The 57,671-nt window shown below is 72.4% G+C and carries 34 protein-coding genes and 4 pseudogenes (1 of these 38 running past the window's edge); 19 read left to right on the top strand and 19 right to left on the bottom strand.

Going from position 1 to position 57,671, the window contains the following annotated elements; genetic code table 11:
• Positions 1-1,434, bottom strand: partial view of an alanine/glycine:cation symporter family protein gene (locus RND61_RS18505; RefSeq protein ID WP_315879094.1) — the 5' portion only. The gene continues 102 nt to the left of window position 1, outside the view; the window shows 1,434 of its 1,536 coding nt (coding positions 1-1,434); the start codon lies at positions 1,432-1,434; the stop codon falls past the left edge of the window.
• A gap of 1,098 nt (positions 1,435-2,532) precedes the next feature.
• Here RND61_RS18505 and RND61_RS18500 point away from each other — a divergent pair.
• The gene (locus RND61_RS18500; protein WP_315879093.1) at positions 2,533-3,927 is read left to right on the top strand and encodes a cellulase family glycosylhydrolase; all 1,395 of its coding nucleotides are present in this window, start codon (positions 2,533-2,535) and stop codon (positions 3,925-3,927) included.
• 224 nt (positions 3,928-4,151) lie between these two features.
• On the opposite strand, the gene RND61_RS18495 is transcribed toward RND61_RS18500, so the two are convergent.
• From RND61_RS18495 to RND61_RS18485, 3 genes are all read right to left on the bottom strand, one after another.
• Positions 4,152-4,412: a GlsB/YeaQ/YmgE family stress response membrane protein gene (locus RND61_RS18495; RefSeq protein ID WP_315879092.1), complete on the bottom strand. Its 261-nt coding sequence runs from the start codon at positions 4,410-4,412 to the stop codon at positions 4,152-4,154.
• Positions 4,413-4,546: 134 nt separating this feature from the next.
• Positions 4,547-5,788, bottom strand: a complete 1,242-nt coding sequence (locus RND61_RS18490; protein ID WP_315879091.1) for a PP2C family protein-serine/threonine phosphatase — start codon at positions 5,786-5,788, stop codon at positions 4,547-4,549.
• A 305-nt stretch (positions 5,789-6,093) separates the two neighbouring features.
• Entirely contained in the window at positions 6,094-7,806 is a 1,713-nt protein-coding gene (locus RND61_RS18485) for a RecQ family ATP-dependent DNA helicase (protein ID WP_315879090.1), read from the bottom strand.
• A 1,441-nt stretch (positions 7,807-9,247) separates the two neighbouring features.
• Here RND61_RS18485 and RND61_RS18480 point away from each other — a divergent pair.
• The 4 genes and pseudogenes from RND61_RS18480 to RND61_RS18465 form a co-directional block, all read left to right on the top strand.
• A pseudogene (locus RND61_RS18480) lies at positions 9,248-9,406 on the top strand (DUF2795 domain-containing protein); the annotation flags it as partial.
• A 242-nt stretch (positions 9,407-9,648) separates the two neighbouring features.
• Positions 9,649-10,551, top strand: coding sequence for a hypothetical protein (locus RND61_RS18475; protein WP_315879089.1), 903 nt, complete (start codon positions 9,649-9,651; stop codon positions 10,549-10,551).
• On the top strand, positions 10,551-15,221 hold the full coding sequence (locus RND61_RS18470; protein ID WP_315879088.1) for a caspase family protein: 4,671 nt from the start codon (positions 10,551-10,553) through the stop codon (positions 15,219-15,221). The genes RND61_RS18475 and RND61_RS18470 overlap by 1 nt, the downstream gene beginning before the upstream one ends.
• 316 nt (positions 15,222-15,537) lie before the next feature.
• Positions 15,538-16,542: a Gmad2 immunoglobulin-like domain-containing protein gene (locus tag RND61_RS18465; RefSeq protein ID WP_315879087.1), complete on the top strand. Its 1,005-nt coding sequence runs from the start codon at positions 15,538-15,540 to the stop codon at positions 16,540-16,542.
• Positions 16,543-16,679: 137 nt separating this feature from the next.
• Here the strand turns inward: RND61_RS18465 and RND61_RS18460 are convergent, their stop codons facing one another.
• The 3 genes from RND61_RS18460 to RND61_RS18450 form a co-directional block, all read right to left on the bottom strand.
• Positions 16,680-17,768, bottom strand: a complete 1,089-nt coding sequence (locus tag RND61_RS18460) for a cellulose binding domain-containing protein (RefSeq protein ID WP_315879086.1) — start codon at positions 17,766-17,768, stop codon at positions 16,680-16,682.
• A gap of 484 nt (positions 17,769-18,252) precedes the next feature.
• Entirely contained in the window at positions 18,253-18,483 is a 231-nt protein-coding gene (locus RND61_RS18455; protein WP_315879085.1) for a DUF7848 domain-containing protein, read from the bottom strand.
• Positions 18,480-18,677 (bottom strand): hypothetical protein, encoded by a 198-nt coding sequence (locus RND61_RS18450; protein WP_315879084.1) that lies wholly within the window; start codon positions 18,675-18,677, stop codon positions 18,480-18,482. The genes RND61_RS18455 and RND61_RS18450 overlap by 4 nt, the downstream gene beginning before the upstream one ends.
• Positions 18,678-18,833: 156 nt before the next feature.
• Here RND61_RS18450 and RND61_RS18445 point away from each other — a divergent pair, with 156 nt between their 5' ends.
• On the top strand, positions 18,834-19,556 hold the full coding sequence (locus RND61_RS18445; protein WP_315879083.1) for a GntR family transcriptional regulator: 723 nt from the start codon (positions 18,834-18,836) through the stop codon (positions 19,554-19,556).
• A gap of 124 nt (positions 19,557-19,680) precedes the next feature.
• On the opposite strand, the pseudogene RND61_RS18440 reads toward RND61_RS18445, so the two are convergent.
• Positions 19,681-19,929: pseudogene (locus tag RND61_RS18440) on the bottom strand (IS701 family transposase); the annotation flags it as partial.
• Between RND61_RS18440 and RND61_RS18435 the strand changes: the two are divergent.
• A pseudogene (locus tag RND61_RS18435) lies at positions 19,920-20,555 on the top strand (tyrosine-type recombinase/integrase); the annotation flags it as partial. The pseudogenes RND61_RS18440 and RND61_RS18435 sit on opposite strands and share 10 nt — an antisense overlap.
• A 513-nt stretch (positions 20,556-21,068) precedes the next feature.
• On the opposite strand, the pseudogene RND61_RS18430 reads toward RND61_RS18435, so the two are convergent.
• Positions 21,069-27,794, bottom strand: a pseudogene (locus tag RND61_RS18430) (ricin-type beta-trefoil lectin domain protein); the annotation flags it as partial.
• Positions 27,795-27,879: 85 nt separating this feature from the next.
• On the bottom strand, positions 27,880-29,178 hold the full coding sequence (locus tag RND61_RS18425) for an ROK family transcriptional regulator (RefSeq protein ID WP_315879082.1): 1,299 nt from the start codon (positions 29,176-29,178) through the stop codon (positions 27,880-27,882).
• A gap of 281 nt (positions 29,179-29,459) precedes the next feature.
• Between RND61_RS18425 and RND61_RS18420 the strand changes: the two genes are divergently transcribed.
• The 4 genes from RND61_RS18420 to RND61_RS18405 all read left to right on the top strand — a co-directional run bounded on the left by RND61_RS18420 (position 29,460) and on the right by RND61_RS18405 (position 35,317).
• Complete coding sequence (locus RND61_RS18420) at positions 29,460-31,139, top strand: ABC transporter substrate-binding protein (RefSeq protein WP_315879081.1); 1,680 nt, start codon at positions 29,460-29,462, stop codon at positions 31,137-31,139.
• Positions 31,140-31,228: 89 nt separating this feature from the next.
• Complete coding sequence (locus RND61_RS18415) at positions 31,229-32,218, top strand: ABC transporter permease (protein WP_315879080.1); 990 nt, start codon at positions 31,229-31,231, stop codon at positions 32,216-32,218.
• 19 nt (positions 32,219-32,237) lie between these two features.
• On the top strand, positions 32,238-34,322 hold the full coding sequence (locus RND61_RS18410) for a dipeptide/oligopeptide/nickel ABC transporter permease/ATP-binding protein (protein WP_391653694.1): 2,085 nt from the start codon (positions 32,238-32,240) through the stop codon (positions 34,320-34,322).
• On the top strand, positions 34,319-35,317 hold the full coding sequence (locus RND61_RS18405; RefSeq protein ID WP_315879137.1) for an ABC transporter ATP-binding protein: 999 nt from the start codon (positions 34,319-34,321) through the stop codon (positions 35,315-35,317). The genes RND61_RS18410 and RND61_RS18405 overlap by 4 nt, the downstream gene beginning before the upstream one ends.
• A gap of 127 nt (positions 35,318-35,444) precedes the next feature.
• Here the strand turns inward: RND61_RS18405 and RND61_RS18400 are convergent, their stop codons facing one another.
• Positions 35,445-37,628, bottom strand: coding sequence for an alpha-galactosidase (locus RND61_RS18400; RefSeq protein ID WP_315879079.1), 2,184 nt, complete (start codon positions 37,626-37,628; stop codon positions 35,445-35,447).
• Positions 37,629-37,738: 110 nt separating this feature from the next.
• Between RND61_RS18400 and RND61_RS18395 the strand changes: the two genes are divergently transcribed.
• Together RND61_RS18395 and RND61_RS18390 are read left to right on the top strand one after the other, a co-directional pair.
• Positions 37,739-38,854 (top strand): LacI family DNA-binding transcriptional regulator, encoded by a 1,116-nt coding sequence (locus RND61_RS18395; RefSeq protein ID WP_315879078.1) that lies wholly within the window; start codon positions 37,739-37,741, stop codon positions 38,852-38,854.
• Positions 38,855-38,939: 85 nt separating this feature from the next.
• A complete protein-coding gene (locus tag RND61_RS18390; RefSeq protein ID WP_315879077.1) occupies positions 38,940-39,707 on the top strand; it encodes a class I SAM-dependent methyltransferase in 768 nt (255 codons plus the stop codon).
• Positions 39,708-39,775: 68 nt separating this feature from the next.
• Here the strand turns inward: RND61_RS18390 and RND61_RS18385 are convergent, their stop codons facing one another.
• Complete coding sequence (locus RND61_RS18385) at positions 39,776-40,282, bottom strand: GNAT family N-acetyltransferase (RefSeq protein ID WP_315879076.1); 507 nt, start codon at positions 40,280-40,282, stop codon at positions 39,776-39,778.
• Positions 40,283-40,351: 69 nt separating this feature from the next.
• Positions 40,352-41,083 carry a hypothetical protein gene (locus RND61_RS18380; protein WP_315879075.1) on the bottom strand — a complete coding sequence of 244 codons (732 nt, stop codon included), beginning with the start codon at positions 41,081-41,083 and terminating at the stop codon, positions 40,352-40,354.
• 362 nt (positions 41,084-41,445) lie between these two features.
• Between RND61_RS18380 and RND61_RS18375 the strand changes: the two genes are divergently transcribed.
• The gene (locus RND61_RS18375; protein ID WP_315879074.1) at positions 41,446-42,723 is read left to right on the top strand and encodes a ricin-type beta-trefoil lectin domain protein; all 1,278 of its coding nucleotides are present in this window, start codon (positions 41,446-41,448) and stop codon (positions 42,721-42,723) included.
• Between the two features lie 28 nt (positions 42,724-42,751).
• Here RND61_RS18375 and RND61_RS18370 read toward each other — a convergent pair whose 3' ends face one another.
• Positions 42,752-43,819: a class I mannose-6-phosphate isomerase gene (locus RND61_RS18370; protein ID WP_315879073.1), complete on the bottom strand. Its 1,068-nt coding sequence runs from the start codon at positions 43,817-43,819 to the stop codon at positions 42,752-42,754.
• A gap of 184 nt (positions 43,820-44,003) precedes the next feature.
• Between RND61_RS18370 and RND61_RS18365 the strand changes: the two genes are divergently transcribed.
• Together RND61_RS18365 and RND61_RS18360 are read left to right on the top strand one after the other, a co-directional pair.
• Complete coding sequence (locus RND61_RS18365) at positions 44,004-44,609, top strand: TetR/AcrR family transcriptional regulator (protein WP_315879072.1); 606 nt, start codon at positions 44,004-44,006, stop codon at positions 44,607-44,609.
• Between the two features lie 114 nt (positions 44,610-44,723).
• Positions 44,724-46,304 carry an MFS transporter gene (locus RND61_RS18360; RefSeq protein ID WP_315879071.1) on the top strand — a complete coding sequence of 527 codons (1,581 nt, stop codon included), beginning with the start codon at positions 44,724-44,726 and terminating at the stop codon, positions 46,302-46,304.
• A 157-nt stretch (positions 46,305-46,461) separates the two neighbouring features.
• On the opposite strand, the gene RND61_RS18355 is transcribed toward RND61_RS18360, so the two are convergent.
• The 5 genes from RND61_RS18355 to RND61_RS18335 form a co-directional block, all read right to left on the bottom strand.
• Positions 46,462-46,992 (bottom strand): GNAT family N-acetyltransferase, encoded by a 531-nt coding sequence (locus RND61_RS18355; protein ID WP_315879070.1) that lies wholly within the window; start codon positions 46,990-46,992, stop codon positions 46,462-46,464.
• Positions 46,993-47,190: 198 nt separating this feature from the next.
• Positions 47,191-49,560 (bottom strand): beta-xylosidase/alpha-l-arabinosidase, encoded by a 2,370-nt coding sequence (locus RND61_RS18350; protein ID WP_449343279.1) that lies wholly within the window; start codon positions 49,558-49,560, stop codon positions 47,191-47,193.
• Positions 49,561-49,610: 50 nt separating this feature from the next.
• Positions 49,611-50,429, bottom strand: a complete 819-nt coding sequence (locus RND61_RS18345) for a carbohydrate ABC transporter permease (RefSeq protein WP_315879069.1) — start codon at positions 50,427-50,429, stop codon at positions 49,611-49,613.
• Positions 50,429-51,376, bottom strand: a complete 948-nt coding sequence (locus RND61_RS18340; protein ID WP_315879068.1) for a carbohydrate ABC transporter permease — start codon at positions 51,374-51,376, stop codon at positions 50,429-50,431. The genes RND61_RS18345 and RND61_RS18340 overlap by 1 nt, the downstream gene beginning before the upstream one ends.
• Before the next feature lie 17 nt (positions 51,377-51,393).
• On the bottom strand, positions 51,394-52,701 hold the full coding sequence (locus RND61_RS18335) for an ABC transporter substrate-binding protein (protein ID WP_315879067.1): 1,308 nt from the start codon (positions 52,699-52,701) through the stop codon (positions 51,394-51,396).
• Between the two features lie 139 nt (positions 52,702-52,840).
• Here RND61_RS18335 and RND61_RS18330 point away from each other — a divergent pair, with 139 nt between their 5' ends.
• The 3 genes from RND61_RS18330 to RND61_RS18320 all read left to right on the top strand — a co-directional run.
• Complete coding sequence (locus tag RND61_RS18330; RefSeq protein ID WP_315879066.1) at positions 52,841-53,938, top strand: LacI family DNA-binding transcriptional regulator; 1,098 nt, start codon at positions 52,841-52,843, stop codon at positions 53,936-53,938.
• 470 nt (positions 53,939-54,408) lie between these two features.
• Positions 54,409-55,491 (top strand): endo-1,4-beta-xylanase, encoded by a 1,083-nt coding sequence (locus RND61_RS18325; protein WP_315879065.1) that lies wholly within the window; start codon positions 54,409-54,411, stop codon positions 55,489-55,491.
• Between the two features lie 1,373 nt (positions 55,492-56,864).
• Positions 56,865-57,671 (top strand): glycoside hydrolase family 11 protein (locus RND61_RS18320; RefSeq protein ID WP_315879064.1); only part of this gene is annotated, 807 nt, incomplete at its 3' end.

Genomic DNA, 57,671 nt, shown 5'->3' with positions numbered 1-57,671 from the left:
GACGACGGGGGCGAGGAGGTACAGGCCGATGATGTTGATGACGGCGAGCGTGAACAGCACCGCGTCGGCCATGTCGATCAGGGTCTGCAGCGTCAGCAGCGAACCGGCGATCGCGAACAGGGTGTAGACGACCTTGTAGGTGACTTCGCTGGCCCGGCTGCGACCGAAGAGGTGCGTCCACGCCTTGAGGCCGTAGTAGCCCCAGGTGAGCACGGTCGAGATGGCGAACAGCAGCACCGCGACGGTGAGGATGTACGGGAACCAGGGCATGACGGTCGCGAAGGCGTCAGAGGTGATCGTGACGCCGCCGATGGACTCGCCCTGGCGGGCCTCGTTCCAACTGGCCGGGTTGGCGATGACGATGGTCAGCGCGGTCATGGTGCAGATGACGACCGTGTCGATGAACGGCTCCAGCAGGGCGACCAGGCCCTCGCTGGCGGGGTGCTTGGTCTTCACCGCGGAGTGGGCGATCGGGGCGGAGCCCAGACCGGCCTCGTTGGAGAACGCGGCCCGCTTGAAACCGATGATCAGCGCGCCGAGGACACCGCCGGCGACCCCCTCCGGAGCGAAGGCGCCCTCGACGATGGTGACGAGGGCGGCCGGCACCGCGGTGATGTGGACCAGGATGACGACGAGGCAGGCGGCGATGTAGATGCCGGCCATGGCCGGGACGAGCCTGCTGGTGACGTTGGCGATGGAGCGGATGCCGCCGAGCAGGACGACGCCGACGAGTGCGGCGACGAGGATGCCGAAGAACAGTGCGCCGGCGGAGGAGCCCATCAGGCCGTCCTCGCCTCCGGTGACGGAGACGAGCTGGGCGTAGGACTGGTTGACCTGGAAGAGGTTGCCGCCGAAGAGGCCGAAGAAGAGGACCATGGCGGAGGCCAGGACCGCGAGGACCTTGCCGAGCCTCTTGCCGCCGGCGCCGAAGCGGTCGGCCAGGCCCTTGGGCAGGTAGTGCATCGGGCCGCCGGAGACGGTGCCGTCGGCGTGCACCTCGCGGTACTTCACGCCGAGGGTGACCTCGACGAACTTGGTGGCCATGCCCAGCAGGCCGCACAGGATCATCCAGAAGGTGGCGCCGGGCCCGCCGATGGAGACGGCGACGGCCACACCGGCGATGTTGCCCAGTCCCACCGTGCCGGAGACGGCGGCGGTCAGCGCCTGGAAGTGGTTGACCTCACCGGCCGACCCCTCCTCGTCGTACTTGCCGCGCACCACGTCGATGGCCAGCTTGAACTTGCGGATCTGCACGAGCCCGAACCAGGCCGTGAAGACCAGGCCGGCGACGACGAGCCAGGCGACGATGAGCGGAAGCTCAGTCCCCGCGACGGGAACGGAATAGAAGACGACTTCCCCGAGCCAGGCGGCTATGGGCTCGAAGAGGCCGCTGACGGCTTCGTCGACGGACGTGGTGATGGAGTCGAGTGACACGGTGGCTACCTCGATGGCGCAGTACCGGCGCACAGGAGGGTGCGCCGGGAAGAAGTGCGGTCTTTGAGCGAACGCCGTTGTCCGATCGGCGACCCTGGGTGGCGTGCCCGCGGACTCGGACCGTGATCACCCTGGTCGTACAGCCGGTGTGTGTACCGGCACTCCGCTCGGCCGCGATGGGTGGTGCGACCTGCGGAGTTGCGCAGTTCTACCACGCCCGACCCCTACTGATGAGTGATGCAGATCACATTACTGTCGGTGGCATTCGAAAATGACAGCGAACGAAATAAGACCGTTATACGGCGAGGCGAGTCCGTTCATCGGACACCTATGTCCGTGAGGTGAGAGCGGTGGGCTGGAGGACGGCCCTGCGACCCTCGGGCGAGGTGAGTGGGGGCGCGGGGGGCTTCGCCCCTTTCCCGGTCGTTCGCCCTCCGGTGGCCCACCCGGCCCCGCGGCTGTCAGGGGCGGTGACGCGCCGGCCTGCCGGCCGGCTCCACCACTCCGCGACGCCTGCCGGAAGCGGGCGATCCGGCCTGCTCGTCACCGCGTCGCGGATCGGTCGGGCGGTGGGCGTCCTCATCTGGTGTCCTGTCGTCCCGAACCGTCGGTGGGCTGGTCACGGGCGCCGTCGGAGGGCGCGCGGTCCGCCCCGTCGTTGCGGGCGCCGCCGCCCTCGCGAGGCCCTGGACGACGCTGACGCTCCTGCTGGGTGAGGCGCCGTTGCCCTGCCCGGCGCCCGTCACCGGGCTCCTCGGACCCGCCGGCGCGGGCCCGGGACGCCGCCCGCCCGTAGGGAGCCGCGCCCGCAGCGAGGAGCGCCGGGCGCCGCGCCCTCCCGCATCCGGGCGGAACCGCGCCCGACCGGTGAGGGCGCGACGGCCGCGGCCGGTGGGGAGACGGCCCGCACGGGTGTGCCGGGTGCCGGCGCCCGCGTCCTCGGCCGAGGGGTCCACTGGGGGCGGCGGCCGTTCGACCCGTCGCACCGTTCGGCGTCCGGATGTCTATACACGCATCGGCGGCCGGTGTACGGTCTCGGACCAATGGGCTGTGGGAGCGCTCCCATGACTGGTTCCGCTTCCTATGAGGAGGAGTGCTTTGAAACGCTTTTTGGCCTTACTGGCGACCTGCGCGACGGCCCTGGGGCTCACGGCGCTGTCCAGCCCCCAGGCGGCGGCCGCCACCGGCTGCAAGGTCGACTACACGGTCACCAGCCAGTGGCAGGGCGGCTTCCAGGCCGGAGTGAAGATCACCAACCTGGGCGACCCCGTCAGCGGATGGACCCTCAAGTTCACCCTGCCGGACGCGGGGCAGAAGGTCGTCCAGGGTTGGAGCGGCACGTGGTCGCAGTCCGGCTCCACGGTCACCGCCGCCGGCGCCGACTGGAACCGCACGCTGGCCACCGGCGCGTCGACCGAGATGGGATTCGTGGGTTCCTTCACGGGCGCCAACCCCAAGCCCACGGCGTTCACGCTCAACGGCGTCGCCTGTACGGGATCCGTCGAAGAGCCCCCGCCCGGCCCGGGCCCCGGGCCGGACCCGGGTCCGAACGACGGCACCCCCGTCGGAATCAACGGCCAGCTCCACGTCTGCGGCGTGCACCTGTGCAACCAGTACAACCGCCCCATCCAGCTGCGGGGCATGAGCACGCACGGCATCCAGTGGTTCAGCCGGTGCTACAACAACGCGTCGCTGGACGCGCTGGCGAAGGACTGGAAGTCCGACCTGCTGCGCATCGCCATGTACGTGCAGGAGAGCGGCTACGAGACCGACCCGGCGGGCTTCACCAGCCGCGTGAACAACCTCGTCGACATGGCCGAGGCCCGCGGCATGTACGCGGTGATCGACTTCCACACGCTGACGCCGGGCGACCCGAACTACAACCTCGACCGCGCGAAGACGTTCTTCGCGTCCGTCGCCGCCCGCAACGCCGGCAAGAAGAACGTGATCTACGAGATCGCCAACGAGCCCAACGGCGTGAGCTGGGCGGCCGTCAAGAGCTACGCCGAGCAGGTCATCCCGGTGATCCGGGCCGCCGACCCGGACGCCGTGGTCATCGTCGGCACCCGCGGCTGGTCCTCGCTGGGCGTCTCGGACGGCTCCAACGAGAGCGAGGTCATCAACAACCCCGTCAACGCCACCAACATCATGTACGCGTTCCACTTCTACGCCGCGAGCCACAAGGACACCTATCGCGCCGCGCTGAGCCGCGCGGCTTCGAAACTGCCGCTCTTCGTCAGCGAGTTCGGCACGGTGACCGCCACCGGCGGCGGAACGATGGACCGGGCGAGCACCACGGCGTGGCTGGACCTGCTCGACCAGTTGAAGATCGGTTACGCGAACTGGACCTACTCCGACGCGCCCGAGAGCAGCGCGGCGTTCCGGCCCGGTACCTGCGGCGGCAGCGACTACAGCAGCAGCGGCGTGCTGAACGAATCGGGGTCCCTGCTCAAGGCCCGGATCAGCACCCCTGACAACTTCCCCGTCAACTGACCGCCGACGGGGTTCCGGCCCGGCCGGAGCCCCGTCACCACCCCCGTCCGCGACCGCGCGCCGGGCACCGCACACCGGGTGCCCGGCGCGCGGTGCGCCGTCCCGGCGGCCGGCCGCGCACGCCGCCCGAACGGACGCCCCCTCATGGGAAGCGGCGGGTCCACGCGGACGAAAGCCCCGTCGGCCGGCGGCCGACGGGGCTGCGGTGGCGGAGCTCAGCCGTGTCAGGCGTGCCGCCGGGCCCACATGGGGCTGACGAAGGAGATGAGGAGAGCGGCGACGCCCACCTGGAAGATGTGACGGATCCAGTCGATGCCACCCGTGTCGCGCACACCGAAAGCAGAGGCGAGCGCGTTTCCCACGACGGCGCCGACGATACCGAGGACGACCGTCAGCCACAGGGGGATGGGCTGCCGTCCGGGGAGGACGAGCTTCGCCACAAGACCGATGATCAGACCCGCGATGATGGCCCAGAGAAACGACACGGTGGCTCCTTCCGTTCTTGCCCGACCTTCGGGTACCACCCCGCGTGCCCGCGTGTCGCCGCCGTAAGCATCCGCCGTCGCGGACTTCCTGCCCCGGCCGTGCCCGCGCCGTCGCCACGGAGGGCCGCGCCGCTTCACCCGGAGGGGGGCAGGTCCCCCGACCGGGGCTTCGGCATCATGGCCCGGGCGCCACCGGCACCGGAGCGCCGTCCGGCGGGGTGGGCGCCGTACCAGTCCAGGCACAGGACGGTGGCGTCGTCCCTCAAACTGCCCCCGCAGGCGTCGTGGACGGCGGTGACGAGGGCCCGGACGGTCTCGCGCGGGTGGAGGAGACGGGTGTCGTGGATGAGCCCGATCAGGTCCGCGTCGGCCGCGGCGCGTTCCTGCATGCCGTCGGTGAGCAGGACCAGCCGGTCGTACGGACGCAGGGAGAACCGCTGGACCAGGTGGGCGTGGGGGGAGGGGACGCCGAAGGGGAGGTTGGCGTGCAGGGGGAGCTCCTCCACGGTGCCGTCGCGCAGCAACAGGGGCCGCGGGTGACCGGCGTTGACCAGTTGGACGGAGCCCTCGTCGAGGGAGATGCGCAGCAACTGGCCGGTGGCCAGGCCCCGGTCGTGGTCGAGGAGGGCCTGGTGCGCCCGGCGGGCCTGCTCCGCGATGTCGCAACCCGTGCGCCGGGCACCGCGCAGCGCGCCCAGCAGGAGGGTGGCCAGCAACGCGGAGTCGGTGTCGTGCCCCATGGCGTCGGTGATGGACAGGTGCAGCGTGTCCTGGTCGACGGCGTAGTCGTACGTGTCGCCGCCGATGTCGTCGGCGGGCACGAGCCCCCCGGCCACGGAGAACTGGGCGGCCTCGCAGCACGAGGCGGAAGGCAGCAGGTGGTGCTGGATCTCGGCGGCCAGGCTCATCGGTGTGGTGCGCCGGCCGCAGTGGTAGAGGTCGGTGAAGCGCCGGTCGGTGACGATGATGTACGCCAACGCGTGCGCCGCCTCGCCCACTTGCCGCAGCACCCTCTCGTCGACGTGGGGCAGCGTCATCTCCAGCACGCCGACGCAGTCGCCGCGGTTGGTGACGGGCGCGACCACCCGGTGGCCACCCTCCCCGTCGGCCTCCACGTGCAGGCGCTGGGATCTCAGGACCTTCTCGTACAGGCTGTCCCGCAGGACGGTGCGCGTCGTCCCGCAGCCGTCCGCCGTGCCGTCCGCCGTGGCGAGCCGTACGAGCCCCTCCCCGATGAGGTCGACGAACAGGAACGACACGCAGGCCGCTCCGAACCGCTTCTGCAGGTTTCGTGCCACGACCTCCACGGAATCCACCGGGGAGGCGTTCTCCGCCTCCGCCAGGACGTCTTCCAACCCCAGCGTGTCACCATCCACGGCAGCCTCCCTCGGTTGCTGCTTCTTGTGCCCGGGCTTTCCGCGCTCTCACCTGGCAGCCGGTCACAGAGAGTGCCCTCCCGGTGCCCGAGGGGGCAAGGCCGACGCGGCCGACCACGCGGGGTCCGTACGCCGCCGGGCACCGAAGGGGGACCGGCACCCGGCGGCGTACGCGCGTCGGAACGGCAGGCGCCCGGCGCCGGTACGCACGTCGGTACGGGGGCGCCCGCGGGCCCGTGGACGGTGGGGTCCGGCGGGGCCACGGGCCTTTCCGGCACCGCCCCGCCGCCGGGGCGGCGCCGGGATCAGCCGGCGGAGTCCGTACGCACCGTGAGCAGCCCGTGGTCGGCGATCGCGGCCAGGGAGAGCGTCCTGTACCCCATCGAGTCGAACAGGACGGTGATCCGGTCCCCCTCCTCGCTCATCACCGTGCCGTCCCCCCACTCGCGGTGCCGGACCCGTGTCCCCGTGGGGTACGAGGCGGCCGCGGGGTGTGCGGGCGGGGCGTCGCCCGGGGCCGTCACGCCTTCGGCGGCCGTGCCGCCGGCGGGGTCGGCCGAGTCGGCGGAGTCGGCGCGGCACGCGTCGCACCGGCCGCAGGGCGGCTCGTACGCCTCGCCGAAGTAACCGAGCAGGAAGCGGCGGCGGCAGCCCGGCGTCTCGGCGTACGCCCGCACCATGTCCAGCCGCGACTCCTCCAGCCTCCTGCGTGCCTCCGCCGCCCCCGCCGCCCGCTCGGCGGCGTCGTCGGCCGTCATGCCGGGCAGGGCGCGCACCTCCCCGTCGTCGTCGGTGCGCACCGCGCCGGCCTGCTCCAGCAGGTTGGTGGCGGCCGTCACCCGGCGGCGCGGCAGGTCGGTCTCCGCGCCGAGCTCGTCCAGCCCCACGGGGCCCTCCCGGTCGTGGACGGCCTCCGCGACCTCGCCGAGGGTCTCCTCGTCGGGGGTGCGCGCGGCGAACAGGCGTTGCAGGCCGCTGTCCTCCGGCCGGTAGTGGAGGACCGCCAACGCCGGTTCGCCGTCGCGCCCCGCCCGCCCGATCTCCTGGTAGTAGGCGTCCAGGGAGCCGGGCAGGGACGCGTGCAGCACGAACCGCACGTCCTCCTTGTCGATGCCCATGCCGAAGGCCGAGGTGGCGACGACGACGTCGGCGCGTCCGGCGAGGAAGGCCTCGTGCACCCGGGACCGCTCCCCGGCGGGCAGCCCCGCGTGGTAGGCCGCGGCCGACAGGCCCAGCCCGGCGAGCTCGGCCGCGTAGCCCTCGGCGTCCCTGCGGGTAGCGGCGTACACGATGCCGGGCTTGGGTTCCGCCGCCGCGCGCTCCACCACCGCCCGGCGCTTGTCCGCGTCCTCTGTGAAGCGGCGGACCTCCAAGGTGATGTTCGGCCGGTCGAACCCGGCCGCGACCAGTACGGGATCCTCCATGCCCAGCCGCCGCGCGATCTCCTCGCGCACGGGAGGGGCGGCGGTGGCCGTCAGGGCGAGGACGGGCGGCCTGCCCACCCGCCGCACGGCGGGTGCCAGGCGCAGGTAGTCCGGGCGGAAGTCATGGCCCCAGGCGGCGACGCACTGCGCCTCGTCGACCACGAAAAGAGAGGGAGCCGCCCGAGCCAGACGCTCGACCACCTCGTCCTTCGCCAGTTGCTCGGGGGAGAGGAACAGGTACTCGGCGTCCCCGTGCCGCACCGCCTCCCAGGCCGCCGCCGTCTCCCCGGATCCCTGCGCCGAGTTGACGGCCACGGCGGCCGGGCCGCCGTGGTCCGGCAGTCCGGCGATCTGGTCCCGCTGCAGGGCGATGAGCGGGGAGACCACGACGGTCGGCCCGGGCAGCGCGACCCCGGCCACCTGGTACACCGCCGACTTGCCCGCGCCGGTCGGCATGACCACGAGCGTGTCGCGACCCGCCAAGACCGCTTCCATGGCGGTCAGCTGCCCCGGCCTCAGGGTGTCCCAGCCGAACACGTCGGCGGCGGTCCGGGCCAGCAGGCCCGCGGCGTCCTCCGCGTCTTTTCCGATCATGGTCGCCTCCTCGTCGCTCCGGCGGCGCGGGCGCCCCAGGGCCCTTTGTCGCCCGCCGGGCCGCTTCCCGGGCCGCTTTCCGGGCCGTCTCCCGGGCCCGTCCGTCCCGGGGTGTCTTCTGGGCCGTCCGTCCCGGGCCCGTCTGCCCCGGGTCGCTTTCCGGGCCGTCCGCCCCGCCCGTACGGGGCGGGGCGCGCCGCAGGCGGCCGGTCATCCGCGACGCCTCCGCCCCGGTGAGACCGTCCGGGGCCCTCACCCGCCCCTCGGGCCGGGGCGCGCGGACGGATCGGCGACGGATCGGTGGCGGGCTCGCCGCCGGCCACCCGGTCCTCCGCGTCCCCGCGCGGGCCCTCTTCGCTCCTGGTGTCCGACTACCCCGCTTTCGCCGGCCGTCCCCACCGGGGCCGCCCTCTGGGGCCGGGCGGCCCGTGGCGTGGGGGGCCCGCGCGGAGCCGTCGACACCCGGCAGCAAGGCTGCCCGTGCCCGCGCCCGTTCGGCGCGGCGGTTGCTGCGGAGCCCGGCTTCCGGACGACCGGGGGCTCGGCTTCGTCCCGCCCCGGACGTGTCGCCCGGGGCCCTCCGGGCGGGGCCGTCCGAGCAGTCGGGCCCGCGGGAGGGGCCGGGGGAGGCCCGGTACGGTCACGACGCCGTACCGGCCGCGGAAAGAGCATTGGTGTGCCGCGATGACAGGCGCCAGGAGACGCGTCCCCCGCGGTGCTGATGTTCCCGTGCTCCCTCATGATCGGAAGCGGGCACCGCGGCACACTTACTCTGTCTCCTCGGAGCAACCGCGTAAACCCCGGGGAACGCGGCCGGGCCCAAGGGGCTCGGCGGCTCGTGCGGCGAAGCCGGGCCTCCGGCGTCCCCCTCCGGCACCCACCGGGACGGCCTTCATGCCCCTTCCGGTCCTTCCGCGCCGCCGACCTGCCCGCCCGCCCGGCGGCGGTCTCCTCCCGCGCTCCCAGGCCCGCCCTTCCGCCCGTCCGCCCCGTCCGGCCGCGGGCGGGGGAGTGGTGCTCCGGGGCCGCGGGCGTGGTCCGGGGGAGGCTCACTCGTCCGGACGGTACCGATGGCCGATCGGGAGGCGCGTGGCCAGGCCGGCGGGAGCGGGCGGTGCCGCGCGCGGACGAGGCCGTCAGGAGGCCGGGAGGCGGATGGCTGTGGTCGGGCAGGGCCGTGCCGGTGTGACGGGGCCCTCCCGCCCTCGGCACGGCCCCCTGCCCGGGCCGGCACCGTGGCACCGGCCACAGCGCCCCGGCCCGTGCCGGCGCCCCACCCGTCGGACGCCCCGCCCGTCGGACGTCCCGCCGGTTCCGCCGTGCGCGGCGTCGGACACGCCCCGCTGATCCCGCCGTGCGCCGCCGGGGGCCCGGCCACGCCCCGCACGTCGCTCGCACCCCGAGTCCGGCACACCGCGGCCCACGTGAGTGAAGGAGGGACATGGCCCACGCCAGCGTTCCGGAGACCCCCCAGGCGATCAAGAACGTCGACTTCCCGGCCGGCAAGGACGACCTCATCGGCGCCGCCCGCCGGTCGGGAGCCTCCGACGAGGTCATCAAGGCCCTGCGCGGGATCCCGCCCGAGGAGCACACCAACCGCGACGACGTGGCCCACTCCGTACGCGTCGACGCCGACAGCGACCGGTACACGACCCCCGCCACCGAGGCGGAGCAAGCCCGGAAAGGCGGCAAACCCGGTCCGGCCCAGGACCTCCGCGAGGTCCCCGAGCCGCCCGTCCAGGAGGAGCTCGACCAGGAGGAGCAGCCGGGACCGGGAACCCCGGCGTTCACCGTCCCGGCCGGCCGCGCGAGTACGCTGGCCGCCTACGCGAGGAGGGGTGCGTGGCGAAAGTCGTCTTCGTGCACGGTGTCGGGAAGCAGTACCTCAGCGAGGACTCACTCGCCCGGGACACCGTCCCCGAACTCCTGGGCGGCGTCCGGCTCGCCGGCGGCCCCGTACCCGAACCCGCCGACGTCGCCGTCGCGTTCTACGGCGACCTCTTCCGCCCCCGCGCCACCCGCGGGGGCGACACACCCGACTACGACGCCGCGGACGTCGAGGCGGACGACGAGTTCGAGCTCCTGATGGAGTGGTGGGCCGAGGCCGCCCGCACGGACCCCGGCGTCCCGCCGCCGGACGCGCCCGGTACGCGCGGAGCCGCCGGGCGGGCGCTCTCCCGGTCGCTGCGGATCAGGCGGGTGCGGGCGGCCCTGGACGCGCTCACCGGCGCCTCGTTCCTCCGCGGCGTCCTCGACAAGGCGCTCATCGCCGACCTGAAGCAGCTCACCGGCTACTTCGGCGACGAGGACGTGCGCCGGGAGGCCCGCGGGCGCCTCGCCGCGCACATCGACGCCGACACGCGCGTGGTCGTCGCCCACTCGCTGGGCTCGGTCGTCGCCTACGAGACGCTGTGCGGGGAGGCCCGCCCCGACTGGGACGTCCACATGCTCGTCACCCTCGGCTCGCCCCTCGGCATGGGAGCCCTCGTACTGGACCGCCTCCGCCCCCCGGCGGAGAACCGCAGGGCGCGGTGGCCCCGGCCCCTGCGCGCCTGGACCAACATCGCCGACGACACCGACATCGTGGCCGTCGTACGGGAACTGCGGCCGGCCTTCGGGCCGCGCGTGACCGACGTGCCCGTGCGCAACGGCGCCCACGTGCACGACGCGGTCCGCTACCTCACGGCCGAGGAGACGGGGCGCGCCGTCCTGGCGGGCCTGGGGCGGGAGGACGTGCCCGCCTGATGCGGTACCTGATAGCCGCGGGCACCTCCGCGTACCGTCCCGACTCCGGGCTCGCCGACCTGGACCAGGCACTCCGCGACGTGGAACGCATGACGGAGTTCCTCACCTCGCCCGCCATGGGCTACACGCGGGTGCTCACGGACGTGTCGGAGAACCCCACGGCCGCCGACCTCGAGGACGCCGTGGCCGAGTGGTGCGCGCACGCCCCGCTCACCCCCGACGACGTGGTCGTCCTCTACTACGCGGGCCACGGCGACCGCCCCACCCCGGGCGGCCCCTACCGGCTCGCCTGCGCCGACAGCCGCGAAGGACGCCCCCGGTCCTGGCTGTCGCCGCAGAACCTCGCGGAGACCCTGGCCGCCTCCCCCGTCCGCAACGTGCTCTTCGTCATCGACGCCTGCCACGCGGCCCTCGGCGGCGCCGAGGTCCAGTCCGTCACCGACGGCATCGTCGCCGCCCGCCCGCGCGGCGACACCAACGGGGCCGGCACCTGGGTCCTCGCCTCCGCCCGCCACCGCGACCTCGCCGACGACGGCGCCTTCGTCACCCGCCTCGCGGAGGTCTGCGGAAGGGGAGACGGGCCGTCGCAGCGCTACCTCGCGCCGTCGGCGGTGGCGACGAGGATCAGCGAGGCGTTCGCCGCCGACGGCCGCCGGCAGCGGGCGGCCTGCTCCGCGACGAACCAGACGGAGCTGCCGCCGTTCTTCCCCAACCCCCGCCACGACCCGGCCGCGGAACTCCGCGGCGACGGCCGCGCGCAGGGCGACACCACCGACCTCTCCACCCACTTCGACCCCCGCGGCCGGGGCGTGGAACACGTCCACGACCCGGGCTCCTACTTCACCGGACGGCGCAACGCCCTCTCCTCCCTGCGGGCCCACCTGGAGGGCCCCGGCGGACGCGGCGCCCTGGTCGTCACGGCCGCACCCGGATCCGGCAAGTCGGCCGTGCTGGGCCGGGTCGTCCTCGACGGCGGCTGCGACGTCTCCGTCAACGCCCGCCACCAGACGCTGGAGACCCTGGTCGACCGGCTCGCCGCCGGCGCCGACGTCCGGGCGGCCCACCCCGCGGCGCTGCTGACGGCGCTCGCCGAGCGCCGCACGCCGTTCCGCGTCGTCGTCGACTCGCTCGACGAGGCCGGGCCGGCCGGCGACAAGGCCGAGGCCCGCCGGATCGCCTGGGACCTGCTGCGCCCCCTCGGCGCGGTGCCCTGCGTACGCCTCGTCGTCGGCTCGCGCCGGGAACTCCTCGCGCACCTCGGCGAACACGCCCGCCGCGTCGACCTCGACAGCCCGTGGTACGCGGCGGACACCGACGCGGCCGAGTACGTCCGCCGCGTCCTCACCGACACCGGCTCCCCGTACGCCGACCGGCCCGCCGAGGCGCACGTGATCGCCCGGGAGGTGGCCCGACGGGCGGGCCCCTGCTTCCTCGTGGCGCGGATGACCGCCAGCGCGCTGCTGCGCGGCGAACCCCTCGACACGACCGTCCCCGGCTGGGCCGAGACCCTCCCGTCCGACGTGGGCGGGGCCTTCGAGGCGTACCTGCGCCGCCTGCCGCGCGCCCGGCACGCGACGGCGATGGCCCTGCTCACCGCGCTGGCCTTCGGAGAGGGCCACGGCCTGCCCCGCCGGGTCTGGGTCAGGGTGGCGGCCCGCCTCTCCGGCCTCGCGCTGCGGGAGGCGGACATCGACGAACTGGTCGAGGAGGACGGCTCGTACCTCACCGCGGTCGAGATTGCCGGGGCCAGGCACTTCCGCCTCTACCACCAGTTGCTCACCGACCACCTCCGCCAGCGCGTCCTGGCCCACCGTGACCTGCGCGACCTGCAGGAGTGCTTCGTCGACGTCCTCCTGGAACTCACCCCCGCCCGAGAGTGGGCGCGGGCCCTGCCCTACGTACGCGGGCACCTGGCCACCCACGCGGCGGCGGCCGGATCGATCCGCGCCCTCGTCGCGGACCCGGCGTTCCTCCTCGCCGCCGACCCGGCCGGGCTCCTCCCCGCCGTGCGGCACGCGTCGTGCGACCCGGTGCTCGCCATGGCGGTCGAGCGCTGCGCGGACGTGCTGGGGACTTCGGCGCCCCCGGGCTACGACCGGGCGGCCCGCCTCGCCTTCGCGGCCGAGGCCCACGGGGCGCACGACCTGGCCCGGAGCGCGGAGGAACTCTCCCCGTCGGTGCGGCGCGTACGCGTGGAGGCCCGCCCGGTGACGCCCCACCGGATCGTGGGGCGGTACGACGGCGGGACCTACTCGACGACCTCGGTGACGCGCGGATGGGTCATGGACGACATGACGCTGCCCGACGGGACCCGTGTCGTGCTCGCCGCGGAGACCGACACGCCGGAGGTCCACGTGTGGCCGGTCGACGATCCGGCGCGTGCCACCGTGCTGCCGCACCCGGCCGCCGTCAGGGCGCTCAAAGTGCCGCGCGCCGTGCCCGGCCGGGCCCTGGCCGTCACGCTCGACGCCGCCGGCGGCCTGCGCCTGTGGGACGTCGTGGACCAGACCGTCGCACGGGTCCTCGGAAACGGGTACGACGCGCTCCTGGACGCGGGGCGCCTCGCGGACGGCGCCCCCGCGGTCGTGTGCCGCGACAAGGGCGGCGTGGTGGTCCTGGACCTCACGGGCCGGACCGTCCTGCGCGTCCCCGTCGACCGGGCGGTCGCCGCCTTCCTGGTGTACGGCGAGGGCGACGGGACCCACCTGGTCGTGGTCGGTGAAGCCGGTGGAACGGTGACCCGGTACCCGCTCGGGGGCGCGTCGGGTCCGAGGACCCTCCTGGAGGGCCTGCGGGAGCCCCGTCTCCTGGCGCGTGCCCCGGTCCGCTCCGGCTCCCCCGTGGTGGCCCTCCTGGAACTGGAAGAGGAGGACGAGGACGCCGCCGCCCGCCGGGTCACGCTGCTCGACTGCGTGTCGGGCGCCGCCTCCGCCGTGGTGACGCCCGACGTCTCGTGGGGCGGCGGCCACCGCTTCGTCCAGCACTCCGCGCACGGCAGCGTGCTCCTCCTGCGGACGCAGGGGGCGCTGGAGACGCACTCCATCGGGTCCGGCCGCATCGCGACGACGTCGATGGGCGGCTGGCACGACATCACCCCGCTGCCGGAGGACCACGGAGGGCGCGTCTACGCCTTCACCGACAACATGACGGGCGAGGTGACGCTCTGGGACTGCACGGACGGCAGGGCCGTGGCCACGCTGCAGGTGCACGAGAGCGCGGTGTGCGGCCTGCACGTGCTCGGGTCGTCGGTGAGCGGCGCGCCCGAGGTCCTGACCGTCGGCAACGACGGAACGGCGCGGTTCTGGCAGTGCCGCCTCGATGAACTGCGCGCCGCGGGCCGCGACGAGCGGGCCGAGGAGAGGGGGCTGGCGACGGCCAGCACGGAACTGGTCCGCGGCTGGGCCGCACGCCCCCACGATCTCGTGGTCGCTTCCTGGAGCGGCCTCCGCCTCGCGGACTGGTCCGCGCTGGACCGGTCCGGACCGGCGTACGCCCCCCTCGTGCCGGCCCCGTTGCCGGAGAGCCACAAGCCGCGGGACGCCCACCTCGCCGAGGACGCGACGGGGACGATCCACGCGTTGACGAGGAGGGACGTCTCCCTGGGGGAACACGCGGAGGACTGGCGGGGGTTCAAGGTCACCTTCGAGTGGCAGCGACTCCACGGGGACGGGAGGGTCGACCACATCCGCCCGGACCCCCTCGCCGCGGTGCCGTCGGGCACGGACTGCCATCTGATCCCGCCGTCGACCGCGCCCCACACCCCCCGCGTGGTCGGGTACGACCCCCTCCACGCCCACCTCCTCACCGTCGACCCCTCCGGCGACGCCCACCGGGACGACGCCCCGTGGGCCATGGACCCCGCGACCATGACCGTGTGTTCTACCGGCTTCACCGACCAAGCGGGCCGCGCCGTCCTCATGGTCGCCGTACGGCAGTTGCTGAAGGGCGACTTCACGCTCGACCACCGCTATGTGGAACACGACCCGGACGCGGCGGACGCGCCCGCGCGCGGATACCTCTGGGACGCGGGCGCCCGCCGGCTCCTCGACCCCGCGCCGAGGGAACTGCCCGCGGGGCTGTCGACGCTGGTCCCGCACCACGGCGGGGCCGGTACCCGCTTCGTCGCCCTCGACGGTCGCGTGGGCGACGCCTCCGTGCTCGACCTCCGGGAGGGGCGCGTCCACACCGTTCACAGCGGATCGGACACCGGCCGGAAGAAGCCCCTGTCCTTCAGGAGCCTGGCCCCCGGCCACGGTCACCTCCTCCGCTGGGCCGACCTGCCCGACGGCGGCCCCCTCCTGGTCCACCTGGACGGGGCAGGCGTCGACGACACCGTCCTCAGCCGGGTCGTCGTCTGGGACTCCGCCGATCCCGACGCCCCCGCCCGCCCCCTGCCCGTCCCCGCGCGCAGGCTGCTGTGGACGGGGTTCGCGCCCGGCGGGGACGCGCTGCTGGCGATCAGCGACGAGCAGGGGGTCGGCCTGTTCCACCTGCCGAGCCTGGAACGGGTGTGGTCGGCCCCCGTCCCCGCGCTGGTCACCTCCCTCACCGCCCGGCCCGGCAGCCCTCACCTCGACCTCGCCGTGGCGACCCAGCAGGGCGTCGTACTGATGCGTCCCCGGTTCGAACCCGCCTGGGAGACGCGGCTGCTGCGCCCGGCGGACGCCTGAGCCGCGCGGCCCCACTCGTCGAGGAGGGACGCCCGCCGAGGAACGGCGCCCGTCAAGGAGCGGCGCCCGTCGAGGGGAGCGCCCGTCGAGGGGGCGCCCGTGCCGCCCGCACGGGCAACGGCGCGGCGACCGGTGCCGGCCGGTGCCGCCGACCGGAGGCGGACGGCAGCCACTTCCCGGCACCGGACCCCCACGATCCGGACAGCGTGGGAGGATGACGGTCGAACAGGGCTACAGGGCGTGAAACACGGGGTACCCGACCATCCAACCCGCGGAGGAGCGACGGTGCGTCCTTGAGGGGACGGAGGAGGCTGCCATGGCATTTCGGACCCGTACGACACTTGCACAGGCCCGGCGGTCGCGGTCGGCGCCGCTCGCCTCCGCGCTGGTCCTCGCGCTCACGCTCTCCGCGTGCGCGGCGGGCACCGGCGGGGCGGTCGCGCCCGGGGACGCGCCGCGTACCGGATCGCCCGCGCCGGCGGACCCGGCCACCACCGCCGCCCCGCCGCCGACGTCCGGCGCCGCGTCCCCCGGCCGCACCACACCGCCCGAGCCGGCGACCCCGCCCCCGGACACGGCCCGGCCCGCCACCTCGTCCGCGACGGGCAAGCAGGTACGGGTCGCCGTCTACTTCCTGCACGGCGGACGGGTGTCGCCCGCCTCCCGCTCCGTGACCGCCCCCGCCACCGCGGCCGGCGCCCTGCGCGCCCTGCTGTCGGGACCGAACGGCTTCGAACGCCGGCACGACCGGACGACGGCGATCCCGGCGGGGACGGAACTGAGGTCCCTCGCCGTACGCGACGGCGTCGCCACCGTCGACCTGACCGGCCGGTACGACGACGGGGGCGACACCCCGGCGCTGCGCACCCGGCTCGCCCAGGTCGTCTTCACGGCCACGCGCTTCCCCGCGGTGAAGTCGGTGCGGTTCGCGCTCGACGGCAAGCCGGTCAGCCGCTTCGGCGGCGAGGGCGTCGACCTCACCCGCCCGGTCGGCCGGGCCGACTTCGAGGACCTCACCCCTGCCGTGCTCGTGGAGTCGCCGATGATCGGCGACACCGTCCGCAGCCCGGTCAGGGTGTGGGGGACCGCGAACACCTTCGAGGCGGGCTTCGGCCTGCGGCTCACCGACGCGGCCGGCCGCACCGCGGCGAAGGTGCACGGCATGGCCTCCTCGGGCAACGGCACGCGCGGGACCTTCGACCTGACGGTCCGGTTCCAGGCCACGCGCGAGGGCGCCGGGACCCTGACCGCCTCCTGGGACTCCCCGGAGGACGGTCGCCTCGTGGACTCCGCCACCGTCCCGGTGACCCTGCGGCGCTGACGGCCCGGGCCGCGCGCACGGCCGGGACGGCCGGGGACCCATGGCCGTACCCGTCCACACCGGCGCGGCCCCGCGGCGACTCGTCGCCGCGGGGCCGCGCCGCCGGTCGTCTCTCCGGCCGTCTACCCGCCCGTGGATCAGGCGACGGCGCAGGGGGCGCCGTTGAGGGTGAAGGCGGTGGGTACGGCGGGGGTGCCGGTGTGGGTGGCCTGGTAACCGATGCTCACACCGACGCCGGGGGCGATGCGGCCGTTGTACGCGGCGTTGGTGGCCGTCACCGCGCCGGAACGGGAGCTGTAGGTGGCGTTCCACCCGTTGGTGAGGGTCTGGCCCGAGGGCAGGGTGAAGCCCAGCGACCAGCCGTCGACCGGTGCGGTACCGGTGTTGGTGATCGTGAGGGAGGCGGTCAGGCCGCTGTTCCAGCTGTTCGTCGTCACCGCCACCTTGCAGGCGGTCGGGACGGGGTCCGGGCCCGGGCCGGGTCCGGCGCCGTCGAGGGCCGCGGTCAGCGCGGGGTACCAGCGGCTCTCCAGCTTCCGTATCCCGGTCGTGTCGTTGGGGTGCACCCCGTCGGTGGTGTCGGTGGCGGTGCTGAAGCCCGTCCACTGGTCTACCACGGTGATCGGCGACCGCTCGGTGCTGTGCGCGTCGGCCCACCCGGGAATGGCGTTGTTGAGGGCGACCACGCCCTGGGCGCAGTCGCCGCAGCCGGCCGGGTCCATGGGCGGGATCTGCGCGACGACGAGCTTCACGTCCGGGTTCTGGGCGCGCATCTGGCCCAGCAGCGTCGTGTAGGCGCCGAGGATGGTGGACGGCGGGAGGTGGCTCCACACGTCGTTGGTGCCGAGCATCATCAGGACGATGTCCGGGTCGGTGGCGGAGAGCCAGCCGGGAAGCTGGTTGTTGTTGGCGATGCCGGTGGCCAGGAAGCCGCCGTGCCCCTCGTTGTCGATGTCGAACTCGCCCTCGCACCAGGGGTTCCGCTGGGTGCCGACGAAGTCCACGCCGGTGTACCCGGTGGACTGCAGGTGCTGCCAGAGCAGGGCGCGCCAGCAACCGTTGTTACCGGTGATGGAGTCCCCCAGCAGCATGACCCGGGTGGGGGCGGCCGGGGCGGCCGCGGCGGGCTGGGCGGTGAGACCCGTGGCGAGGGCCGCCAGACAGGTGAGGAACAGGGCCAGGAGCCGGCCGAATCGCTGCGGTCGGCCGAGGGGTGAGGCGGGCATGGACGCTCCTCGGGGATGAGGGGGCGGTGGATGGACACGGGCAGGGCGCCGGGAGCGCCGTGGCGCGGAGGCGGACCGGCCGCCGGGCGGGCGGCACGGTTCGGCGGGACGGGGGACCGGGTGAAGGGGCTCGGTTCCTGGTCGTGATGCCGCCCGTCCTCTCTGCCGGCCGGCCCGATCGACGGTCCGGCGAACGCGCGTACGCACGCATGTACGCGGAGGCTTCCGCGCCACCGCGTGGGAGCGCTCCCAAGATCCCAACTAGGGACTATCGGGCGCGGCGCCGCGCCCGTCAATCCCCACGACGCATGTCCGTGCGCTTCCGGCCGGATTCCACGGCGCCGCACCCGGCCCGGGCCGCGTGGCGCGTCAGGCCCACGGTCGGCGGTCCGGAGGCGACCGAGACGGCCAACGGTGATCGCGACGAACGGCACCCCCTGCGCCACCCCCGTGGGTGCGGGTCCTGTTCCGGCAGCCGAGGGGGTCATTCGGCCCGGGTGGCCTCGGCGTGGTCGGTGACAAAGCGTCTGGACACGTCGTGGCCGGTGCGTCCGGCGCGGCGCGGTGCCCAGCCCTGTGCGGCAGCCTGCTCACCGCGGGCGCCGGATTCGTCGCCGCAGCCGGCGGTGACACAGAACGTCTCGTGGGTGACACCCCCTTCGGGGGCATGGCGGATGGTGGGGGTGGCGTGCCGGTAGACGGCGCGGGGGCTCATTGGTGGCCCTCCGGGTGGCGTCGCATGTAGACGTTGCAGTCACTGACGGTGGTCATGTCGCCGACCGCGCGGGCCCGATCGCGCACGTCGGCAAGCTCGGCGCAACCCGCGCAGCCGTCGACGGGTGCCGGCTCCGGGGCCAGGCACAAGGGGAGTTCGACCGGCGGGGTCGAGTACCTGGTCGGCTCCGTCATTGCACATCGCCACCTTTCGAACGTCACATGGCCGACCTCTTGACAGGTCGGTGCTCTAGTTCAGTATTCGAGTGGCCGAAGCGCTCCCGCTACGGTTCGTAGTGCACTAGTGTGCTTTCGGTGACAACACGTCAACTCAACGGAGGGGCGCGCCTCATGCCCAGTCCCAAGACGTTCACGAAGATCGCGGACCACTTCCGGGAACGCATCCTGTCGGGAGAGCTCGAACCGGGCGCCAAGCTGCCGACGAACCGGGAGATCGCCGGGCAGTGGCAGGCCGCAGCCGCCACGGTCTCCCGGGCCTTGCAGGCCCTTCAGGTGGAGAACTTCATCCGCACCACCCCACGCGGCACCTACGTCGCCGACGACCCGCGATGGACGCTGTCGGCACGGGATCGGCTGGCCCGGGTCCAGCGGGTGAAGTCGTTCCTGGCCGAAGGCGAGACGAGCAGGGTGACGGCCGCCGAACTGATCGTCCCGCCGCTCTACGTGGCGGAGATCTTCGACCTGGAGACCGGTGACCAGGTGGTGCGGCGCGAGTGGTTGGCGGGCCGGGGCAAGACCCGGACCGTGTTCGCGGTCACCTGGTACCCGGCCCCGTTCGCCGCCCTCGTACCGGACCTGCTGAACATCGCCCCGGGGCGCAACCACGGACTGTCCGCCCGGGTCCTGGAAGCCACCGGGCGCACGATCACCCACGCCCGCGACGACATGCACGCCCGCCCCGCCGACGCCCGAGAGGCGAGCGCACTCGGCCTGCCGGTCGGCTCCCCGATCCTGGCCGGCGCCCACCGGTGGTCGGACGTGGAAGGAATCATCGAGTACGGGGAGTGGTGCCTGCCGCCCCGGTTCACCATCGGCTACGAGTACCAGTCCTGACCAGCCGGCGTGACGCGTCCCCGAGAGCCGGCCTGCGGCCTTCGGGGACACCATCGTTCACGCGCCACCTCGGTCCGCGTCACGGTCTTCGAGGCGTTGGTACTCCAGCCGTAGATCGTGGTCTTCAGGTCTGATTCGCGGCTTGTCGGTGGTAATGGCTGGCTCGGGCTTGGTGGCGGCGTCGCCAGGCGGACCAGCGGAGCCGGTGGACCGCGTCGCGTATGGGCCGTACGAATGCTGTGAACAGTCGCTGGATCTCGTTGCAGGTGAGCGGGATCAGCCCGTCCGGGGCGGGATGGCGGGCGTGTTCATCGGCGCGGACGACGGCGAGGAAGGCGTGATCGAGCATGGCCAGAGTGACCCAGCGGCACCACCACCATTCGGCGTTCCCTCCAACACACCCGCATCAACGGCCTTGCACCACTGCCCACCAGAACCCGATCCTCCGAACGCCGCATCACCCTCCCCGCCGAGTGCATTCACTCCCTCAAGGAGTATAGGAAGCAGCAGGAAAGGGAGCGGGAAGCGAACGTAATGAACTGGAAGGGTTGCGGTTTGGTCTTCACCACGCCGACTGGCGGGTCTCTCGACCCGGCCAACCTCACCCGCCGCTTCCATGACCTCCGCAACCGGGCCGATCTCCGACGCATCCGCTTCCACGACCTCCGACACTCGACCGCCGTCTTGCTCCTGGAACAAGGCCTGGACCTTGCCGTCATTAAGGAACTGCTTGGCCACGCCCACATCGGCGTGACCGTCGGTATCTACGCCCGTGTCCGGCTCCGACTCCAGCGTGGTGCCTCAATGCCCTGGGCCACGCCCTCGACGGCTAGGAAGGCGATCCTGACGGCCCACCCGCCACGGTCGCCGTCCAATGAAATTGCCGTCAAACCCCTCGGGGCCCTGCCGAAAATCGGCAGGGCCCCGAGTCGTCTCATCACTCCAGGGGAAATTCTATTGGGCTCTGGAATTCCACGTAGATGCAGCAGATGCTTCTGAAATCAAGAAACCGGAACGTCGAATTCTCGGGTCCAATTGCACAGGATTATGTCCCCTGGAGATCGTGTCAGGCGACTTTCTGCAAGGCGATCACCTTAAGGATCCTGAAGGTCCCGAGTTGATTTCACCCCGAAGCAGGCGACAACCGAACTGAGTTCCAGGTTCAGGAAGAGCTGGAAATAGTATCCGCTCCGATTTCGATCGTCGATGAAGCCTATTGTGAGCTTGGCGCCATCATACTTGCGAAGGGAATCGAGCGCTTCAGTGAGTCCAAGTGAAGGCTGGCCAGAACGTCGGGTTCTACGTTCGCGCCTCTCGTAGATAGAGATAAGATGTCTAGTTGCGACACCTTCGGGCCAGACTTCGTAATCGACGCCCGCACCGAGGGCAGCTCGTGAAAGAAGCCACACTTCACCGCCCCCGGCAAGGAGTTGTGAAAGGTGACTTCTTTCCACGGAACTCTCCAATTAATCTATGGACTCACTTGGTCTCGGATGAGTACCCAGTAGCGGACTATCCACCACCGCCCGGCCTGGACCATGGTCCTCTGTCGATACTGATCTCTGCGCCTTCAATCATCCCGCGCAGCGCATGTTCCGACTCCTCATACACTTCATATTCGGTCCCATGGATTCGGACATCTCTCCCGGCCGGGATGCTGGCGTGAGGAATTCGCATCACGATCCCTCCCGGGCCAAGCTCCTCGGCTGCGTCGAGAGCGACGTCCTCGTAGTCGTGAGTCCATGAAGTGAATTCACTGTCAGTGTTGCCACCTGCATGCCGACCCGGGTCAGAGTGACCACCGCGCGGTATAGCCCGTCCTGCCAGGGCATCCTCATACTTCGGATGCCCATTCGGAACGCCGCGATAAAGGTAGCCGTCCCCTTCACCGCAGTTGTGGACCAGGACCGGCGCCGCCCCCGCCAGCACATAGTACGTGTGGGAGTCGGAGACGGTCAGGTTGTGGACGGTGGCGCTCCGCGTCGTCCAGCGCTGGACCGCGGTGATCTGGACGTGGGTTCCGGCGCTGGTGCGGAGCCACTGGCCGGAGCGCAGGTCGGTGGCGTCGACCCACTCGCCGAGTTCGGGTATCCAGAAGGGGTGGCCTTCGGTCGCGGTGACCTGGGCCGTCTTCGTGCCGGCCCCGCGGTCGGTGTCGACGGTGACCTTGACCAGGTGCTTGAGGCCCTGCCCCTTGATGGCGGCGGTGACCGTCTCGACGCGGGTCTTCCCGGTCTTCGGGTCGGTGGCCAGGACCTTGTCGCCCGGCTTGACCTTCTCGATCGGCTTGGTGGAGCCGTCGGCCATCAGCACCTTCGTGCCGGGGGTGAAGCTGTTGTTGATCGGGCAGGAGCCGCCGCCTTCACCGGCCTTGCCCGCGCCGCCGCCTCCGCTGGATCCGCCGCTGCCGCGGGAGGACCCTCCGGAGTTGCCGCCGGGCTTGCTCGAACTCGCCTTGCCGCCGCCTCCGCCCTTGCCGGCGCCCACCGCGGAGGACACCTTCGGCGCCGCCTTGGCCTGGGCCTGCTTGTGGACGGGGTTGCCGGTCTTCTTGGTCTGGTTGACCGCCTTGTCGCTGGTTCTCTTCGCCTGTTCTGCGGCTTTCTTCTTGGCCCGTTGCGCGGCCTCCTTCTTGGCCTTCTCGATGGCGGCCTTCTTGGCTCTGAGGGCCGCCGCCTCGGCGGCCTTCGCGGCCTTGAGGACGATCTCGGCGGCCTTCTTCGCGGCCTTGAACGCCTTGATGGCCTCGATCGTGCGGCTGACGGCCTTCAGCACCGACGGGATCTTGCCGAGCTTGGTCCACGGGATCGCGTCGATGATGATGCTGCCGCAGGACCACATGTCGCCGCCGAAGCAGGCCATCGCGTCGCCGAGGCCGATGAAGTCGCTCAGGACGCTCCAGGCCGCGCCGAGGATCACCGAGGTCAGGGACTTGCCCATGGTGGCCTGCGCCTGGGCGACCTGCGCCGCGGACAGGCCCGCGCCCCGCAGGGCGGCGGCCCGCTCGGAGTCGGTCAGGGTGATCGCCAGGCCCGTCGGGTCGGCGTGGGTGACCGGGTTGTTGTGGGCGTACGCGTACCCGTTGGACTGCAGCGGGTCGTTCAGGTCGAGCACCGGGTCGGCGGAGAGGAAGCGTCCGACCACCGGGTCGTAGAGGCGGGCGCCGAGCGGCGTGTAGCCGGAGGCGTCGTCGCGGGTGGCGCCGAGGAACCCGGTGTGGGCCTTCATGTTGGCGCCGAGCGAGCCGGTGCCGCGCTGGTTGCCGAACGGGTCCTGCTTGCGGATCCGGACCGGCATCGTGCCGCTGAGCGAGACCTCCGCGTAGGTGGAGCCCTGGTGGTCACCGGTGAGGGCGACCAGGTACTCCGCCCCCGCCCCGTGGGCGTAGCGCAGGACCGCGCCGCCGGGGACGGCGTAGGTGCGCTGGCTGTTGAGCAGCGCACCGCCCTGCTGGACGGTCACCTCGGCCTCGCTCAGGTGCAGCGTGGCCTGCTTGCCCTTGATCGTCAGCAGTCGACTGCCGTCGGGGCCGTAGACGTGACGGGTGTCGTTCTGCGGCGCCCACAGTTGCGCGGCGGACGTGGCGGAGCACGCGGCCAGCACGACCGGGGTGGAGTCCGCCGAGGCGGCGTCCTTCACCGCCAGGCACAGGGTGGAGGCGGTGTGGACGAGCTGCCCGGCCGTGGTGCGCTTCAGCCGCTGGGCGTCCGAGCCGTCGCACGTGCGGATCTGCACCGCCGACCCGGCCGTGTTGGCGGCCGGCTGGACGCACCAGTCGTCGTAGATGGACAGGGCGCCGACGTTCGAGTCGGCCTGTCCCGCTTCGGGGCTGAACCTCCAGCTCTGCGCCACGGAGGTGTTGCAGGAGTGGAGCTGGACCGGCTGGGCCGGTGCCGCGAGGCCGGACTTGAGGTCGAGGCACTTGTCGGCGAGGCCCACGTACGGGGTCCTGCCGTTGGCGCCCTGGCCGGTGATCCGGTCGACCTGGCCGTCCCAGGTCCACGTCAGCGACTGCTTGTCGCCGTTCTGGGTCGAGGTGATCGACTTGGTCTCGCCGGAGAGCTCGTACAGACGCTCCGCCTCGGCCGTGACCTCCGCCCCCTGCGGGGTGGTGTACTTCTTCGTCACCTTCGTCAGGGTGCGCGGCTGGGAACCGTCCGCCTTGCCGTAGGCGTAGGTGGTGGTGGTGTCCTTGGCCGTGTTGCCGGTGAGGTCCTTCTCGACCAGGCTCTTGCGGTTGCCGAGCAGGTCGTACGCGTACTCCTGCCAGTAGCCGGAGCCGTCCTCACCCGCGGCGACGTTCAGGGTGCCGTCGGTGTTCTTCGGGGAGGCGCAGCCCCCCTCCGCCTTGGCGGTCCAGGCGGTCTCGAGCTGGCCCAGCGGGTCGTAGGCGAAGCACTGCCGCTCCTCGATCCCGACCGCCTGCTCGTGGATCGAGGTGATGTTGCCGGCCGGGTCGTAGGCGTAGCCCCGGTTCGACACGAGGTTGTCGCTGACGACGGTGTTGTCGGCGGCCGTGCCGCCCTTCTCCCGGTAGACGAGCTGGTTCAGCAGCGCGCCGCTGGACTCGTCGTACGAGTTCTGCGTCCACACGCGGTAGGGGTGGGCGCCCAGGGTGGAGCGCATGAGCTGGCCGTAGGAGGAGTAGACGATCTCCGAGCCGTACCAGTCCTTGCCGGAGACCGACCGGGGCAGGCCCTCCTCGTTGTAGCGGAAGACCAGCTTCTCGGAGGCGAGTGCGCCGGCCTTCGGCAGGACGGCCTCCTTCAGCAGGCCGGTGTCGGTGTACGCGTAGGTGTACGTGTACTGCTTCGGCAGCCCCCAGGTGCCGGCGAGCGCGTCCGGCAGGGTCAGCGTGGTCGACGTCGGCTGGTAGTCCTTGGTGTAGCCGTTGACCTCCTGGACGTACGGCAGGCCGTCCGTCCACCGGGTGATGGTGGCGGGCAGGCCCTTGCCGCCGGGGACCGTGTCGTAGGCGAAGGCGGCCAGGACCTTGCCGTTGGCGTCGTCCTCCCGCTGTTGCTTGGGCCGCGACAGCACGTCGTAGGCGTTCCACACCGTCACGCCGCGGGCGTTGGTGACGGTCAGCGGACGGTCGCGGTGGTCGTAGACGGTCCTCGTCGTGCCCGAGTCCGGGTCGGTGGCCGTCTCCATCCGGCCCCGGTGGTCGTACGTCCACGTCCACGGGCGCGTCGGGTCGGCCGAGGAGACGGCCTTGTCGAGCCGGCCGCGGGGGTCGTAGTGGTAGCTCATCGACGTGAAGCCGCCGGGAGCCTTCGGGTTGAACGTGTCCACCCGCGAGGTCCGGCCCAGGGCGTCGGTGTAGACCCGGTAGGAGGAGGCCCCCTGCGGGTTGGTCACCTTCGACCAGTCGGCGCCGTACTCGTAGCGGGTCGCCCGGTCGGTGGCCGGGACGCCCTTGAGGACGGGCGTCTCCTCCAGGACGCGGCCCATGCCGTCGTACGTGTACCGGGTGGCGTTGGGCATGGCGGTGTTCGGCAGCGCCGTGAACAGCTCGCCGGGCTTGACGTCGAAGGTGAGGTAGGCGTTGTTGGTCTGCCTGATCTCGCCCAGGCCGTCGTAGAGGGTGTCGGTGATCAGGTGGCCGCCGCCGGTCGCCTCCTCCTGTGTCTGCCGTTCCCGGCCGAGCCCGTCGTAGAAGGTGACGGACGTTTCGACGCGGTTCTTGTGGCCGCGCGCGTAGGTGGTGACGTAGGGGGGCTTGCGCGGCTGGTCGGCCGCGACCTTCGGGATGGTGTAGACGGCCCTGAAGTCCGGCACCGCCGACGCGGACGGGGTGCGGCCGGGGGCCCACCCCTCGACGAGGCGGCCCAGCGGGTCGAACCTCGCCTCGCTGACGTGGTTGTTGGCGTCGGTCGTCCTCACCGCAACCGAACGGCCCGGGTCCAGTTCCTGCTTCTGGCTGTGGCCGAGCGCGTTGGTCTCGGTGACCTCGAAGACCTGGCCCTGGGGCGGGTCGAAGGTGATCGTGGAGGGCTGCTGGTCGGGGTCCGTCCTCCGGACGACCCGGCCGATCGCGTCGAACGCGACGGTGCCGTCGGACTGGAAGCCGGTGCCGTCGCCCTTCAGCGACCACGTCTGGGTCGCCAGGCCGCGCGTGCCGGCGCCGAGCTCGGTCTGGGCCGCGTTGTACGCCGTCTGGCCGTCGTAGCCCGTCCGGGTGGCGGAGGCGAGCGTCGCGAGGTCGGAGAAGTCCGCGTTCGCGCACGTGGTCGGGGAGACGAGGACCTGCTTGGACAGGCCGATGAGGTTCTTGCCGGTGTGGTGCAGGTATGCGAGCTTGGTGCAGGACTCGTCGCCGCTCCTGCCGGTGTCGCCGAGCGACTCCACCAGGGTCGGCAGGCCGTGCGTCGGCTCGTACGTCGTCTTCGTGCGGACCACCCGCTCGGTGCTGGGATCGGCGGTGTTGGTCCCGGAGGACTTGGTGTACGCGATCTCCTCGGGCTCGGTGACGCGCCAGGCCCGCAGGGGGGCCAGGCCGTCGCCGCGGTCGCGGCTGGCGAGTTCGGTGGCGGCGGGGACGGTGACGCTGCGGGAGAGCCAGTCGGTGTCCGCGGCGGCGGCGCTGGTGTAGGTGAGCTCCTCGGCGATGCGGCCGGCGAAGGGCTCGCGATCCTTGGCGATCTCCGCGCCGGTGATGTCCTTGACGGACACGGTGTCGCCCATGCCGCGGAAGTACCGGGTGACGGACTTGGACTTCTTGCCCGCCTCCACGCCCTCCTGGGGGCCGGTGACGACGGTGGTCTGCTCGAAGCCCGCGAACTGCGAGTACGTGCGCGTCGCCTTCTTGGAGAACTCCTGGTCGGCGAGTTTCCAGCCGGCGTTCTTGTACGCGTAGGACGTCAGCGTGGGGAAGGCGCCGTCGACGTTCGGGAGCTCTTCGATGCTGTCCACGACGTACTTGTGGAACCAGTCGATCTCTTCGTCGGCGCGTTCCGGATCGGGGTGCCAGTACATCGGGTAGCACAGGCGGGTGTTGGCCTTGAGGGCCGCCGCCTGGTCCTTGGTGGGCAGGCCCGCGCCGGTCGCGCACTCGCCGGTGGCCGGCTTGTAGGTGACGACGGTCTCGCCGCCGTACTCGTTGATGACACGGGCGACGCGCAGACGCGAGAAGCCCGGGCGATGGGGGTTGAAGCCCTTGACGCGGTTGGGCATGTCCTCGGCGTTGGACTCGAAGCGCACCGGGTTGAGGGTGACCTTCGCGTCCGACGCGCCGTTGCGGCCGTATCCCGTGCGGGTGATCGCCTCCAGCCACAGGGCCGTGTTGGGGCCGGTCTTCAGCGTGGGGAAGTTCTGCGTGAGCTGGTACTCGTCCACCAACTGGTGCGCGGTCACGCCCCGGAGCCGCTGCGCGGTGGTGCTGATCTTGTCCAGGCGCTTGCGGGACCAGAACGTGGGACCGGCGTTCCAGCACATCTTGCCCGAATGGCAGCGCAGGTCGGCCGGGGTGTCGTACCAGATGCGGTACTTGCCGGGGTCCTTGGAGGTGAAGTTCGTCTCCGAGCAGGCGACGCCGCCCTCCTGGTAGCAGCGTTCGGCCACGGTGAAGTTGACGCGGGCCGGAGCGGCGGCGGAGAAGAGGCTGCCGTTGGCGTCCTTGCGCTGGCCGTAGTCGATGTGCGACAGGTAGCCGCCGCGGTGGTACTCGACCGGGGCCTTGAAGTTCAGGTTGCGCGCGTAGTAGTTCTCCTCGCGCTGCCACCACAGCGACATGGCGTTGCCGTGGACGTCCTCGACGTAGTCGAGGCTCCAGCGCCAGCCCTGGGTGCAGGACGAACCGGCCCAGTCACCGGCCTTGTAGCAGTCCTCCGCGGGGTGGTTGCCGTACACCGGCACGGTGAGCACGGACTGCGTCTGCGGGTCGTCGTCGGCGGTGGTGGTGGTGCCCTGGTCGGACCAGCCGGGCAGCTTGTTCTTGCCGAAGTGGTACTTGGTGCCGTCCTTGGTGGTGACGATCCAGTACTCGCCGTTGCGGGCACCGTTGTCGGTGTTCTCACCGATGACCCGCTCCACCTTGGAGCCGTCGCCGTTGGCGGTGAACCACTTCCCCTCCGTCGCGTCCCACACCAGCTCGGTGGTCGTGCCGCCCAGGGAGAGCGTGGCGTTGTTCGACCCCCAGCACAGGTCAGGCGTGCGATGGGTGGCGTTGTTCGACCCGGCCTTCTTGGAGTCCTGGCGGCAGTTGACGTACGTCCGGGTGATCGAGGCTTCGCCGTACCCATCCGGTCCGATGCCGTGGCCGTCACGCCCACCGCGCCCACCGCGGCCGGGGCGACGGGCGCGGCCGGTCCGCCCCGCGGTGTCAGCCGCCGTGGGCCGCGCGCACCGCCGTGCCGCCCGGCTCCGCGTCCGCCAGGTTGCCCGGGAGGCGCAGGCCCTGGCGCAGGGGGACGAGTTCGGACTGGAGCACCATCGTCGCGGCGCCGATCGCCGGGGCGGTGGCCGCCGAGGTGGACAGGCGCACCTCCACCGGGTGGGTGGCGCGGGAGAAGAAGGCGCGGTCCATCTCCTCCTGGACCACCGGCAGGTACGTCGAGCCGGCGATGGCCAGGCTCGGGCCGGTGAGGACCAGGAGCTCCAGGTCCATGACGTTGGCCAGGGTGCGGGCGGCCACCGCGAGGTGGCGGGCCGAGTCCTCCAGGAGGGCGCGGGCCGCGGGCTCGCCGTCGCGCGCCGCCCGGGCGACCGCCGCGAACTCCGCGGCCACGGAGGGCCGCGGGGGCTTGTTCCCCTTGCCGCTGGTCAGGCCGGCCGCCCTGGCGAGCCTCCTGTCGGCGCGCGCGGCGGCGACGACCGCGGCGGGACCGGCGAGGATCTCCGTGCAGCCCCGGGCGCCGCACCAGCACTCGGGGCCGTTGACGTCGAGGCAGACGTGGCCGATCTCCCCGGCGTTGCCGCTGGCGCCGCGGTAGGTGAGGCCGTTGATGAGGAGGCCGGCGCCGATGCCGGTGCCCATGTACAGGGCGGCGAAGGTGGCGGTGCCGCCGACGACGCCGGACCAGTGCTCGCCGAGGGCCGCGGCCGTGGCGTCGTTGTCGAGGAGGACGGGCAGGCCGGTGGCCTCCTCCAGGGCGCGGTCGAGGGGGAAGTCCTCCCAGGAGCGCATCGCGGGCGGGGTGAGCCGCATCCCGGCGGCCGGGGCGAGCGGGCCGGGGGAGACCAGGCCGAGGCCGGTGATCCGGGACCGGTCGACGCCGATGCCCTCGATCAGGGCCTCGACCTCGCGGGCCATCCGCCCGACGACGACGGGCGGGTCCTCCTCGCCCGCTCCGGCCCGCGACATCCGGGCGACCACGGAACCGCCGAGGTTGGTGAGGACGTAGGTGATCCCCGACAGGTCCAGGTGGACCCCGACCGCGTAGCGCGAGTCCTGGTTGAGCTGGAGCAGGACCCGGGGCTTCCCGCCGGTGGACTCCGCGCGCCCGGTCTCCAGGACGAGCCCGTCGTCGATGAGCCGGCGGACGACCGTGGAGATGGTCGCGCCGGTGAAGCCGGTGGCCCGCGCGAGGCCGACCCGGCTGATCGTGCCCGCCGCGCGGATCACGTCGAGGACGGCCGACCTGCTGCTCGCGTGAGGTGTGGTCTGAGCCGGTCCACTCACTGGTTCCTCCGCCCGCGCCTCGTGCGCGCCGTCCACGACGTCCAGGTCGAACAGCGGCGGGTCACGCCACTTCCGCCAGCTTAGTTCACGCGCCTTACGAAGTCCCCGGGCCCGCACGGCTCCGCGGCCGGGACACGGCGGGAGCGGGGTCCCGCAACCCGTGACGGGGTATTGACTTTCTTTATTCGGCGTCTTAACAATCTCGCCACCAGTTCGACGCCCCAACGGGCGGCGCTCCCAAGCACGTTCGGCGTGCCGGCCGGTGACGAGAGGACCAAGGGATGTTCCTGCAGACCAAGCACCGGCGCGCGCGTACGGCGGCGGTCGCGGCGGCGGCCGCCGCCGCGCTGCTGGCCGGCTGCTCCGGACCGGGCGAGAGCTCCTCCGGGAACGACGCGCTGGTCGTCTTCACCGGCCAGTCCGGTGACTACCAGCGCAACTACAACCCGTACTCACCGACCCTGATCGACGGCCCCGGAACCATCTTCGAGGGGCTGTTCTTCTACAACCTCACCCGGCGCGCGGAGCCCGAGCCGCTGCTGGGCACCGCGTACCGGTGGAACGAGGAGGGCACGGAGCTCTCGGTCACCCTGCGCGACGACGTGAAGTGGACCGACGGGGAGAAGTTCACGGCCGACGACGTGGTGTTCACGCTCGACATGATCACCAAGTACCCGACCATGAACGGAACCGGCTACAAGGGCAAGGCCACGGCCGTCGACGACACCCACGTCAAGATCTCCTTCGACAAGCCGGCCTTCATGGAGGGACCGCAGATCCTCGGCAAGATCTGGATCGTGCCGGAGCACATCTGGGGCAAGATCAAGGACCCTTCGAAGGACCGGATCGAGAACCCGGTGGGCACGGGCCCGTACATGGTCGACGATTTCAAGGCCCAGGCGTTCACCCTCAAGGCCAACCCCGGCTACTGGGGCGGCGAGCCGAAGGTGAAGAAGGTCCGCTACCTCTCCCTCTCCGGCAACCAGGCCGGTGCGGACGCGCTCGCCGCAGGGAAGATCGACTGGCAGACCGGCCCGGTCCCGGACCTGGCGAACGTCGAGAAGAACTACCCGGGCTACCGGGCCGTCACCGTGCCGATGAACCAGACCGCTCTCTTCACCTGCTCCAACAGCGCGCTCGGCTGCAAGGGCCCACAGACGGACCCGGCCGTCCGCAAGGCCATCTACCACGCCCTGGACCGCGGGCAGATCAATTCGCTCGCCTTCCAGAACACCTCCTCGGAGATCTCCCCCGGATTCGCGCTCCCCGGCCGCGACGACAAGATCATCTCCAGTGGGCTGAAGGACAGGACCGCGCCGATGGAGCCCGACGTCGCCACGGCGGCCCGGCTCCTCCAGGGCGCCGGCTGGACCAAGGGGTCCGACGGGATCTACGCCAAGGACGGCAGGAAGCTGGAGCTCACCGTCAAGGTCGTCTCCGGCTGGACCGACTACATCACCGCGGTCGACACGATGGCCCAGCAGCTCAAGAAGGCCGGGATCAAGCTCACCGCCCAGCAGCTCTCCTGGAACGAGTGGTCCGACGCCCGGGGCCAGGGCGAGTACGAGCTGATCATCGACGCCCTGACGCCCGGACCCGCGCCCGACCCGTACTACCTCTACTACTACTTCTTCTCCGGCGCGACGACCGCGCCCGTGGGCGAGGCCGCGAACCCCAACTTCTCCCGGTTCAAGGACGCGGCCGTGGACGGGGCCCTGGAGAAGCTGAAGTCGATCGCCCCGGACGACACCGCGGCCCGGCAGGAGCAGTACGACGTCATCCAGACCCGGCTGGAGGAGGTCATGCCGTACATCCCCGTCCTGACCGGCGGCACGACCAGCGAGTACCACGCCGACAAGTTCACCGGCTGGCCGACGCAGGAGGACCTGTACGCCTTCCCGGCCATCTGGAGCCGCCCCGACCACGCGCAGGTCTTCAAGAAGCTGAAGCCCGCCGCGTGAGCGCCGGCCCGGTCGAGAGGTCTGTGCACGGCTGAGCCCGAGCGGCTGAGCGGACGAGGAGGAGCCACGGCGATGGGCGGCGACAGGCGATGAGGTACTACTTCCGGAAGCTGGCGTTCTACGCGGTCGCCCTGTGGGCGGCGCTGACGCTGAACTTCTTCATTCCGAGGATGATGCCGGGCAACCCGGTCGACACCCTCATGGCGCGGCTCCAGCAGCGCGGCGGCTCCGTGGACCCGTCGGTCCGCAGGTCCTACGAGCTCCTCCTCGGCACGGACAGCCGGGAACCCCTGTGGGACCAGTACCTGTCCTACCTGGGCAATCTCCTGAGGGGCGAACTGGGGGTCTCGGTGAGTGCCTTCCCCGCCCCCGTCTCGGAGGTGATCGGGGACTCCCTCCCCTGGACGATCGTCCTGGTGGGGATCGCGACCCTGCTCTCCTTCGTGCTCGGCACCGTGCTCGGCACGGTCGTGGGCTGGCGGCGCGGCACCTGGCTCGACTCCCTGGTGCCGGCCACGACCGTGCTGGCCGCGGTCCCCTACTTCTGGCTGGCGCTGATCCTGGTCGCGGTCTTCGCCTCGGCACTCAAGTGGTTCCCGCTGCTGGGCGGCTACGACGTCGTCCTGGACCCGGGCTGGAACTGGGAGTTCATCCAGTCGGCCGGGTACCACGGGACCTTGCCGGCGCTGACCATCGTCCTCTCCTCGATGGGCGGCTGGCTGCTCGGGATGCGCAACATGATGGTCTCGACCGTCTCCGAGGACTACGTCCTCACCGCCCGGGCCAAGGGGCTGCGGGAGAGGCGGATCATGGTCGCCTACGCCGCCCGCAACGCGGTCCTGCCCTCCGTCGCCGGCTTCGCGATCTCACTGGGCTTCGTCGTCGCCGGTTCGATCATCACCGAGCAGGTCTTCTCCTACCCGGGCATCGGCGGAAAGCTGCTCCAGGCCGTGCAGAACAACGACTTCGCCCTGATGCAGGGGATCTTCCTGGTGATCACGGTGGCCGTACTGGGCGCCAACCTCGTCGTCGACCTGCTCTACGGCCTCATCGACCCCCGCACCCGAGCCGGTGTCTGAGAGACAGGGAGCCCGCACCGTGACGAATCCCGGCCCGGCCACCACCGAGGCGGCCGAACCCCTCGCCGCCACCGCCCCGGCCGCGCCCGGCGCGCCGCCCGGCACTCCCGCGGGCAGCGGCTGGCGCTCGCTCCTGCCCCGCTGGTCGCCCAAGCTCGGCATCGGCCTCGGCCTGGTCGCGGCCATCACCCTCTTCGGCGTCCTCGGCCCCTTCTTCGTGGGCGACCCCGACCAGGTGCGCAACATGGGGATGACCGCGCCGAGCGGCGAGTTCCTCCTCGGCACCACCCAGACCGGCCAGGACGTCCTCGCCCAACTCGCCCACGCCACCCGGGGCTCGCTCCGGATCGGCCTGCTGGTGGGCGTCATGGCCACCCTGCTGTCGGCCCTCTTCGGCATCGTCGGCGGCTACGCCGGCGGCGTGGTGGACGAGGTCTTCTCGCTCGTCTCCAACGTCATGCTGGTCATCCCCGGTCTGCCGCTGGTGATCGTCATCGCCGGGTTCGTCCCGGCCGCCGAGCGCGGCTGGTGGACCATCGCCGTGGTGCTCGCCGTCACCGGCTGGGCCGCGTCCTCGCGGGTGCTGCGCGCCCAGACGCTGAGCCTGCGCAACCGCGACTACGTGGCGGCGGCGCGGGTGGCCGGGGAGAAGCCCTGGCGGGTGGTGTCCGTGGAGATCCTCCCCAACCTGCTGCCGCTGCTGGCCTCGCAGTTCGTCTTCGCGGTGATCCTGGCGATCCTCAGCGAGGCCGGCCTGTCCTTCCTGGGGCTGGGCGCCTCCAACTCCTCCACGCTCGGCACGATGCTGTACTACGCGCAGAACGGCTTCGCGCTGCAACGGGAGGCGTGGTGGTGGTTCGTCCCGCCGGGCGTGGTCATCGCGCTGTTCGGCTGCGGACTCTCCCTGATCAACTTCTCCATCGACGAGATCATCAACCCCAGGCTGCGCGACCTCCCCGAGGCCGCCCGGCGGGGCCGCCGCAGGCACGCGCCGGCCGTGACCGCGCCGGCCGAGGCCGGGGCAGCCGCGACCGGGGCAGCCGTGACCGGATCGGCCGCGACCGGGGCAGCCGCGACCGAGGCAGCCGTGACCGGATCGACCGTGACCGGGGCAGCCGTGACCGCACCGGCCGTGACCGCGCCGGCCTCTCCGGCGGAGGGACCGGGGAGCGTGTCCGGCCACCCCGACCCCGTACTCACCGTCGAGCGGCTGAACGTCGTCTACGGGGGCGAAACGCCGGTGCACGCCGTCAAGGACGTCTCCTTCGTCCTCGGCCGCGGCGAGATCCTCGGCCTGGCCGGTGAATCCGGCTGCGGCAAGACCACCCTCGCGTACGCGATCAACCGGCTGCACCGGCCGCCCGCCGAGGTGGCGTCGGGCTCGGTGACGTTCCACGACCGCGACGGCACCGACGTCGACGTGCTGGGCCTGGAGAGCGAGGAGCTGCGGCGCTTCCGGTGGGCGAAGCTGTCGATGGTCTTCCAGGGCGCGATGAACGCGCTCAACCCGGTGATCTCCGTCCACGCCCAGCTCGACGACGTCCTCACCACCCACCGCCCCGGGATGACCAGGGCCGAGCGGCGCGAGCGGTGCGCCGAGGTGCTGCGGCTGGTCGGCGTGGACCCCCGGCGGCTCGACTCGTACCCGCACGAGCTGTCCGGCGGGATGCGGCAACGCGTCATGATCGCCATGGCGCTGCTGCTCGACCCGCAGGTGATGATCATGGACGAGCCGACGACCGCGCTCGACGTGGTCGTGCAGCGCGGCATCCTCAGGGAGATCCTGCGCTTCCGGGACGAGCTGGGCTTCGCCGTCGTCTTCATCACCCACGACCTGCCGCTGCTCCTGGAACTGAGCGACCGCATCGCCGTCATGCGCGGGGGCGAGGTCGTCGAGTACGCGGACGCGGAGGAGCTCCACCGCAATCCGCGGCACCCCTACACCCGCCAACTGCTCGACTCCTTCCCGAGCCTGACCGGCGAGCGCGGCTCGTTCGTCCGCACCGGGGAGGCGAGCGCGCGGACGCGGGAGGACGACGCCCCGGCCGACGGCGCGCCGCCGGCGCCCCGGGACCAGCACACCGACGAGAGGGCCGCCCGATGACCACGCTTCACGTACGCGACCTGGTCAAGGACTTCTCCGTCCGGACCGGGCTGCGCCGCTCCAGGCTGCGCGCGGTGGACGACGTCTCCTTCTCCCTGGCGCCCGGGCGGACGGTCGCGCTGGTCGGGGAGTCCGGTTCGGGCAAGTCGACCGTCGCCCGCATGATCGCCCGGCTGGAGCGGCCCACCGGCGGCCGGATCACCGCCACCGCCGCCGACGGCACCGAGATCCCCGACCGCCGCTACCGCGACCACGTCCAGATGGTCTTCCAGGACCCCTTCGCCTCGCTCAACCCCTTCCACACCGTCGAGCACCACATCGCCCGTCCGCTGAAGCTGCACGGCGTGACCGGGACCGCGGCCGAGACCCGGGAACGGGTCGAGCAACTGCTGGAGCGGGTCAACCTGCACCCGGCGGCCGACATCGCGCAGCGCCGCCCGCACGAGCTCTCCGGCGGCCAGCGGCAGCGCGTCGCCATCGCCCGGGCGCTCGCCCCCGGCGCCCGGGTCGTCGTCGCCGACGAACCGGTGTCCATGCTGGACGTCTCCATCCGGCTGGGCGTGCTGAACCTCCTCGCCCGGCTCCAGCGCGAGGACGACCTCGCCGTCCTCTACATCACCCACGACCTGGCCACCGCCCGGCACTTCTCCGACGAGATCCTGGTGATGTACCGGGGCCGCGTCGTGGAACGGGGCGCGGCCGACGAGGTCATCCTCCACCCGCGGCACCCCTACACCCGGCTGCTCGCCTCCGCCGCCCCCAACCCCGACGTGTCCGCGGGCCGCACGGAGCTGCTCTCCGGCACCCGCGCGGTCGAGCCCACCGGACCGGGGGCGGCCCCGCCGGCCGACTCCGGCTGCACGTTCCGCGACCGCTGCCCCCAGGCCATGGACGTCTGCTCCCGGCCGGTGCGGGACCACGCCGTCGCCCCCGGCCACTTCGCCAAGTGCTGGCTGTACGCGGACGGAACGGACCGCGTCGACCCGGCCCGGTAGCGGCGCCGCCCCGCCCCTCCGCCCGGCTGTTCCACCGTGCGGAGTGGACCGGCCGGACCGACCGGGGACGGGCGGCCACCGGCCGGGGCGCCCCGCCCCTCCGCCCGTCCCCGGCCGGCACGGGACGCTACGGCAGACGCGTCGCCCTGATCAGCACCAGCCGCTCCGGGTAGAGCACGGGCGCCTGGAGGCCCGCGGCGGCCAGGACCCGGCCGGGCAGCACCACCCCCTTCGGGGTCCACCAGGGCAGCTCCGCCCCCCAGTGGTGCGCGTTGCCGTCCGGTACGTCTCCCGGGGGCTGCGGGCGGACCCGGTAGGCGGCGTCCGGGTCCAGGCCGGGCAGTACGACCGGGCCGGGCGGATAGAGCGCGGAGGTGGCGGTCGCGACGAGCGCGTAGAGCGCGTCGGAGCCGTCCTCGGCGACGACGCCGTGCACCTGGTAGGCGGGGTCGGGGTGGTCGGCGTGGACGGCGGTGCCGGTGTGGAGGAGGCCGCGCAGCTCCTTGTAGAGCGCGATCCACTCGCCGAGCCGGGTCAGCTCCCCGGGGTCGGCCGAGGTGAGGTCCCACTCCACCCCGAAGTGGCCGAAGAGGGCGGTGCCCGCGCGGAAGTCGAGGACGTGGCGGCGGCCGGTGGTGTGCGCGGTGCCGGAACCGACGTGGGTGCCCATGAGTTCCAGGGGGATCAGGGCGTTGGTCCACCGCTGGATCTGCTGCCGTTCCAGGGCGTCGATGCAGTCCGAGACCCACACCCGGTCGGTGTGCTCCAGGATGCCGAGGTCGACCCGGCCGCCACCGGAGGAGCAGGACTCGATCTCGACGGACGGGTGGCGCCGGCGCAGCTCGGCGAGGAGGCGGTAGGCCGCGAGGGTCTGGCCGTGGACGCCGGCGCCGCCGGTGGGACGGTGTCCGGCCTCGACGAGGTCCCGGTTGTGGTCCCACTTCAGATAGGCGATCGGGTAGTCGCTCAGCAGCGTGTCCAGGCGCTCCAGGAGGTACGCGTACGCCTCCGGGCGCGCCAGGTCCAGCACTTGCTGGGAGCGCGCGGCCCCGGGCAGCCGGTTCCCGGCGGCCATGATCCAGTCGGGGTGGGCGCGGGCGAGGTCGGAGTCCTCGTTGATCATCTCGGGTTCGACCCAGAGGCCGAACTCCATGCCGAGGGCGGTGACGTGGTCGGTGAGGGGGGTCAGCCCCTCGGGCCAGACCTCGTCGGAGACGTACCAGTCGCCCAGGGCGCGCCGGTCGTCGCGGCGGGAGCCGAACCAGCCGTCGTCGAGTACGAACCGCTCGGCGCCGACCGCGGCGGCGGCGTCGGCCAGGGCGCGCAACCGGTCCAGGTCGTGGTCGAAGTAGACGGCCTCCCACGTGTTGACGACCACCGGGCGGGGGGTGGAGGGGTGGTGCGGCCGGGCGCGCAGTTCGCGGTGGAAGCGCGCGGAGAGCTCGTCGAGGCCCCGGGCGCCGTAGGAGCCGTAGCACCAGGGCGTGGAGTAGGTCTCGTCCGGGCCGAGCAGGACCTCGCCGGAGAGCAGCAGTTCGCCCGCGCCGAGCAGGGAGACGCTGTGGAAGGTGCGTTCGGCGAAGGTGCGGTGGTTGCCCGACCACGCGGTGTGCACGCCCCAGACCTCGCCGGAGCGGTTGCCGAAGCCGCCGGTGCCGGCGACGAGGAGGTAGGCGGAGTCGTAGCCGGTCCGGCCGGTGCGGTTCTCCCGCATCCGCAGCCCCTGGGCGAAAGCGGTGCGCTGGGGGCTGCGTTCGCGCAGGTGGTGGCCGGTGAAGTCGAGCAGTTCGGTCGCGGTGGCGGGAACGGGCAGCGTGAGGCTCACGGCGTCGACGGCGAAGGGGACGGCCCCGCGGTTGGTGACGGCGGCGCGCTGGCGCACCAGGCCGGCGGCGGTGAGTTCCACGGTCAGCTCCAGTTCGAGCTCCGCGTCCGCGTCGGCCGCGCGGACGACCACGCGGCCGCCGTCGCCGTCCCGCCCGCCCGCCACCAGGGACGCGTCGCGCACCCGGAAGGCCGTCGAGAAGTCCCGGCCGGCCCGGTTGCCGGACAGGCCGGGGGTGCCGAGCCAGCCCGCGGACTGCTCGGGCAGGACGGAGACCTCCACGGGGCCGTCCACGGAGAAGCCGATGGGCTGTGGCCGCCGGGCCAGCCGGAGGGCCTCCAGCGCGGCGGCGTCGAGCGGCCCGAGGTCCGCGCCCCAGTGCGGCACGCGCGGCAGGGTGTCACCGGTGAGGTCCAGTACCAGGCTCACACCCGCGGCACGCAGGTGTACGAGACCCGGATCGAGCGGGGCGGAAGGCGCTGCCACGGTGATCAACATCCTTATGTCGGTCCCCAGGGGGAGACGCTCATGACTGGTTGACTTACTTTGTTCAGCGACGTAAGAATCACCGAGTGAGCCGGTCCGCACAAGGAGGAGTGACCGGTCGCCCTCCTCGTCCCCCCTCCGCCGGGCCGTCACCGCGCGCGGGCGCGGAGCGGATCGGCCTCGTCTCCGCCGGCCCCGGTACCGTGACCACCATCGAGCCGGACGTGCCGCCCCGCGCGGTCGCGTACCGCGAACCCACCGGTGAGCCGCTCGCGCCGGCAGACCCGGAGAAGGAGGTGCCCGTGACCGGACGGGACGGCACCCGCGCCCCGCGCCCCTTCCCGGAGGGCCCCGGCACGCCCGCCGGTCCCGGAGGGGCGGCGGGCTCCGGCGCGGTCGGACTGGTCCTCGCCCGCCCCGCCCGACTGCTCGGCGTCGAACCGTTCTTCATGGAGTTCATCACCGGGATCGAGGAACGGCTGGCCGAGCGCGGCATGTCCGTGCTGCTGCACATCGTCGGAACGCACGACGCGGAGACCGAGGCGTACCGGCGCTGGGCGGCGCGGCGGCTGGTGGACGCCGTGGTGGTCGTCAACCTCACCGGTGGCGACCGGCGCCCGCGCGTCCTGCGCGAGCTGGGGTTGCCGTTCCTGCTCGCCGGCACCTGGGAGGAGGACCCGGCGGCGCCCGCCGTCCGCACGGACGACGCCGGCCCCGTACGCGACGCCCTGGGGCACCTGCTCGGACTCGGCCACCGTCGCGTCGCGCGGGTCAGCGGCCCCTCCGAACTGCTGCACACGCGCGCCCGCACGGCGGCGCTCCTCCAGGGCTGCCGCGAGGCGGGCGTGCCCGAGCCGGTGACGGTCGAGGGCGACTACTCCCACGAGGCCGGCGAACGGCTCACCGTCGGGCTGCTGCAAGGCCCCGAGCCGCCGACCGCCATCCTCTACGACAACGACGTGATGGCGGTGGCCGGTCTGGGCGCGGCCAGGGACCTCGGCGTCGACGTGCCTGGGAGGCTGTCGCTCGTCGCCTGGGACGACTCCACGCTGTGCCGACTGGCGTCCCCCGCGCTCACCACCATGAGCGTGGACGTGCACCGGTACGGGTTCTCCGTCGCCGAGTCCGTGCTCGAACTGATCGACGGCCGGCCCGTCCGGGAGCGCTGGTCGCCCACGGCCCGTTGCGTGCCGCGCGGATCCACCGCCCGCCGCGCGGAGACCTGACCGGGCCCCGGGCGCCCCGCCCGGGGACGGGGGCACCACCGTTATTCCGTTGCCGGCCCGCACCGCCCTTCGGTCGAATGTCCCCATGACTGCTCATGGCGATCGATCCGACCACGCGGAGCTGAACCGGCGTTACTGGGACGACAGGGCGGCCGCCTGGCACGGGCCGCTCGCCCGCGACCAGTGGGCGCTGCCGGAACCGCGCTGGGGACTGTGGGCCACTCCGGAGTCACAGGTCCGCGTGCTCCCCGACGGCCTGGCGGGGACGCGCGCGATCGAGCTGGGCTGCGGCACCGCCTACGTCTCCGCGTGGCTCGCCCGGGCGGGCGCCCACCCGGTCGGGATCGACTTCTCGGAGAAGCAGCTCGCCACCGCGCGCGCCATGCAGGCGGAGTTCGGCCTGGACTTCCCCCTCGTCCTCGGCAGTGCGGAGCAGGTGCCCTGCGAGGACGGCGCGTTCGACCTGGCGATCAGCGAGTACGGGGCCTCCCTGTGGTGCGACCCCCACCGGTGGATCCCGGAGGCCGCCCGGCTCCTCGCGCCCGGCGGCCGGCTCGTGTTCATGCGGTACTCCCCCCTGTTCGCCCTGTGCGTACCGCCGGGAGGACGGGCGTCCGCGACCCTGCTCCGCGGGCAGTTCGGCATGGGCCGACTGGACTGGGGGGAGCGCACGGAGTTCGTCCTGCCGCACGGCGAGATGATCCGGCTGCTCCGGTCCCACGGCTTCGTCGTCGAGGACCTGATCGAGGTCCAGGCCCCCCGGCCCGCGCACCGGGACTACGCGGAGGTGTCGGCCGCCTGGGCCCACGCGTGGCCCAGCGAGGAGATCTGGAAGGCACGACTGGCCGGGTGAGCCCCTCCGGCGGCGCCGCCCCGGGAGGGGGCGGTTCGGGCGGGGCCCGGAGCGGCGGGCGGGCGGCCTTATGCGACGGTCCCCGCCCCCGGGGGACGCACCATGAAGACGTCGACCGGGTCCTGTGCCTCCACGACGAACCCGTGGCGCTCGTAGAGCCGGCGGGCGGGACTGCCCTGTAGGACGTTCAACCCCACGGCCAGGCCCCGCGCGTCGGCCCCCTCCAGCACCGCGCGCAGGACGGCGGAGCCGAGCCCCCGGCCCTGGTGGTGCGGAGCGAGGTAGAAGTGCTCCAGCCACTGCCTGCCCCCGGCGGGCCGGACCGTCACGCACCCCGCGAGTTCGCGGCCGACCACGACGACCGACGTGTGCCGCGGGGAGAAGGAGTCCCGCAGCCGCTGCCGCACCCGGTGCTCGTCGTACCGCCCGAGGCGTTCCAGGTCCGCGCGCATGACCGTGGCCCGCAGCTCCGCGATCACCTCGACGTCCGCCTCCGTCGCGGAACGCAGCGCCCAGGCCGCGCCGTGCGCCGACGCGTCCGCCCGCGTCCCGTTCCCCACCACTTCGCCGTCCACGACCGGAGTATTCCAGCCCGCCCGTCACCGTCGACTGCCGCCCGCCGCCCGTCCCCTGCCGTCCGCCGGTCAGGCCGGTGGGTCCCAGGCCGTCGTGAGCCCCTCCAGCCACGCGGGCGGCAGTTCGGCGGCGTCCCACTCCTCCCGCAGCGCCACCGGCGCCGTGGCGAGGCGTTCCAGTACGGCGACGCTGGTGGGGGAGTGGACGAGGGAGTAGCGGCCGTGGATCGCGATGGTGCTGCCGGGCCCGTACCGCGCGTACAGCCGCTCCAGGCGTGCGCGGTGGGCCGAGACGAACTCCGCCAGCGATCCCGGGTATCCGGCCCGCCGCCGGGGGTCCATGGTGCCGAGGACGGCGGTGAGCACCTGGTCGGAGACCTCCGGATCGAGGTCGGAGGCGGTGGTGAACGAGAGGTAGAGGGGGGTGACCGCCGCCTTCGCCCGTTCCACCTCCATCCTCCTGACGGGAGGGCGGGCGTCCGGGGTGGGGGACGACGGACCGGAGGCGACGGCGCTCCGCAGCGCCCGTTCGGCGAGGTCGCCGAGTTCGTCGGCGGCGGCCCGGGCGCCGTCGAGCCAGCCGGACGCGTAGAGCTCGCCCTTCCCGCCCGGAGCGCTCCGCCCGGCCCCGCCGATCTCCCGGTGCGCGAGGGCGAGGGCACCGGCCTCGACGAGGCCGATCAACTCCTCCGCCTCGCCGGGGGAGACCCCCGCCCGGCCGAGGAGCTGGAGGAGTGTCGTCTTCGTGTTGAGGACGCTGACCGCGTCCAGTCGCTGCCGTCCTTCTCCGGCGGCGTCCATGGGGCCCTCCTCATCGCATGGGCGGCGTGGTGCGCGTGCGCGAAACGCTTCGCTCCGGAAGTCCGGCGCCCGGCGGCCGACGAACTCCCTCACGGCGTACCGTACGACTCCGCGCCCCGTTCGATCACCGCGTCGGGACGCCGGATGCCGTGACGGGCCCCGGCGGTGGACGCGGATCGGCGTCCGGGCCCTTGACAGGCCATCTGTTCACTCCTTAAATCACGCAGTGAACTAAGCCTTCCGGTCCCGGGCGGCCTCCCGCTCGTCCCGGTTCGGCGCGTCGGCCGTCCGGTCCGCGCCCCCGGCCTGTCATGTACCTGCCATGTCGGGCCTTCCTCGTCGTGCTCCCCGAAGGGAGAGTCATGGACTTCCCGCGTCCGCCCCGACGCCTGCTGCTGCCCCTCGTCGTGGTGCTCGCCCTCGCGTCGCTGTCCACCGGACCGGCACGGGGCGCCCCCGCGCACCCGGCGGAACCCTCCGGCCGTACCGCCGCGGCGGCCCCATCGGCCGCCGTCACCTTCTCCGACGACTTCGACGGGCCGGCGGGCGCCGCCGTCGACAGCGGGAAGTGGCAGATCGAGACGGGCGACAACGTCTCCAACCACGAGCGGCAGTACTACACCGCCGGGAACCGCAACGCCGCCCTCGACGGCCAGGGGCACCTGGTCATCACCGCCCGCCGCGAGAACCCCGGCAACTACCAGTGCTGGTACGGGCGGTGCGAGTACACCTCCGCCCGGCTCAACACGGCCGGCCGGTTCACCACGACGTACGGCCGCGTCGAGGCCCGGATGAAGGTCCCGCGCGGACAGGGCATGTGGCCCGCGTTCTGGATGCTCGGCAACGACATCGGCCAGGTCGGCTGGCCCGCCTCCGGCGAGATCGACGTCATGGAGAACGTGGGCTTCGAACCGTCCACCGTCCACGGCACCCTCCACGGCCCCGGCTACTCCGGCTCCGGCGGCATCGGCGCCGGATACACCCTGCCCGGCGGCCAGGCGTCCGCCGACGCCTTCCACACCTTCGCCGTCGACTGGAGCCCGAACGCGATCACCTGGTCCGTCGACGGCACCGTCTACCAGCGGCGCACCCCCGCCGACCTCGGCGGGCGCCCGTGGGTCTTCGACAAGCCCTTCTTCCTGATCCTCAACCTCGCGGTCGGCGGCTACTGGCCCGGAGACCCCGACGGCAGCACGGTCTTCCCCCAGCGCCTCCTCGTCGACCACGTCCGGGTCAGCACGAACACCGGGCAGCCGGGCGGCGGTCCCATCACCGGCATCGGCGGCAAGTGCGTGGACGTGGCCGGCGGGAACGCCGCCAACGGCACGCCCGTCCAGCTCCACGACTGCAACGGCACCCCCGCCCAGCAGTGGACCGTCGGCGCCGACGGGACGATCCGCGCGCTCGGCAAGTGCCTGGACGTCGCAGCGGGCAAAACGGCCGACGGCACGCCCGTCCAGCTCTACGACTGCAACGGCACCCCCGCCCAGCAGTGGGCCGTCCCCGCCGCTCGCGACATCGTCAACCCGCAGGCCGACAAGTGCCTGGACGCCACCGGCGGCAGCTCCGCCAACGGCACCCGACTGCAGATCTGGACCTGCACCGGAGCCGCCCACCAGAAGTGGACCGTGACCCGGTGACCGCGCGGCCCGGCCGTCCCTCCGCGGCTCAGGAGAGCCCTTCCCCCAGCGCGGAGACGACGGCCGGGCCGTAACCCGCGGCGGACAGGGGGCGCCGGACGTCGTGCGTGAGGTCGGGCAGGTAGCCGGCGAGCACGTCCGCGGGGCCGTGGATCCGCACCCGGCCGAGAGCGGCGGGCAACAGTACGGTCCGCGCCCGGCCCAGCTCCTCCCGCGTCCGGTCGTCACCGAGGTCGAACGAGACCGGTGCCCCCGCGTTGCTGAGGACGTGGGCGGTGTCGAAGGGGCGGTCGAGCACGGCCCCGGCGCGCACGCGCCACCGTTCCAGGGCGAAGTGGGGGCCGGCGCACAGGAACACCCGGTCGACGCCGTCGCCCACGGGCAGGCGCAGGCCCGGCACGAAGTCCGGGCGCGGGCTTGGCCTCCACTGGGCCAGGAGCGCGTCGATGTTGGCGCGCCACTGGTCGTCGCCGAGCGCGGACCCGTCCTCCATGCGGTGGCGCATGGCGTGCTCCTGGAGGTCGGAGGTCTGCTCGATCTCGTAGACGAGCGTGCCGGGGCCGAAGCTGTGCAGGGTGCCCGCCGGGACGTACAGCGTCTGCCCGGCGCTGAGCGGCAGGCGGCGCATCACGGCGTCGAAGTCCTGTTCCAGCAGGGCGCGCCGCAACCGCTCGCGGTGCACGCCCGGCTCCACGCCGGCCAGCGCCGTGGCGCCGGGTTCGGCCGCCAGGACGTGCCACGCCTCCGTCTTGCCGTTCGGCTCGCCCTGCCCGCGCGCGGCCTCGTCGTCGGCGTGCAGGTGGACGGGGAGGGGGCCGGTCGCGTCGATGTACTTGGTCAGCAGCGGGAAACGCGGTCCCCGCCACCCCCGGCCCACCAGCCCCTCGGGGTCCCGCTCGGTCAGCTCGCGCAGCGACAGCCCGGCCAGCGGGCCCTCCCGCACCCGCGCCCCGTCCCCGGGCACGTCGCTGACCTCCCAGGTCTCGGCGATCCGCCCCGCGGGCAGCCCGGTGCGCCCGAGGCGGTCCGGGATGGCCCGCCCGCCGAAGAGGTGTTGCTTGACGGGGGTGGTCAACCGCAGCGGACACCAGTCCATCGGCGCTCCTGTGGGAGGGGCCCGCCGCCGGCCGGAGGCGGGCGGGGAGACGGGACGGCCACTGCGCCGAGTAGCCCCCTCCGGGACCTTCATGCCGGTGACCGGCCGCGGGCGCGGCCCCTCTCCGCCGTCCCTGCCGCGATCAAATTTGCAGTCCGTGCATTTTTGCATAGTATGCATCTTCGTGACCCTCTCCGACCCTCCCCTCGGCCTGCGCGAGCGCAAGAAGCGCGCGACCCGCGACGCCCTGGCCGACACCGCGCTGCGCATGGCGGCGGAGCGCGGACTCGACCAGGTGACGGTGGAGGCGGTCACGGCGGAAGTGGGCGTCTCGATGCGGACGTTCTTCAACTACTTCGGCCACCTCGACGACGCGATCCTCGCCGCCGCCCCCGACAGCACCGCGCGGACCTGCCGCGCGATCGTCGGGGCTCCGCCGGGGCGCGCCACCCTCACCGTACTGCGCGAGGCCATCGCCGAGGAGCTGACGCACATCGAGGACGGCCACGACCGCTGGGAACTCCAGTGCGCGGTGCTGGGGAACAGCCCGTCACTGGTCCCGCGCTTCCTCGCGGCGCGCGGCGCCGACGAGCAGGCGCTGATCGCGGCGGTGGCCGAGCGGCTGGGCGTGGACGCCGACGCGGACCTGCGGCCGCGGCTGCTGGTCCACACCGCCCTCGCCGCCGTGCGGTCCGCCGTCGAGCTCTGGACGGCCACCGGGCGCGCCCGGCCCCTCAAGGCCATCTACGACGAGGCGTTCACCGAACTCGCCCGCGCGCTGCGCGACTGAAGCCGCCCCGGCCGCGTCGCCCCTCCGTCTTCCCGGAGCCCCTTCGGGCCCCGGAGAAACCCGCCCTTCCCTCCCGGGGGAACCGACCCTCAGAGAACCGAGGTACGTCCACCGATGTCCGCTGCCGAGACGCCTGCGACCGAGGCGTCCCCGTCCATGACGAAACGTCAGATAATTCAGGCCATGTCCGGTCTGATGGCCGGAATGTTCGTGGCCATTCTCGCGTCCACCGTCGTCGCCAACGCCCTGCCCCGGATCATCACCGACCTGCAGGGCAGCCAGTCGTCGTACACCTGGGTGGTCACCTCGGAGCTGCTGGCCATGACGGCCACCGTGCCCATCTGGGGGAAGCTGTCCGACCTCTACGACAAGAAGCTGCTCATCCAACTGTCGCTGGGGATGTTCGTCGTCGGCTCGCTCGTCGCCGGCTTCTCGGACAGCGTCGCGGTCCTCATCGTCAGCCGCGTGGTCCAGGGCATCGGCGCCGGTGGCCTCACCGCGCTCGCCCAGGTCGTGATGGCCTCGATCATCCCGCCGCGTGAACTCGGGCGCTACTCGGGCCTCTTCGGCGCCGTGTTCGCCGTGGGCACCGTCGCCGGACCGCTGATCGGCGGCGTGCTGGTCGACACCTCGTGGCTCGGCTGGCGCTGGTGCTTCTTCATCGGGGTGCCGTTCGCGGTCCTCGCGATCGTGCTGCTCCAGCTCACGCTCGACCTGCCCGTCGTCCGCCGCAAGGTGAAGGTCGACTACCTCGGCGCGTTCCTCATCATGGCCGGCGTGAGCGCCCTGCTGCTGTGGGTCACGCTCGCGGGCTCCCAGTTCGACTGGGTGTCGTGGCAGAGCTTCGCCCTCGTCGCGGGCGGCGTGGTGCTGATCGGCCTGGCCGTCCTCGTCGAGGCGCGGGTCGAGGAGCCGATGATCCCGCTGGACATCTTCCGCAACCGGACGGTCACCCTGACCACCCTGGCCAGCTTCCTCGTCGGTGTGGCGATGTTCGGCGGCACGGTCTTCCTCTCGCAGTACTTCCAGATCTCGCTCGGCGCGTCCCCGACCGCCGCGGGCCTGATGAGCCTGCCGATGATCCTCGGCCTGATGACCTCGACCACGGTGGCCGGCCAGATCATCACCAAGACCGGCAAGTGGAAGGGCTTCCTGATCGCCGGCGGCGTGATCATGACCGCGGGCATGGGTCTGCTGGCCACGATCGGCGCGGGCACCTCGTTCTGGATCCTCGCCCTCTACATGGTCGTGCTCGGCGTCGGCGTCGGCATGTTGATGCAGAACCTCGTGCTCGCCGCGCAGAACGACGTGCCGGCGACCGAGCTGGGCGCGGCCACCTCCGTGCTGTCCTTCTTCCGCAGCCTCGGCGGCGCCGTCGGCACCAGCGCGCTCGGCGCCGTCCTGAGCCACCAGGTGACCGGCGAGATCGAGAAGGGCCTCGGCGGGGGCGGAGCGGCCGCGGGGGGCGGCGGCAGCCACGCCATCCCCGACCTCACGACCCTCCCCGCCCAGGCGCGCGAGGTCGTGGAGCAGGCCTACGGCAACGCGACCGCCGACGTCTTCCTCGTCGGCGCGCCCTTCGCGCTGCTGGCCCTGGTGGCCGTGCTGTTCATCAAGGAGAAGCCGCTCAAGACGCAGAGCGGCCTGGAGCGGCTCGCCGCGGAGAGCGGACAGCCGCTCACCCCGACGCACTGAGCCCCGCGGGGAACGGATCACCGCAACACCACCCGAAGGCCGCCCGGAACCCGGGCGGCCTTCGCCGTCGCTTGCCGCCCGACGCCCGACGGCCGGTGAACGCGCCGCCTGCCGCCCGACGCCCGGCGAACGTGCCGCGCGCCGCCCCCGCCCGCCGTCAGCGGACCCGCCGGGCCAGTACCTGCCCCGGCCACGTCCCGGACAGGAAACGGTCGGTGGGGGTGAACCCGTTGCGCTCGTAGAACGCGACCAGCTCGCCCCCGCCGCCCGCCCAGCAGTCGACCCGCAGCAGCTCCGCACCGGCCCGCCGGGTCTCCTCGACGGCGTGGGCCAGCAGCGCCGCCCCGATGCCCAGACCGGCGTACCGCCGGTCGGAGACCAGCAGCCTGACGTACCGCTCGGGCTCCCCGGCCGGCGCGATCGGCATCTGCGGGCTGGGCCCGGAGTCCAGCACCAGGGCCCCGACGGGCGTCTCGTCCCTCTCCGCGATGTACGGGGTGTTCTCGGTCGTGTACCGCTCGACCCGCTCCGCCCCGCCGGGCCTGCGCGAGTACGGTGTCGTCCCCCACTGCTCGGTGTTGCCGCGGCCGTTCATCCAGGCGACCGCGGAGTCGAGCATGTCCAGGACGGCCGGTGCGTCGGCCGGGCCGCCCGGTCTGATCCGAGTGCCGTGTGCGATGTCGTTCACACCGGCAGCCTAGGCGTTGACGGTCGGACCCCGGATGGTCTCCGGGTGGCCCCGGACGGACCCCGGGCGGACCCCGGGCGGACCCCGGGCGGGCCCCGGCAGGAGCCCCCGCCCGACCGCGGCGGTCGCGACGGTGCCGTGGAGGACGTGGCTCCGCCCGGCCGGGGCGGAGGCCCCCGGCCGGGCGGAGCCGGCTGGTCAGCGGGACGGGTGCGGGACCACGGTGAACTCGGCGTGGAGCCGCCGACGGTGGTCCACCTGGCGCACGGGGCCGGTGAGGGTGACGCGCGCCGTCAGCCGGGGATCGGTGCTGGACGCGCTGAACCGGAGCTCCAACTCTCCCGGTTCCACGATCCGCGTTCCGTGCCGGCCGGTGAAGGAGGCCAGGTCGGCGGGGACGGTCACCCGGACCCGGGCGGCCCGGCCCGCGGCGAGGTCCAGCCGGACGTAGCCGATGAGCCGCTGCAGGGGCTGGACCACCGAGGCCACCGGGTCGTGCAGGTACAGCTGCACCAGTTCGCTGCCGTCGCGGCCACCGGTGTTCCGTACGGTGCAGGACAGTCGGAACTCGCCGTCCGTGGGCGCCTCGCCCTCCTCCACGACGAGGTCGCCCCACTCGAAGGTGGTGTAGGTCAGGCCGTGCCCGAAGCCGAACGCCGGTGCCGGGTCGATGCTGGACACCTCGCTGGCGTGGCCGAGGCGCGCCGCCAGGTAGGTGGACGGCTGGGCGCCGGGGTGCCGGGGGACGCTCACGGGCAGCCGGCCGCTCGGAGCCGTCCGCCCGCTGAGCACGGAGGCGATGGCCGTCGTGCCCGCCTCGCCCGGGAAGAAGGACTGGACGACGGCGGCGGACTCGGTCGCCGCCCGGCCCAGCGCGTAGGGCCGCCCGGCCAGCAGGGTCACCACGACCGGCGTGCCGGTGTCGAGGAGCGCGTCGAGGAGCTGCTGCTGCACGCCCGGCAGGGCGAGGGAGTGCGCGTCGCAGCCCTCGCCGCTGGTGCCGCGGCCGAAGAGGCCCGCCCGGTCGCCCAGCGCGGCCACCACGACGTCCGCCCCACGGGCGAGTTCGACCGCCTCGGCGAACCCCTCGGTTCCGGGGCTGTCGATGCCGGCCCCCTGCGCGACGTCGAACCGGCAGTCGGGGAACTCCGCCTCCAGGGCCTCGCGGAGGGTCGGCAGTTCGATGCCGAGCGGGACGTCGGGGTGCTGTCCTCCGACGTGGACGGGGAACGCGTAGCAGCCCAGGACCGCGGTGGGGACTTCGGCGTTCGGGCCGATCAGGGCGATCCGGCGGGGCGGCCCGCTCCGGTCGAGCGGCAGGGTGCCGTCGTTGTGGAGCAGGACGACGGCCTGCTCGGCGATCCGGCCGGCCAGCTCCCGGTTGCTTCCCGGGTCCAGGTCGATCGTGCCGCGCAGGGTGTCCGGGGCCGCCGCGGGGTCGGCGTCGCCGAGGGCCGGGGGGACCGGGCTCCAGTCCGGGTCGAGGAGGCCGAGCTGGACCTTCTGCGTCAGGACGCGCCGTACCGCGCGGTCCACCAGGGCCTCGGGCACGTGGCCCTGCGCGATCGCGTCCAGCAGGGGCTCGCCGAACGTCTTGACGGTGGGGAGCTCCACGTCGACACCGGCGGCCAGCGCGGCTCCCGCCGCCTCGCCGAGGGTCCCGGCCACTCCGTGCAGCGTCTTCAGGAACGCGATCCCGAAGTAGTCGGCCACCACGGTGCCGGTGAAGCCCCAGGTGTCGCGGAGCAACCGGGTCAGCAGCCGGTCGTCGGCCGCGGAGGGGATTCCGTCGGTGTCGGTGTAGGCGTGCATGACCGACCGCACGCCGCCCTCCCGCACGGCCATCTCGAACGGCGGCAGGATCACGTCCGCCTGTTCCCGGGCGCCCATGCCGACCGGGGCGAGGTTGCGCCCCGCGCGGGAGGCGGAGTAGCCGGCGAAGTGCTTCAGGGTGGCGACGATGCCCGCGGACTCCAGGCCCTGGACGTAGGCGGTGGCGATCGTCCCGACGAGGTACGGGTCCTCGCCTATCGTCTCCTCGACGCGGCCCCAGCGGGCGTCGCGCACGACGTCGAGGACCGGCGCGAGCCCCTGGTGCACGCCGACCGCGCGCATGTCCCGGCCGATGGCGGCGGCCATCTCGCGGATCAGCGAGGGGTTGAAGGTGGCTCCCCACGACAGGGGCACGGGGTAGGCGGTGGCTCCCCAGGCGGCGAAGCCCGCGAGGCACTCCTCGTGCGCCACGGCCGGGATGCCGAACCGGTTCGACGCGACGATCCTCCGCTGGGTGCGCATGAGGGAGACCGCGCCGACCGCGGGGTCGACGGGGACGGTGCCGAAGGGCCGGGTGAGCTGGCCGAGCCCGTCGGGCAGGAGCGCGTCGAGGGCGACCGGCTCCTCCATGTCGTGCTGGTGCGGGGCGACGTCGGCGCCCTCGTCGGACGCGCCGACCCAGACGCCGAAGAGCTGGGCGATCTTCTCCCGCAGCGTCATCTCGCGGATCAGTGCGTCGGCGCGGGCCTCCGCGCTCAGTGACGGATCGCGCCAGGCGGGGAGCGGAGCTCTCACCCGGCTGGGATCCGTGGCGTCGGTATGGGGCTCTGCGGCCACGTTCTCGGTCACTTTCCTCCGACTCCCATCAGCCCCTGGACCAGGGCGCGACGGGCGAACAGGTAGACGAGCAGGATGGGGAGCATGGACAGGACCACGGCGGCGAGCAGGCCGGGGATGTCGACGCCGTGTTCCGTCTGGAAGTCGTACAGGCCCATGGTGATGACCTTGTTCTCGGTCGACTGCGTCAGCACCAGCGGGAACAGGAAGCCGTTCCACGCCTGCAGGGAGGAGAACACGACGATCGTCGACAGGCCGCTCTTGGAGAGCGGCATCACGAGCTGGAAGAAGATCCGCCGGGAGGAGGCGCCGTCGACCGTCATCGCCTCGTAGAGCTCGGAGGTGATGTCGCGCATGACCCCGGAGAGGATCAGCGTGCACACCGGCATGGCGAAGGCCGCGGTCGGCAGGATGACGCCGATGAGGTTGTCGTAGAGACCGGCCTCGTTGATCAGGTAGAACATGGGGACGATCACGGCCTGCGACGGAATGGCGAGGCCGAGCAGGAACAGCCGGAAGACCGTGCTCGTGGCCCGCCCCCGGCTCCTGACGATGGCGTAGGCCAGCGGCGGCACGAGCAGCAGGACGATGGCCACCACGCAGACGGTGACGATCACCGTGTTGAGGAAGTACTGCCCGAAGCCGTCGCTCAGGTCGTTGACGTAGTTGTCGAGGGTGAGGCGCTCGGGGAAGGCCAGGGGGCCGTTCGCCGCGTAGTCGGCCCGGGTCTGGAAGGTGGCGATCAGCATCACGTACAGCGGGAGGCCGACCACGAAGAGCCAGACGAGCGAACCGAGACCCGCCAGGTAGTTGGGACGGCCCTTCATCACACGCCTTCCATGGTGCTGCGCATCTTGTCGTACCCCGTCAGCCGCACCATGACCAGTGACACGAAGCTGGCCACGAGGACGAGGAGCAGCGCGATGGCGGCGCCCGTCCCGAAGTCGAAGCCCTTGAACGCCTTTTGGTACATGTAGTACGCGCTGATCGTCGTGTCCGTGCCCGGGCCGCCCTGGGTGAGGATCAGCACCGTGTCGAAGGTCGTGAGCCCGCCCACCACCATCAGGATCATCGACGTGACGATGCTGTTGCGCAGTTGCGGCAGGGTGATGTGGAAGAACTGGCGGACCGTGCCGGCGCCGTCGATCTGGGCGGCCTGGTAGAGGACCGGCGGGATGGCCCGCGCCGCGCCCTGGTAGATGAGGGTGTGCAACGGGGTGAACTGCCAGGTGCTGACGAAGACGAGGACGCCGATGGCGCCGCTCTGCACGCCCAGCAGGTTGCCGTCGCCGAACAGCCACTTCGCCTGTGACGGGACGCCGAAGTTGGGGTCGAGCACGGCGCGCCACAGGACGGAGACGGCCGTGATGGACAGGAGGAGCGGGACGAAGTAGATGGCGGACAGGACCGCCCGGTTGCGCTGGTGGCCGGCGGCCCAGACGCCGAGCAGGATGCTGATCGGGGTCTGGACGACGACACCGAGCACGGTGAGCAGCAGGCTCAGCCAGAGACTCTTGATCATCACGGGGTCGTCGAGCAGTCTCCTCCAGTTGTCCAGACCGGCGAACTCGGGCGAGCCGAGGCCGTTCCAGCGGGCGAAGGACAGTACGACGACCATGAGGAGCGGCACGATGGCGAACAGGCCGAAGAACACCGCGGCGGGTGCCGCCCAGACGAAGCCCGGGCGGCCCACACCGGTCACGGACCGACGGCTGGGCCGGCTCCGACGTACGGTCTTCTCGCTGTCCACGGCGGGGGCTGTGGCAGTGGTCATGTCAGATGTTCCGGGGTTCAGGACGCGGGCAGGCTCTGCATGGACGCGATGAAGCCGTCGGCGTCGATCTGCCCGTTGAAGAACTGCTGGACGGCCTGGTGGATGGTGGTGGAGGCGGCGGGCGGGTACGCCTGGTCCCAGGAGAGTTGGAAGGAGAGGGCCTTCTTGACGAGGCCGTACTGGTACTTCGAGTAGTCCGGGTTGGCGGACTTGTCCAGGAACTTGGCCGTGTTCGTCGTGGTGGGCAGGTTGCCGATGCCGAGCTGGGCCTCGACGAACTGGTCCGAGTACATGAGCTTCAGGAACTCGGCCACCGCCTCGGGGTGCTTGGTGCTCTTCAGCACCGAGTAGAAGTTGTTCGCGTTGCCCGCGATGTTGTTCGGGTCGCCCTTGCCGCCCTCGACCGTCGGGAAGGTGCCGTAACCGAGGTCCTTCTTGACGAAGTCCGGGTAGGCCTCCTGCAGCGTGGAGTACTCCCAGGAGCCCATCAGCTCGAACGCGGCCTTGCCGGTGGCCAGCAGGGCGGGCGAGCCGCCGTCCGTGAACTTGACCGAGTCGTAGTTGGTGCCGAAGGCCCCCGCGTCGACCAGTTCCCTGAGCATGCCGAGCGCCTTCTTGCTGTCGGCGCTCTCCCAGGCGCTCTTGTCGCCCTCCAGGGCCTTCTGGAAGAGCTCGGGCCCGGCCACCCGGTCGTAGACGTACTGGAACCACATCTGCGTGGGCCACTTGTCGCCACCGCCGAGGGCGATGGGGGTGATCCCTTTGCCCTTGAGGGTCTTGACCGCGGCGAGCAGTTCGTCCCAGGTCCGCGGGGCGGCGACGCCGGCGTCCGCCAGCACCTTCTTGTTGCTGAACAGCAGGACCGGCTGGGTGCCGCGCATGGGCACGCCGTAGGGCTTGCCGTCCACCACCGCCGTGTCGAAGACCGAGGGCAGGAAGTTGAGCTTCAGCCCGGAGTCCTTGGCGATGAAGTCGTCGAGCGGCATCAGCAGGCCCGCGTCGACGTACGGCTTGATGCTGCCGCCGCCCCAGTTGAAGAAGATGTCCGGGGCCTGCTTGCCGCTGATGATCGTCTGCAGCTTGGACTGGTAGTCCGCGCCCGGGACGGTCTCCAGTACCGCCTTCACCTCGGAGGTCTTGTTGAAGGTGTCGACGAGTTGCTTCTCCACTTTGTTGGCGGCGTCGCCGTAGACCAGGACGCGGATCGTGCCCGATCCCCCCTCGGCCGAATCCCCGGACTTGCCACAGGCGGCCAGAGCCACGGTCATGGCCAGCGACACCCCACCCACGACAGCGGTTCTCAGGAGCTGTGCACGTCGCTTCATCGCCCCACCTTTCGAAATTATTTCGATCCGGCTACCGAAACTTGACGTGTCGGGACGCTAAGGTTGTCGCGCCGGGTGGGTCAACCCTCGGGGGGCGAGTTATCAAAGCGTGACTCCGTGGCCGCGCACGGCGTGCCTTATGCTCCTCACCATGGGAGATGACGAGGAGCTCGGGCGCATCACCTTGGCGCAGGTGGCGCAGAAGGCCGGTGTCTCCATTTCGACAGTTTCGAAAGTCCTCAACGGACGACAGGACGTGTCGCCGCCCACCCGGATCAAGGTGGAGCGCCTCCTGGAGACCCACTCGTACCGGCGCACCACGCGGTCGGGTCGGGAGGCTCCGCTCATCGAGATCGTCTTCCACGAACTGGAAAGCGTGTGGGCGATGGAGCTGATCCGGGGCGTGGAGAACCTCGCCAAGGCCCACCAGGCCAGCGTGGTGCTGACGGAGAGCGGCACGCGGCACTCGCCGAGCCCCGAGTGGATCGAAGGCGTCCTGCAGCGCCGGCCGATCGGGGTGATCCTCGTCTTCTCGGCCCTCCCGGACGGGGTCAAGCAACGGCTCAGGGCCCGGTCCATCCCGTTCGTCATCATCGACCCGGCGGGCGACCCCGATCCCGACGTGCCGTCCGTGGGGTCGGCGAACTGGAACGGCGGCGTGGCCGCGACGCGCCACCTGGTCGAGCTGGGGCACCGGCGGATCGGGATCATCACCGGTCCCGAGGACATGCTGTGCTCCCTGGCGCGCCTGGACGGCTACCGCTCGGCGATGAACATGGCCGGCCTGGACAACGACCCCGCCCTCGTCCGGTTCGGCGACTTCCACGTGGACGGCGGGTACGAGCAGGCGATGGAGCTGCTGCGCCTCCCCGAGCGGCCCACCGCCATCTTCGCCGGGAGCGACCTCCAGGCGCTCGGGGTGCTGGAGGCGGCGCGCGTCTGCGAGTTGCGGGTCCCCCACGACCTGTCGGTCGTGGGCTACGACGACGTGATGGTCGCCCGCTGGTCCAGCCCCGCGCTGACCACGGTGCACCAGCCGCTGCGCCAGATGGCCGAGGAGGCGGTGCAGATGCTGTTCCGCCTGCGCGCCGGGGAGTCCACGGCGACCCGGCTGGAGCTGGCGACCAGTCTGGTCGTCAGGAAGAGCACGGCGCCGCCGCCCGCGGAGGGCGCCGCCGCGCCCCGGGACCTCGCGGAGCCGTCGGCCGTCGGGGCGGAGCCGTCGGCCGTCGAGTGAGCGGGGCCGGTGCGGGGCGGTCCCGGACCGGAACGACGCGCCGGGCGGCGGTATCCCGGCGGTCATGATCCGCCCCGCCGCTTCGAAATTTTTTCGATCATCCGACTCTATTGTTTCGAAGCCGTGCATCCCCCAGGATCTGTCTCGCAGGCGCGACTCGGTCGGCGGGCGCGGTCGTCATGGAGCCGCATGCCCGAGGCGGAAGGGATGTCCCCGGACCGTGGGGCGGCGGCTCCTCGCGGACGCCGACCCGAGTGCGAGCGCGCCCGCGCCGACAGTTTTCGCCGGCTTTCCGAGAAACGCGAACACGGCGGTGGTGGCGCCGGCGGCCCGCCGGTCCCCCTCCCGGAGACCGGGAGGCGCACCGCCGGCACCGACCGGCCCGCCGCGGACCGCGGCGGGTGGAACCGGCCCGTGTCCCGGCATCACCGCCCCCGTGCCCGCACGTCCCTCACAAGGAGTCGTCCACGATGTCCAGATCACTCGGCCGCGCCGCGGCGGCAGCCGTCGCGACCCTGCTCGCGCTCGGCGTCGCCGCCCCGTCGGTGTCCGCCCAGGAGCCGCTCCGCTCCGGCCACGACAAGCCGCTGCGCGACCTCGCCGCACGCCAGGACCTGCGGATCGGCACGGCGGTCGACATGGAGGCGCTCGGTTCCGACCGGGCGTACCGGTCCCGTACCGCCCGCGAGTTCAACTCGGTCACGGCGGAGAACGTCATGAAGTGGGAGGTCGTCGAGCCCGAGCGGGGCGTTCACGACTGGGCGGAGGCGGACGAGCTGGTGAGGTTCGCCCAGCGCAACGGGCAGGCGGTGCGCGGCCACACGCTCGTTTGGCACAGTCAGCTGCCCGCCTGGCTCACCTCGGGGGTCGCCGACGGGTCGATCGACGCGGCGGAGCTGCGCCGGATCCTGCGTGACCACGTCACCACCCAGGTCAAGCACTTCAAGGGCGAGATCTACGAGTGGGACGTCGTGAACGAGGTCTTCAACGAGGACGGCACCCTGCGCGAGTCGATCTGGCTGCAGAAGCTCGGCCCGTCCTACATCGCCGACGCCTTCCGTTGGGCCCACGCCGCCGACCCGAAGGCCAAGCTGTTCTTCAACGACTACAACGTCGAGGGCGTGAACGCGAAGTCCACGGCCTACTACGACCTCGCGGTACGCCTCCGTCAGCAGGGCGTACCGGTGCACGGCTTCGGCATCCAGGGCCACTTGGACATCGGGTACGGCTTCCCGCAGGACGTGCAGGCCAACCTGGAGCGCTTCGCCGCCCTCGGCATGCGGACCGCGTTCACCGAGGTCGACGTGCGGATGACGCTGCCCGTGGACGACGCGAAGCTCGCCCGCCAGGCCGACGACTACCGGCGGTTGCTGGCCGCCTGCCTCAACGTCCGCCGCTGCACGTCGTTCACGGTGTGGGGCTTCACCGACAAGTACTCGTGGGTGCCGGAGTGGTTCAGCGGCCAGGGCGCGGCCAACCTGCTGGACGAGGAGTACGCGGCCAAGCCGGCCTACACGGCGGTCCGTCACGAACTCGCGGCACACCGCCGGTGACGCGGTGCCGGTGCTGCGGCACCGGTGACGCGGTGCGGTGACCGTGCGGCGCTGATCCGGTGGTCCCCGCCCCGCTCGGGGCGCCCGGCCGGGAGACCCGGCCGGGCGTTCCCCCTCGGCGGGCCCCGGTCGGGCTCCGCCCCCGCCGTGCGGGGTGCGGCCGTCGCCCGTGACGGACAGGGAGGGGTGCGTGCCGTCGAGGGAGGACCGCCCCCGGGCGATCCGGCTGCTGTAGCGGCCCACGAGGGCACCGACGTACCCGCCGGAGGGTTCGGTCCGTCGGAACCCGGGGAGACGTCCGCGTGCCCGCCTGCCGGTCGGTGCCTCCGGAAGGGCACGAGGCCCCCCGTGGTCGAGAACCGCCGGGCGCGTGCCCCCGTTCTCCAGCCCCCGGCGGCGCACCCCGGTTCCGTTGGGCAGGCGGCCGAAGGGCTCGGAGGCGGGAGGGCGGACCTGGGGAGGGTGCGTCGTCATGCGCGCCTCCGGATCGTGTCGAAGGGGGGTGGTCCGGCGCGGAGTACCGCCGGGACGGTGCACGGGGCGGGACGGACGGGTCGGGCGGGCCGGGTGGGCCGGGTGGGTCGGGCCCACGACCCGGGGCGCGCCGACCGCGCCACCGTGCTCCCCCCAGGGGCGGGCGGTACCGGTCCCGGCCGGGTCCACGACGACTGCGAGCGATTGTGGGACCTCACCGCGAGGCCGGTCAATGCCCTCGTTCGCATGACTTTCCGAAACTTTTTCGGCCGGTGGGGGTTTCATAACACCAGCTCAGATCAACTTCCTGAAAGCGCCTGGGAATGAAAGCGCGAGGAAGAACGGAATGACTCCATCAGGTGCGCGAAAGATTGTCGGCCTGCTCGGCTGAGCGGGCGGGTCGGCGGCGGGAAGATCGTACGTGGAGCCCCGCATCGCCCCGGGGCGAAACGGTCCCCCGATCCGCAGGTCGGCCCGGATCCCCGCGCCCTGGCCGGCTCGGGCACACCTTTTTCCCGCCTTTCGGGAGCGTTTGTCCCGGCCGCTGATCGAGGAAACAAAGCTCATTCCGCATGATTCCGGTGTGTGTAGGGCGAGGATTCGCATACCGCTCCTTGGTCGCGCCCCCCTGATGTCGAACCTTTCGAAATTTCGACCGAAACCATTGACAGGCGTAGGGGGCGGACCACACTGTTCCGCAGCGGCAGGGCTTCATCACTGCCCGCCCGGGGCGCTCCCACGACCCGGCCCTGCGGTCATCGAACAGGTGACGCCGGGCCCGCTCTGCCGTGCCGCACGACGCCGACGCGCGATCGACGCCACCCCATGGCCACTGACGGCTCGTTCGGCTCGTGCCGTCCTGCTCCCCGTACCGGCGCACCCAAGGAGGAAGCAAGTACATGCGCGTTTCCGCTCGACGCGAGAGCCGTAGAGGCGGCCGTTTCGCACGGACCGTCAGGGCCCTCTGCGTCACCGCGCTGGCCGCGGTGGTCACGCTGGTCGCGCCGGGCACGGCCTCCGCCGACACGCTCGTCACGACCAACCGGACCGGAACCGACAACGGCTACTTCTACTCGTTCTGGACCGACAGCCCCGGCACGGTCTCCATGAACCTGGCCGCCGGCGGCAACTACAGCACCTCGTGGAGGAACACGGGCAACTTCGTCGCCGGCAAGGGCTGGAGCACCGGTGGCCGCAGGACGGTCACCTACTCCGGCACCTTCAACCCCTCGGGCAACGCGTACCTCGCCCTCTACGGGTGGACGACCAACCCGCTCGTGGAGTACTACGTCGTCGACAACTGGGGCACCTACCGGCCCACGGGCGAGTTCAAGGGCACGGTGACCACCGACGGCGGCACGTACGACATCTACAAGACCACCCGCTACAACGCCCCCTCCATCGAGGGCACCCGCACGTTCGACCAGTACTGGAGCGTGCGGCAGTCGAAGAGGACCGGGGGAACCATCACCACCGGCAACCACTTCGACGCCTGGGCCCGGGCCGGCATGAACCTGGGCACCCACAACTACATGATCATGGCGACCGAGGGCTACCAGAGCAGCGGCAGCTCCACCATCACGCTGGGCTCCGGCGGTGACGGTGGGGGTACGACTCCGCCGGGTGGTGGTTGCAGTGCGACCCTGTCCGCGGGGCAGCAGTGGAGTGACCGGTACAACCTCAATGTCGCGGTGAGTGGTGCCAGT

Origin of the sequence: Streptomyces tamarix, assembly GCF_032423885.1 — a bacterium.
In the GTDB taxonomy this organism is placed as follows: Bacteria; Actinomycetota; Actinomycetes; order Streptomycetales; family Streptomycetaceae; genus Streptomyces; species Streptomyces tamarix.
The sequence above is the reverse complement of the archived record's forward strand: the minus strand, read 5'-3'. Positions and strand labels throughout refer to the sequence as shown.

Bases quoted from the DNA above. Each gene is read 5' to 3' on its own strand.
- RND61_RS18485 (WP_315879090.1), bottom strand. From the start codon at position 7,806: ATGATCGGAAAAGACGCGGAGGACGCCGCGGGCCTGCTGGCCCGGACC.
- RND61_RS18470 (WP_315879088.1), top strand. From the start codon at position 10,551: ATGCGGTACCTGATAGCCGCGGGCACCTCCGCGTACCGTCCCGACTCC.
- RND61_RS18465 (WP_315879087.1), top strand. From the start codon at position 15,538: ATGGCATTTCGGACCCGTACGACACTTGCACAGGCCCGGCGGTCGCGG.
- RND61_RS18460 (WP_315879086.1), bottom strand. From the start codon at position 17,768: ATGCCCGCCTCACCCCTCGGCCGACCGCAGCGATTCGGCCGGCTCCTG.
- RND61_RS18455 (WP_315879085.1), bottom strand. From the start codon at position 18,483: ATGAGCCCCCGCGCCGTCTACCGGCACGCCACCCCCACCATCCGCCAT.
- RND61_RS18450 (WP_315879084.1), bottom strand. From the start codon at position 18,677: ATGACGGAGCCGACCAGGTACTCGACCCCGCCGGTCGAACTCCCCTTG.
- RND61_RS18445 (WP_315879083.1), top strand. From the start codon at position 18,834: ATGCCCAGTCCCAAGACGTTCACGAAGATCGCGGACCACTTCCGGGAA.
- RND61_RS18420 (WP_315879081.1), top strand. From the start codon at position 29,460: ATGTTCCTGCAGACCAAGCACCGGCGCGCGCGTACGGCGGCGGTCGCG.
- RND61_RS18415 (WP_315879080.1), top strand. From the start codon at position 31,229: ATGAGGTACTACTTCCGGAAGCTGGCGTTCTACGCGGTCGCCCTGTGG.
- RND61_RS18405 (WP_315879137.1), top strand. From the start codon at position 34,319: ATGACCACGCTTCACGTACGCGACCTGGTCAAGGACTTCTCCGTCCGG.
- RND61_RS18390 (WP_315879077.1), top strand. From the start codon at position 38,940: ATGACTGCTCATGGCGATCGATCCGACCACGCGGAGCTGAACCGGCGT.
- RND61_RS18380 (WP_315879075.1), bottom strand. From the start codon at position 41,083: ATGGACGCCGCCGGAGAAGGACGGCAGCGACTGGACGCGGTCAGCGTC.
- RND61_RS18375 (WP_315879074.1), top strand. From the start codon at position 41,446: ATGGACTTCCCGCGTCCGCCCCGACGCCTGCTGCTGCCCCTCGTCGTG.
- RND61_RS18370 (WP_315879073.1), bottom strand. From the start codon at position 43,819: ATGGACTGGTGTCCGCTGCGGTTGACCACCCCCGTCAAGCAACACCTC.
- RND61_RS18360 (WP_315879071.1), top strand. From the start codon at position 44,724: ATGTCCGCTGCCGAGACGCCTGCGACCGAGGCGTCCCCGTCCATGACG.
- RND61_RS18345 (WP_315879069.1), bottom strand. From the start codon at position 50,429: ATGAAGGGCCGTCCCAACTACCTGGCGGGTCTCGGTTCGCTCGTCTGG.
- RND61_RS18340 (WP_315879068.1), bottom strand. From the start codon at position 51,376: ATGACCACTGCCACAGCCCCCGCCGTGGACAGCGAGAAGACCGTACGT.
- RND61_RS18335 (WP_315879067.1), bottom strand. From the start codon at position 52,701: ATGAAGCGACGTGCACAGCTCCTGAGAACCGCTGTCGTGGGTGGGGTG.
- RND61_RS18330 (WP_315879066.1), top strand. From the start codon at position 52,841: ATGCTCCTCACCATGGGAGATGACGAGGAGCTCGGGCGCATCACCTTG.
- RND61_RS18325 (WP_315879065.1), top strand. From the start codon at position 54,409: ATGTCCAGATCACTCGGCCGCGCCGCGGCGGCAGCCGTCGCGACCCTG.